A 40439-nucleotide genomic window follows, 5' to 3' on the forward strand; every position below is an offset into this window, starting at 1 on the left:
GGTTAATAAAGCATCAAAACAAACACCGATCGATTAAATAACGAACGAAAATCAATCTAACAGACAAAAAAAGCCCTATTACTTTTCAGTAAATAGGGCCTTTTATAACTAACAATTTAAATCAAAAAACTAACCCAACCATTTTCTCGCATTTTGGAACAAACGCAACCAAGGAGCTTGCTCTTGCCATTCGCTTGGATGCCAGCTGTGCTGGACCGTACGATAAACACGCTCTGGATGAGGCATCATAATAGTCACTCGACCATCTTCTGATGTTAGTCCTGTCACACCTTCAGCCGAACCATTTGGATTAAATGGATAACGCTCTGTCGCTTGTCCGTAGTTATCCACATAACGAAGAGCCACTTGAGCCGACTTAGCCAATTCCGCAATATCACCTTCATTACGATATTCAGTTTGGCCTTCTCCATGCGCAACTGCAATTGGCATTCTTGAACCTTCCATTCCTGCCAATAAGATAGAGTTTGATTTCTGAACCTCCACCTGAACAAGACGACCTTCAAACTGGGCAGATTCGTTACGAATAAATTTAGGCCAGTGATCAGCACCTGGAATCAATTCACGAAGATTCGACAACATCTGACAACCATTACACACACCAAGCGTAAAAGTATCTGTACGTTTAAAGAATGATTCAAATTGATCGCGGGCAATTGGATTAAACAAAATAGATTTTGCCCAACCTTCACCTGCGCCTAATACATCACCGTAAGAGAAACCACCACAAGCCACCAAACCGTTAAATCCATCAAGAGAAACACGACCAGAGAGGATGTCGCTCATGTGAACATCAACAGGGGCAAAGCCCGCCTTATGGAAAGCAGCGGCCATTTCCACCTGACCATTGACACCTTGTTCACGCAATACAGCAATTTTAGGTCTAACCCCTTTCGCAATATACGCCGCCGCAACATTTTCATTAAGGTCAAACGTAACCGATGCAGACAAACCTGGATCTTTAGCGTCCAATAATCCATCGAACTCTTCTTGAGCTGACTTTGGATTATCACGCAAAGCCTGAACACGATAGCTCGTTTCAGACCAAATACGCTGCCAGTTAATGCGAGTTTCTTCTAGTAGCACTTCACCACCAAGACGAACACTAATACTGTCATCGCCAGACAAAGTAGCAATTGGTAAAACAGACACACCCACTTTTGCGTAAGTTGCAACAACCCCAACCACATCCGATTCGCTCACTTGAATCACTGCACCCAACTCTTCACTAAAGAGTGCCGGAGCAACTTGCGCGCGACTTGAAACTATCGAATCAAGGTCGACATTTAAACCTAAATGACTGGCAAATGACATTTCAGTCAGAGTCGCAAAAACACCGCCATCAGATCGATCATGATAAGCAAGTAACTTACCTTCTGCGTTTAACGCTTGAGTCGTATCAAAGAATCCAGCCAAAACCGCAGCATCGTCTACATCTGGCGCTTGCTTACCAAGTTTATTGTAAACCTGAGCAATAACGGAACCACCAAGACGATTCTTACCAGCACCCAAATCAATCAATAACAAACGCGTATCTGCTTTGTTTTGCAGTTCAGGTGTCAGTGTTTTACGAACATCCGCTACTGGAGCAAACGCCGTAATCACCAAAGACAAAGGAGACGTAACGGCTTTTTCTTGGCCATTTTCTTTCCAGACAGTCTTCATCGACATGGAATCTTTGCCCACTGGAATCGCAATATCCAATGCTGGACACAATTCCATACCAACGGCTTTGACTGTTTGATAAAGTTTTTCATCTTCACCTTCATGACCAGCCGCCGCCATCCAGTTTGCAGACAACTTAATATGATTACGCTTGGTAATTTTCGCAGCCGCTAAGTTAGTCAATGCCTCACCTACCGCCATACGACCAGATGCAGGAGCATCAAGCAAAGCAATTGGCGTACGCTCCCCCATGGTCATCGCTTCACCGGTATAACTTTCCAGCGAAGAAGTCGTTACAGCAACGTCAGCAACAGGCACTTGCCAAGGACCAACCATTTGGTCACGGGCAACCATTCCGGTAATCGTTCTATCACCAATAGTGATTAGGAAGTTTTTACTGGCCACCGTAGGCAAACTTAATACACGCTTCGCAGCATCAGCCAAATCTACATCCACTGCGGTAAAATCATCACCAGCAATAACAGCTTTGTTTGCTTCACGGTGCATTTTCGGCGCTTTACCAAACAAAACAGACATAGGTAAATCAACAGGCTTATTGCCGAAGTGCTCATCTGCTACTTCTAAATGAAGCTCTTCTTTTGCTTCACCAACAATAGCAAACGGACAACGCTCTCGCTCACAAATCGCAGTAAATTCAGCGACGCGATCAGAAGAAACCGCCATAACATAACGTTCTTGCGACTCGTTACACCAGATCTCTAACGGTGACATGCCCGGTTCATCATTTAGAACCTTACGCAAATCAAAACTGCCACCACGTTCACCATCTTTTACCAATTCAGGCAATGCATTAGACAAACCACCAGCGCCCACATCATGAATAAAACTGATTGGGTTTTTATCGCCTAGCTGCCAACAACGGTCGATCACTTCCTGACAACGACGCTCCATTTCTGGGTTGCCACGCTGTACAGAAGCAAAATCTAGATCTTCATTACCATCGGCAGACGCCATAGACGACGCTGCGCCGCCACCAAGACCAATCAACATCGCAGGCCCACCAAGTACAATTAACTTGGCGCCGACTTTAATTTCTTTTTTCTCAACATGCTCACGACGAATATTACCTAAACCACCCGCCAACATAATTGGCTTATGATAACCACGCACCTCTTCTTGAGAAACGCCTTGGATTTTTTGCTCGTAAGTACGGAAGTAACCTAATAAGTTGGGGCGCCCAAACTCATTATTAAATGCCGCGCCACCAATTGGCCCTTCAATCATGATATCCAAAGGCGTTACAATACGAGAAGGCTTGCCGTAATAACTTTCCCAAGGCTGTTCAAAACCGGGAATTTTCAAGTCGGAAACAGTATAGCCACTCAAACCTGCTTTTGGTTTTGAGCCAATACCAGTTGCGCCTTCATCACGAATTTCGCCACCAGAACCGGTCGCCGCACCTGAAAAAGGTGAAATAGCCGTTGGATGATTATGGGTCTCAACCTTCATCAAGATATCAATATTCTCTTGACTAAAGTCGTATTCACCCGTGCCAGGTGCTGGAAAGAAACGTCCAGCAAAGTGGCCTTCCATCACAGCCGCATTGTCTTTATAAGCAGATAAAGTACCTTCAGGGTTGTGTTCGTGCGTATTCTTGATCATTTTAAATAAAGAGCGCTCTTGCTCTTCGCCATCAATCGTCCAAGACGCATTAAATATTTTGTGACGACAATGCTCCGAGTTTGCCTGAGCAAACATCATCAATTCGATGTCAATTGGATTACGACCAAGCTCAACAAAGGCATCAACCAAGTAATCGATTTCATCTTCAGCCAGAGCAAGCCCCAAGGTTTGGTTTGCCTCAACCAACGCTGAACGACCGCCACCTAAAACATCAACACTCGTCATAGGTGCGGGTTCTGCATGAGAAAACAGACTGGCCGCATCGCTCAATGCCGGGAGCAAACTTTCAGTCATGCGGTCATGCAACATAGCAGACAACAAATCTAGCTCTTCAAGCGTCAAGGCTTTCGAGCTATGGATAAAGTATTCCACACCACGCTCAACGCGAGATACGGTAACTAAACCACAATTATGGAGGATATCGGTTGCTTTCGATGACCAAGGCGAAATCGTTCCTAAACGCGGAACAACAAGAACACTTTGATCAGATGAACTGACTTGGGAGGATTTAGGACCATAGGCCAAAACGCGTTGCAGAACAGTATCCTGTTCAACCGTAAGCGTTTGATTATCAGCCAACTCCACAAAATGGAGAAATTGTGCATCGACATCAGTTACTGTAGAAACAGATGCTTGCATATTGGCTAATAACTTTGCCTTGCGAAACGCTGATAGCGCAGCGGAACCATGCAGAGTTAGCATGTTGAGTATTGCCTCACTTGGTAGTTTTGGGGAAATGATGGGGTATTTTAAATCAATGAGGCAAATAGAGGCTAGCAGAGTATGAAATTTCTACACAAAATCGACAAAAAAATAGCTCAAAATGGTTTTTTGGCCAATTCTTTCAACTTCTTTTTCTGTTCACGACGATATTGGAAGAATTGAGTCAGCTGAGAAGACGCAATTTCACCCAATATACCCTTTTCAACCTTGACCTGATGGTTAAGAAAAGGCGCATTGAAAAATTGCCCCTGACTTTCGACAACACCACTTTTTGGCTCAGTAGCAGCATAAACAACTCGATCAATACGAGCATGAACAATCGCCCCTGCACACATAGAACAAGGCTCCAAAGTAACATACAAGGTTGCGCCTGGCAGACGATAGTTATTCACCGCTTTACAGGCTGTTCGAATCGCTTGAATTTCTGCATGAGCGGTTGGATCACACAATGAAATGGGCGAATTGTAACCCTCACCAATAATCTCATCATCAAGAACAACAATGGCACCAACTGGAATTTCATTTTCTTTCGCTGCCTTAGCCGCCAATTCGAGCGCCCTCTTCATCCATTCTTGATCTTTCATTATTGATCCACCTCAAGGCAGCTATATTGCTTTAAATACATGATTGCCTTTCATACACAATCCGCTCTACACTCAATTTTAATAAGATCATAAACACAAGGAGATTTATCTATGCGCACAGTGGCAGATTTAATGTCGAAAGGTTTAATTACATTAAAAGAAAATGATTCGTTAGCAAAAGCAAAAGAATTGATGCATGACAAAAACATCAGAAATATTCCAATCGTCAATGATGAAGAGGAATGCGTAGGAATGCTAACGCAGCGTGAATATCTACGCCACGCATTCCATTTGGTTAGCCAATTTGGCACCCATCAAATATCCAAGAAAGAACAACAAACTCCGATCGCCAACGCCATGAACAAAGACATACTAACAGTAAGCCCTGACATGGAATTAAGTGCAGCTGCTGAATTTTTCATCGAAAATAAATATGGATGCTTACCCGTCACTCACGATAACAAGCTTGTCGGCATACTAACACCCGTCGATTTCGTTAAACTGGCTAACAAAATGCTCAAAGAATCGATTTAAGCTAAGCACTTTCGAGCTGCTCATTAGAGGACGAAGGTGCAAGCTGCTCTTCTTTCTCTATATGGACATCCAACGCTTGCACACCAAAGTCGGTTTCCGATAACTCAAAATTTACAACCTGACCCTTTCTAAGCGTCTTATGACCATTACAAGCAATCGATTTGTAATGCACAAACACATCACTTTCCGTTTCTCTTTTAATGAAACCAATTCCCTTAGCATCATTAAACCATTTAACTTTTCCAGTTAATCGCTCCATTACCTTCGCCTCTTTTTTTATTTTTATTAAAGTAAGCGCAAGGTTAGCGATCAACATTGACCACTAACCTTTATCTATTTATAAAGATTCAATACTCGTTTTTTGCTCTTCCAATTTACTAACAGTTAGCTGCAAGTCATCACATTTAGCTCGCTCTTTCTCAACGACTTCTGCTGGCGCCTTAGCCACAAAGCTATCATTTGATAATTTGCCTTGTATACGTTGAAGCTCTTTGGATGACTTATCGATTTCTTTTTGTAGACGCGCTAGCTCTGCATCCTTATCAATAAGACCCGCCATTGGAACCAAGACTTCCATATCGCCAACCAAAGCCGTCGCAGACATAGGCGCTTCGTCACCAGCTGCCAACCAAGTAACCGTATCTAATTTCGCTAAGGTTTGTAGGAAGGTTAAATTAGCATCAAGACGTATTTTGTCTTGGCCAGAACCATTACGACACAGAACAGCCAAAGGCTTAGAAGGGGAAATATTCATTTCACCTCGAATATTACGAACCCCCTCAATAACACCTTTTAGCCATTCTACATCCGCTTCCGCTTCTGCATCTTTTTTGCTTCCCTCTGCCTCTGGGTATTGGGCAACCATAATAGTATCGCCACTTACTCCAGCCAAAGGTGCAATACGCTGCCAAATTTCTTCCGTCAAGAAAGGCATCATTGGGTGAGCTAAACGCAAGAAAGCCTCTAAAATTCGAACTAGGGTCCGACGTGTACCCATCAATTGAGCAGCTGTCGCATTTTCATCCCAAAGTACAGGCTTAGATAATTCCAAATACCAATCACAGTACTCATGCCACATAAACTCATAAAGCGCCTGAGCAGCCAGATCAAAACGATGCGTTTCAAAAGCACGATTTACCGCATCTTCAGCGTGCTGTAAACGTGAAATAATCCATTTATCCGCAAGAGACAATTCAACATCCGCGCCGTTCTGACCACAATCTTGATCTTCTGTGTTCATCAAAACATAGCGAGTCGCATTCCAAATTTTATTACAGAAATTACGGTAACCTTCCAAACGATTTAGGTCGAACTTAATGTCACGACCACCAGACGCTAAAGAACAAAGTGTAAAACGTAAAGCGTCTGTGCCGTAAGACTGAATACCTTCAGGATAAGTCTCACGGGTGTTTTTCTCTACTTTAGCCGCCAAACGTGGCTGCATCATGCCGTAAGTACGTTTCGTAACAAGAGATTCGATATCGATACCATTAATCAAATCCAAAGGATCGATTACGTTACCTTTCGATTTAGACATCTTATCGCCGCGCTCATCACGAATAAGGCCGGTAATGTAAACCGTTTTGAAAGGGACTTTATTTGTGAATTTCAATGTCATCATGATCATTCTGGCAACCCAGAAGAAAATAATATCGAAACCTGTTACCAATACATCAGATTCACTAAATTCTTTAAAATCCTGAGTTTCTTCAGGCCAACCTTGCGTTGCAAAAGTCCATAGTGCAGAAGAAAACCAAGTATCTAAAACATCTTCGTCTTGTGTTAATTCAATGTCTGCCGACAAACTGTATTTAGCTCGAACTTCTTCCTCGTCTTTGCCCACATAAAATTTACCGTCTGCATCGTACCAAGCCGGGATTTGATGCCCCCACCAAAGCTGACGAGAAATACACCAATCATTTAGGTCACGCATCCAAGCAAAGTAAGTATTTTCCCATTGCTTAGGAACAAACTGAATGTCGCCATTTTCAACCGCTTCAATAGCAGGCTTAGCCAATGATTCAACAGCAACATACCATTGCTGAGTCAAATAAGGCTCGATAACGGTATTACCACGCTCACCGCGAGGCACTTTCAATTTATGATCCGCTATTTTTTCAAGTAAACCTAACGCATCAAAATCTGCAACAACCGCTTTACGTGCATCAAAGCGATCCATTCCACGATATTTTTCTGGCGCTACGTCGTTGATAGCTGCATCGTCCGTTAAAATATTAATCAACGGCATGTCATGACGTTTGCCAACTTCATAATCATTAAAGTCATGAGCAGGTGTAATTTTCACACAACCTGTACCAAACTCTTTATCGACATATTCATCCGCAACAATGGGAATACGACGACCAACCAATGGTAATTCAATTTCTTTACCAACAAGCGCAGCAAAACGCTCATCATCTGGCGCGACAGCAACCGCCGCATCACCAAACATAGTTTCTGGTCGAGTTGTAGCAACCACAATATAATCTTTGCCATCTTCGGTTTTCACGCCATCCGCCAATGGGTAGCGGAAATACCACATGAAACCATTTTCTTCTTCGGAGATAACTTCCAAATCAGAAATAGCTGTATGTAAAACCGGATCCCAATTGACCAAGCGCTGGCCGCGATAAATAATGCCTTCATCATAAAGACGAACGAATACCTCTTGAACCGCCGCAGACATACCTGGATCCATCGTGAAACGCTCTTTATCCCACGCAACGGAGTCACCCATAACTCGCATCTGATCTGAAATAGTACCGCCAGACTGATCTTTCCATTCCCATACTTTCTCAAGGAATTTCTCACGTCCAAGATCATGACGAGTCTGGTTTTCAGCCGCCAACTGACGCTCTACAACCATTTGTGTCGCGATACCAGCATGGTCACAACCTGGCTGCCATAATGTGCGGCTGCCTTTCATGCGCTCACGACGAATCATGGCATCCATTAAGGTATGCTGAAATGCGTGCCCCATGTGAAGACTACCGGTGACATTTGGCGGTGGGATCATGATAGAAAAAGGAGAACCGTTGCCTTGAGGTGCGAAATAGCCACCTTCTTCCCAACGTTGATAAATGGGTTTTTCAATACTTTGTGGTTGGTAAGTCTTTTCCATTATGGTGTCTTAAAGCTCTTATGTAGCGGTCAATTTGATTTTGCAGAATTATAACTTGTCGAAACAAGATAAAAAATAACATGTGCACTATTAAACGTATCATCCGTGTGTAAAACACACAGAAAATTAATCTTTTTTGATAGTAGCATCAGACGAGTACAAGGTTTGTATCACTTCTGAAACCAATTCTGGTAAACGCCGTTCAAGGACGCTGGTAATAGTTTTTGCGATGAGTTCTTGTGAAAGGTCACTAGATAAAGTGTCCGTTACCTCTGACTTTTTCTCATAATCCGATTCATCAAGGGTCTGAACTAAGTAATCCTCTTGACTGGCGCAAGCCGCTACCTGCTCAGCAACAATATCCATCAATATAGGGATATCATCTTGATTTCGTAGGGCTGAAATCAAGGTTTCTTCATCTGGCTCAAGAGCATCATTTTCATGATGAGCAGCTAAATCTGACATAGAAAAAAACCAATATTAAGAATACAAAACACAACAGCTGAGCTCATTAAACTCCCAACCACTCATTTATTACTTCAACTTTCGCACCGAAGACCGTAAAAGTCCACCCTCACTCACCGAGCAAACCAAAACAATCAGAGGAAAATAATACCTTGATCGAGTTAACACTTCGACAAAAAAAAGGCAGCGATAAAATCATCGCTGCCTTTAAGATCATTTTTCAATTCGGGTGGATTATGCTTTAGCTAACAAGTAACGAGTTAACAAAGCAACAGGGCGACCACTTGCACCTTTTGTCGCGCCACCAGCCCAAGCCGTACCAGCAATATCCAAATGAGCCCAAGGATAAGAGCCCGTAAAGCGAGACAAGAAGCAAGCCGCTGTTACAGAACCTGCTTCAGGCCCACCGATGTTTGCGATATCTGCAAAGTTACTGTCCAACTGTTGCTGATACTCTTCGTCTAACGGCATTTGCCAAATCTTATCAGCGGCAGTCTGACTTGCCGATTTTAATTCTGCGGCCAAATCATCATCATTGGCGTACATGCCAGAGTTAACGCTACCTAGAGCAACAACACAAGCACCAGTCAAAGTGGCAATATCCACAACAGATTTCGGTTTAAAGCGCTCAATATAAGACAACGCATCGCACAATACCAAACGTCCTTCTGCATCGGTGTTTAGAACTTCAACCGTTTGACCAGACATAGTTTTAACAATATCGCCCGGTTTAGTAGCTCGACTGCTTGGCATATTTTCTGCTGCAGCAATAACTGCCGTAAAGTTCAGCGTTGGTTTCAACTCACAGATCGCTTTCATCGTACCAAAGACACTTGCCGCACCACACATGTCGTATTTCATCTCGTCCATCTTAGGACCAGGCTTCAAAGAAATACCACCAGTATCAAAAGTAATACCCTTCCCTAGCAATACATGAGGCGCTTCGTCTTTTTCGCCACCACGATAATGCATCACGATCAAATAACTTGGCTGATCACTGCCACGACCCACAGACAATAGGCAATGCATGCCTAACTCGTCCATTTTGTTTTCGTCTAGCAACTCAACGTCGATTCCATATTCTTCACCTAAATGCTGAGCTTTCGACGCTAAATAACTTGGCGTACAAACGTTACCAGGTAAATTGCCAAGCTGACGAGCAAAGGCTGAACCACTTGCAGTTGCCGTACCAATTGCTAGAGCCGCTTCGTCTGCACCTTCAATAAGCAAAGATTCGACTTTCGTTGCTTTGCTAGCGTCATCTTGTTTGAAACCAAGAAAATTATAAAAGCCTTCATTGAGCCACTGAGCAACCAAAGCAGTAACATCTGATGATGAACGCTTCTTCAATATAAGTGATGCACTGGCTAACGCAACAGACTCATAAGGTAGACCTTTTATCTGAGCAGCAACAGCCGCAACTACTTTACGAGCCTGCATATCGCTCATTTCAGCGTCTTTACCTATGCCAACTAATAATACCGCTTGAGCAAAATCTTGAGTCAGACTTGGTAGTAGTAAAGTTTGTGCTACACCTCCTTTGAAGACACCCGTTGCACGCAACTGAGAAACTTGTCCGGCAGAACTTTCATCTACCCAAGCCGTCGATTCAGAAAAATCACCCTCGCTAGGGACAAACGCAACAAGCAAATCAGCTTGGACTGTAGATAAGCGATCAAATAACGCCATATTCATGGAAAATTCCTCAAAAAAATAACTTTTTAAAAAAAACTGGATAATGTTCTTCTTACCGCGAGATAATGGGGGCTTTAAATATGTAATCAACTCTACGCTTAAAAAGCGATATTCATCCAGAGGTGACTTTGAGACTATTCAGATACTTAGCGAAAGAAGTGCTGGTGTCAACAGCTGGCGTCACGCTAATTTTATTGCTAGTAATACTAAGCGGCCGCTTATCATCATATTTAGGGCGTGTCACAGAAGGAAAAATGACTTTCGAATTCCTTTTCGTCATTCTTGGCTACCATATCCCAAGCTTTATCCAAATGATCATGCCTCTGGCCTTCTTCCTGTCCTTATTACTCACATTCGGTCGTTTGTATATAGAAAATGAAATGTCAGTACTTTTTTCTAGCGGCATAAGCAAAATCAAATTGGCAGGCTACACTCTAGGCATTGCCTGTATTATAGGTCTAATAAGTGGAGGAATTAATTTCTGGCTCGCTCCATTTAGTGAATATCGCGCGGCAGAAGCATCTCAAGCACAGAGTAAAATATCTGCCTTTGACTTACTTATACCTGGACGTTTTGAAGGTAGCGGTCAACGCACCACTTATATAGAAAGTTTTACACCTGAAGAAGGGTGGGTAAACAACATATTTATATCTGGCGTCGCTAATAAAAAAGACAAAAACATCCAGACACAAATGTTTGCGGATTATGCAGAACAAATTCGAGTCAGCTCAGAAAATAATGAAAACTATCTCGTTTTCAAAAACGGCACCCGCTATGAAGGCAAACCAGGCACAGCCAATTATCGTATTACTCAATTCGACACTTATGCTGTTCGCATGGAAAACAAAGAAAATGATGCAATTGATGAAGCCTACACAAAAAGCACAATGGATCTTATTAAAAGCACAAAGCTTCTTGATAAGGTCGAATTGCAATGGCGTATTTCACTTGTTGTCATCATTCCGGTTCTTGCGATTATTGGCTTATCATTAAGCCAAGTAAACCCAAGACAAGGGCGTTTTTTCAAAATGCTGCCTGCTATTTTATTAATGATTCTTTATATTGCACTATTGATTTGGGGACGCACAGGCTTAGAAAAAGGCAAACTCCCTATCCAGCTCGGTCTTTGGTGGATTCACGGCATATTTGTACTTATTGCAGCCGTTTTGTTTACTCAATACAACCAAGTATTTGAACGCCGCAAAGCGCGATTACCTAACACATCTAAATCAAGCTCAAGCGAGTAATTCCTATGAAAAAAATAGATAAATACATCGCCAGCAGCGTTTTATGGTCATTTTTAGTTGTTACAGTTGTATTGCTTGGTTTGGATTTTGCTCTAACCTTTATTGAACAAATCAAAAAAGTAAATGATAACTACACCATCCAATCACTACTCCAAGTTATTTCCCTGCGCTTACCCGGAAGGCTAGCAGAATACATTCCGATCGCCTCACTCATCGGCACATTAATGGGACTTGGCACATTGGCCGCGACATCTGAGTTGACGGTTATGCGAGCAGCAGGCATGCCAATTTGGCGCATCGGTTTCGCCGCTTGCCAGCCAATTGTATTGGTATCTTTGCTGGGCATGGGGATTTCAGAGTTCGTTGCTCCCGTTGCAGCACAAAAAGCAAACTTGATAGAAAAATTTCAGGATCAAAAAAACGACACATTTTCGTTAACTGGTGGGGTTTGGCTAAAAGCGGATAACAACTTTGTCTACATTGATGCTGCAGATAGAGAAGGCAAACTTTATGGTATACAAATTTTCTCACCTGAGAACCAAGAGCTAACCCATGTCAAAAACGCAGCCAGCGCACAACATATTGAAGGTTCACTGTGGCAATTAAATACGGTTACAGAAACAACTTTCTACCCCGATCATATTGAAACAACCAGCATTGATCGCTCAGAATGGAGAGTTAGTATAATGCCAGAGCATCTGTTTTTAGCCTCTCAAGAACCTGATTCCTTATCCTTGAGTCAACTAATGAACTACCAACAATACTTACGCCAACAACATCTTGACGCCTCTCAATACGAACTAGAGTTTTGGATAACCGCTCTTCGCCCAATAGCATCTCTTGCCTTGGTACTTGTTGCTCTATCAAGCGTGTTTGGGCCATTAAGGTCATCTACAATGGGCGGACGTATTTTCTCAGGCGTATTAATAGGCTTAGCATTTCAAAATGCCTTGAATTTATTTGGGCGAATGAGTGTGGCGATCGACTTTCCACCAGCCATTGGCGTAAGCATCCCTATTGCTATTTGCCTACTTGCTGGACTTGTATTAATGCGACGCCGAGGCTAAACATAATCTCGGCGTCACTTTCAGAAGCCTTTACGTTGCTATAAACCTAGCAATTCTCGATAAGGCTTCTTGCAATCTTGGTCCATCACAGGTGTAAGCAAAACGAACGTATTTTTGGGCATCCTTGATACCAAAATCCGCACCCGGCGTTAACGCTACCTTTTCTTCCTCTAGCAATGCCAAACACCAAGCCATAGCATCATCAGTAACATTCGAAACATCGACATAAACATAAAATGCGCCATGTGCCGGTGCAACAATAGGCAACCCAATCTGCTCCAGACCTTCAAGTAAAACCAATCGTCGAATGTTCATAATTTGACGTCGCTCTTCACATTCTTCCAACACTTCTGGCGTAAAAGCACTGATCGCTGCATGCTGAGAAACACTTGGAGCAGAGATGAATAGATTTTGAGCCAATTTGGTCACACCTTCTATCGCCCACTCAGGCACCACTAACCAACCCAATCGCCAACCTGTCATAGCAAAATATTTTGAAAAACTGTTGATAACAAAAATATCATCATCAATAGATAGCGCCGAAAAATCCTCTCCCTCGTAAACGAGACCTTGGTATATTTCATCAACCAGTAAATGACCGCCTTGCTCTTGCACCTTTTGCCAAGCTTGCGAGATGTATTCTTTACTCAACACCGCACCTGTCGGATTAGACGGAGACGCCAACCAAAGACCGGATGTTTTTTCACTCCAATTCTTCGATAAATCCTCCAAATCCATTTCGAACCCTTTGCTAGCTTCGGTTTCAACTAATTTAGCACTCGCGCCAACTTGAACCAAAAAATGACGATTACACGGGTAACAAGGGTCTGGCATGAGAACCTCTTCGCCAACATCAACCATTAAGGAAGCCATCAACAAAAGCGCCCCAGATGCGCCGGACGTGACAATAATGCGTTCCGGTGACACAGTTGCTTGATAACGAGAAGCATAATAATCACTGATAGCAGACTTCAATTCTGGCAAACCTGTCGCTGAGGTATAGCCTGTATTGCCCTCTTCTATAGCCTGCATTCCGGCTTTGCCGACGGACTCAATAGCAACAAAATCCGGCTCACCAACTTCAAGATGAATCACATCTTCACCCTGAAGCGCCAACGCCTTGGCGCGAGCCAAAATAGCCATCACTTGAAAAGGAGCAATTTGCTCAACTCTTGCTGCCAACTTATGCTTTTTCATTCAACATTCTCTGCCTTATTTAAAAAATCGTAACATTTTGCACAAAATATGTGGTTAACCATCAAATTATCTGGTAAGTTTCCGGCCGAAAATAAACCACCTAATCTTATCGTTTACAGGTTACCACAATGGATACCTGCGAAGTGAGGCTATGCACATGCCAAAAATGAATCCAGATTCATTAATGAAAGACTTCACTCCTTATGTTGCTAAGGACGGCGAAGAATACATGAACGAAAACCAGTTAGCGCACTTTAAAAGTATCCTGCTTAACTGGAAACAAAACTTAATGGAAGAAGTTGATCGCACAGTAAACCACCTGAAAGAAGAGGCGGTAAACTATGCAGATCCAAACGATCGTGCCAGCCAAGAGGAAGAGTTCAGCCTAGAACTTCGTGCTCGAGATCGTGAACGCAAGTTGGTTAAGAAAATTTCTCAGACGGTTGAACTAATCGATTCTGATGATTACGGCTATTGTGAAGAGTGTGGCATTGAAATCGGCATTCGCCGTTTAGAGGCCCGCCCAACAGCAACCATGTGTATTGATTGCAAAACACTGGCTGAAATCAAAGAAAGACAAATCGGCGGCTAACGCATTAGCGTCTAACAGCAGTGCCAAATTCTTTGTCGACCTTGTATCGTGGCCGTTTTGCGCCTTCGCCAACCGGCCCACTCCATTTTGGCTCGCTAGTCAGTGCGTTAGCGAGCTACTTGGATGCAAAAAAAAACCAAGGTGATTGGCTTATTCGCATTGAAGATGTAGATGGAACTCGCTGCAAAAAATATTTTTCAGAACAAATACTCAACACCCTCAGCAGCTACAAACTCTTTTCTGACGAAACCGTCATAGCACAAAGTCACCGCTCAGAACTATACGAGCAACATCTCTCAACACTAAAAAACCAGCAGCTCGTCTTCCCATGCAATTGCACGCGCCAATTTCTCACGCAAAACAATGGCAATCATCCTGACGTGTGCAAAAGTACAGCCAACCAACTACATTCTTGGCGATTAAAAACCAGTAACTTACTATATCAGTATGAAGACCCGATTCAGGGAAGCTTAAACTTTGCAGATGACCTAAAAAATAATTGCCCAGTACTAAAAAGAAAAGATGGTTACTTTTCTTATCAGCTTGCTGTTGTTGTAGATGACCATCGACAAAACATTACCCATCTTGTGAGAGGCGCTGATTTAATCGAAACAACGGCTCAACAACTTTACCTATATGATTTATTTGAATGGACACCACCAAATATTTGTCATATTCCACTCATCACTAACACTTGTGGCGAAAAAATCAGCAAACAAAATCACGCAAAACCAATAGAAAACGGGCATCTACTCACCCTTCTTCGAGCTTTGCATTATCTAAATATCGATTTAAATTCACCGTCATCTATATCAGAAGCTCTCTCCCTAGCCATAAAACAATGGAATCCAAACACACTTTACGGGGTAAAATCGCTCCCCCTTGAACCACAAGACCAACACTTCATTTCTTAATCTTTCACTTCCTTTTAAACAGATATTCCACATCTCGACCATTTTGCAGCCTAATGTGTATAATCGTTACACTAGTAACAATAGGTGACAACTTATGCACAGCATTATGATTATCTGCCCAGACAACTCCTTACTCAAAGAATCTGAAAAATGGCTATCTCGGTACGGTTTTCAAGTAAACATGGGGAACTCACTAGAGCAAATTGAGAAATACTACGAACTGAGTGAATTTGATTTACTGCTAATTGATCAAGAAATCATTAACGACCTGAGTGGCGGTGCGACAGAACTTCCAAATACACCTCGTCGCATTGTATTGGATGCAAAACCTAGCTTGAGCACAGGCACACACAGCATGTCTCTTGGGACTGCCTACTATCTTCCGCTGCCTACCGACCCAGAAACTCTACTGAAGCATGTGGTAAATACTTTGGAGCATAGAGAGGTAAGTGAACAAATATCGACTCAAACACCGACTCTTTTTGCCAATACAGACACAACAGAAGAAGCCCTACCATTAGGCACCCCAGGCAGCGCCATTATTGGACAATGCCCACCCATGCTAGACCTGTTCATAGACATTAAAAAAATCGCTGCCACAGACGCCACAACACTTATTCGAGGAGAGTCTGGGACAGGTAAAGAACTAGTAGCCAAAGCCATACATAACGCCAGCCTGAGGAAGCATAATCAGATTGTTAGCATTAACTGCGCCGCCATCCCAGAAAATCTAATAGAGTCTGAATTATTTGGTCATGAGAAAGGCGCCTTTACTGGCGCGACCACCGCCCATGACGGTTTAATTAAAACCGCCGACAAAGGCACATTATTTCTTGATGAAATAGGTGAGCTACCTCTCGAAGCTCAGGCCAGGCTATTAAGAGTCTTACAAGAAGGTGAAGTTCGTCGAGTTGGTGCCACTGAATACAAAAAAGTCAGCATTCGTCTTATCGCCGCAACTCACAGAGACTTATTTGACATGGTGAGACAGGGACTATTTCGAGAGGATTTATATTACCGTTTATATGTAATGGAACTATTACTCCCCCCTCTCAGAGAACGAGGGGACGACATATCCATGATTGCCAAAGTGATACTCGAAAAAACTTGCCAGAAGCACGGTAAACCAGCCTATCATTACAATCGCACTTTCGACAAAGCCATTCGCTCACACCATTGGCCTGGCAACGTTCGAGAGCTTGAAAATGCAATAGAAAGAGCCGTTATTTTAAGCCCTATTGACAAAATTGAGGCAGCCAATCTAAAACTCGCTGACCAGCAAAAACACACAAGTACAGCAAACAGCACTTTTGAGCAAAACACACTGCAACTACAAGGCACAACACTGGACGACTACCTAAAACACTTCGTCCTTACGCACCAACACAAGATGACAGAGACACAACTTGCACACTCTTTGGGCATATCAAGAAAAAGCCTATGGGAACGACGACAAAAACTACTAATACCAAAAAAAGTAACAGAGTAACGGTAACACCTGATACTATAATACCCAAAATGAAATACCAATATTGTAAAAAAAACGAACAACATTTTCATAAAACTTAACTAAATCAGTGCTTTATTATTTTTGGCACAAGAAATGCCTTATATATGTCACAACGATAAGAAGATTGGCAAAGAATAAAAATAAGTTAATCGTCGGATGTAGGTTCTTAAAAACAAAAATAAAAGATAAGAACACCATGACCTCTTCAAATAAAAATAAAATTTGAGGTCGTGGATGGAAAATCGCTTTGGATAATTGATCTTTTTAGATATGCCAGCCCTCGGGCAATGAAAACAATGCAATAATAAAAATAAGATTTAAGTAGAACTGCAGAAGCAGCACTGACTTTGTTTTCGGAACTAGTATCTTCATGTATCCAAAGCGATTATTTTATTTTCTAATCAGAAAATAAAATAATCGCTCTAACCTATCTCTTCTACCAACACACCAAATTCATTTAAACAAGACCATTACCCGTGTAACTTTGCTCTATCACGTGTAGAATGCCATTTTCGTTAACTTATAAAAATTTGTTGTCCAATGCTTACAGGATTTAAATCTCTGGTACGTAAAGCTACCTCTCTGTTTGCCTCACCACAGGCGCAGACTTACCCTATCGTCATCCCTCGCAGCCAACACAGCTTATCTCGACAAGATTTGAGCCCAAATGCCGTCAAAGTACTGTATCGCCTAAATAAAGCTGGCTACGACGCTTACCTTGTCGGTGGTTGTATTCGAGACCATATCATTGGTGCAAAAACAAAAGATTTTGATGTGGTAACTAACGCCACACCAGAAGAAGTTCATGCGACCTTTTCCAACTCTAGGCTCATTGGCCGACGCTTCAAACTCGTTCACGTCACCTTTGGACGCGAAATCATTGAAGTTTCTACTTTTAGAGCAGGCTCTACTCAAGACGACAATGAAAGTACACCTCAGACATCATTAAAAGGTAAAGACTCTGCCCGCTCAACACACGGCATTGTTTTACGCGATAATGTCTACGGTAGCATCGAAGAAGACGCTGAACGTCGTGACTTCACTTTCAACGCACTTTATTACAATGTTAAAGACTTCAGCATTCACGATTTCTGTGGTGGATTAAAAGACATTGAAGACAAAGTAATTCGCATCATTGGCGACCCTCGTCAACGATACCAAGAAGACCCAGTGCGCATGTTACGTGCAATTCGTTTTGCGGGTAAATTAGGGTTCGAAATAGAAGCCTCTACCGCAGCGCCCATCAAAGAAATGGCGCATTTATTGGATCACATTCCACCAGCCCGTCTGTTTGAAGAAGTATTAAAACTGCTTGGCAGCGGCAATGGCATAGAAACCTTTGCTCTATTGCGTAAATACGGCTTGTTCCGCTATTTATTTCCAGACACAGATGCATTACTACAAAGCGGCTGGAAGCGAGATGACATAAACCCTGAAGCGTTTATTCTGCAAGGTTTGAAAAACACAGATGATCGCATTCAAAACGACAAAACCACTGCGCCTTATTTCTTATACGCCATTTTACTTTGGCCAAGTGTTGTATTACGTCACGAAGAATTCGAAGCGCAAGGCATGCCAACAACGCCAGCGTTGCATCAAGCCGCTAATATGGTGCTCGACAATCAAGTGGCATCAACTGCAATTCCTCGTCGTTTCTCTACACCAATGCGTGAAATTTGGGATATGCAATTCCGACTACCAAAGCGTTACGGAAAACGTGCCTTTCTACTGCTAGATCACCCGCGCTTCCGTGCCGGGTTTGATTTCTTACTTATCCGAGAACTCAGCGGTACGCAATTAGATGGCTTAGGAGATTGGTGGGAAGCCTTCCAACACGCTACTGAAAGCAAGCAGAGAGAGTTGATTAAAAACATTGATGTTCGCACCAGTGATAAAGAAGGCCCGAAAAAACGTCGCCCGCGTCGTCGTAGAAAAAGCAATGGACCAACAACAGAGACAAATTCGCCAAGCGAAGCCGCTAGCGAATAAGAGGGTACGCTGTGATACAAGCTTATATTGGCCTCGGCAGCAATCTTGAAAACCCAATAGCACAACTTGATCGTGCGATTGAGACCCTAAAGAAACACGATAGCTTATACGCTTTTCGTGTTTCTTCAATTTATGGCAGCAAGCCTGTTGGTCCTCAAGATCAGCCTGACTATATTAATGCGGTTGCATCTTTTAAAACTAAACTTCCTCCTATTGCCCTTCTCGATTTATTACAAAGCATCGAACAAAAACAACGTCGAATAAGAGAACGTCATTGGGGGCCGCGCACCCTTGATTTAGATCTGCTATTGTATGGCTCCGAGGAAATACAACACCCTCGGTTAACGGTACCTCACCCTTACATGTTAGAAAGAGGGTTTGTTATGTGTCCACTTAATGACCTTGCTCCAGATAGGCTCTTAGCAAACGGAAAAACAGTTGCTGAGCAGTTACACCAACTTGATACCAACGATTTGGTTTTTATCAAAGAAGTATAAAATATGTATTCAGATAACTCACAAAAAAAGCTTACGAAACCTGTCACTCTCTCTACGCTCAAGAAAATGAAAGCGGATAAAGAGAAGATTACCTGCCTTACATCCTACGACGCATCATTTACTCACGTCATGAATGTTGCTGGCGTCGAAACGATTTTAATCGGCGACTCTTTAGGTATGGTTATCCAAGGCCAAGACAGCACACTTCCAGTCACTATCGAAGATATGTGCTACCACACAGCAGCAGTAAAACGCGGTAATACCAACGCTTTCATTCTTTCTGATATGTCGTTTATGAGTTACAGCAAACCTGAACAAGCACTTGATAATGCAGCAAAGCTCATGCAAGCCGGTGCGAACATGGTGAAACTAGAAGGCGGTAGTTGGTTAGCCGACACCATTAAACTATTGAGCCAGCGCGGCATTCCAGTTTGTGCTCATTTAGGTTTAACCCCTCAGTCTGTCCATAAACTAGGTGGCTACAAAGTCCAAGGTAAAAGCCAAGACGCTGCCGACTTGTTATTGCAAGAGTCTCTTGATTTGGTTGCTGCTGGAGCCGATATTTTACTGTACGAATGCATTCCGACTGAATTGGGCAAGCTACTTACCGAAGCGGTTCCTGTTCCAACGATCGGCATTGGTGCTGGCCCTCACACTGACGGCCAAGTTTTAGTATTGCATGACATGCTAGGCATCAATTTAGGACACACTCCAAAGTTCGTTAAAAACTTTTTGACCGATGGTCGCAACGTGACAGAAGCCTTTGAAGCCTATGTTAAAGAAGTAAAAGACAGTACATTCCCAGGCTCAGAGCACGGATTTAAATAATGAAAACTTTTCACACAGTTGCCGAACTTCGTGCTGCTTTAAAAGTAGAACGACTACAAGATAAAAGCATCGTTTTTGTCCCTACCATGGGCAACCTGCATGACGGTCACATGTCACTGATTCGCAAAGCAAAAGAAGAAGGTGAAGTCATTGTTTCCTCGATCTTCGTCAACCCAATGCAGTTTTCGGATCAAAGCGATTTAGAACGCTACCCAAAAACGTTGGAAGAAGACAAACGCGTTCTTGAAGCCAACGGCTGTCATTATCTGTTTGCTCCTGATGCGCTAGAAATGTACCCAGATGGCAAACGCAGTCAAACACAAATCGAGGTAGTCGGCATTTCTGACATCCTTTGTGGCGCTTCTCGTCCAGGGCATTTTGTGGGGGTTTCGACAGTTGTAACCAAACTATTCAATATGGTTCAACCAGACTGCGCTATATTCGGCAACAAAGATTTCCAACAGTTAAAAGTCATTGAAGACATGATCCGCGACCTAAGCTCTAACGTACGTGTTATTGGTGTCGACACCGCACGTAACGATGACGGCCTCGCCATGAGCTCTCGTAATGGTTATTTAACAGAAGAAGAAAGACGCATCGCACCAACGATGTATCAAACCCTGTTATGGGCGAAAGAGGCGCTCATAACAAACAGTGCGAGTCACGAGGACATTCGCGAACAAGCTCAACAGAAGCTTGAAGCGGCTGGTTTCCGTCGTGATTATTTTGAAATCCGCGCACAAGATAATTTACAAACACCGTCAGAGGAAGAGAAACGCCTAGTCATTTTGGCTGCGGCATACCTAGGCAACGCACGTTTAATTGATAACCTGCGACTTGATCTAGAATAATTCACTTTCAGTGAGAGCGTTGCACGCACATGCTGCACGGTCTCAACAAACTAGGGAGATTGCAATGGGCTCACCCACAAAACTGACTGCTTGGAAAAAACTAGCAGACCATCAACAAGAGATAAACTCTGTTGATATGAAATCCTTGTTTGAAACGGATTCAAAACGCGCGGAGAAATACACCACTCACGCCGCAGGATGGACTTTAGATTACGCAAAAAACCGTGCTAATGAAAAAACCTTCTCTCTGCTTACTGATTTAGCAAAAGAAGCAGGATTAGAAACCGCCATCAAAGGCATGTTCACTGGCGCACACATAAACAACACAGAAGACCGCTCTGTACTGCACATCGCCCTTCGTGCCAGTCAAGCTCAAGAATCACTTATAGTTGATGGTATTAATGTCTTAGACGAAGTTCGCTCTACGCTAAAGCAAATGGAAAAATTTGTTGAACAACTGCACAGCGGCGAATGGAAAGGTTACAGCGGCAAAAACATCACAGACGTGGTTTCTATCGGTATCGGTGGCTCTTACCTTGGACCGAAAGTCGTTGCAGAAGCATTAACACCTTACGCTCAAGAACAAGTGAAAGTGCATTTTGTGGCGAACATTGATGGTTCCGACATCACTGGCAAGCTAAAGCAAATGAACCCAGAAACCACACTTTTTGTTGTGGCATCAAAAACCTTTGGCACACTAGAAACGCTTTCTAATGCCAACGCAGCACGTGACTGGTTTTTAGCAAATGGCGGTTCTCAAGAGACAGTAAGTAAACACTTCGCAGCAGTTAGCTCGAACGTAAAAAAAGCGGTCGAATTCGGCATGGCGGAAGAAAATATCTTCCCAATGTGGGACTGGGTTGGCGGTCGTTATTCGCTTTGGTCAGCGATTGGGTTACCCATTGCCATTGCCGTTGGTATGGACAACTTCTACGCTTTACTGGATGGCGCCCACCAAATGGATGAGCATTTCCGCACAGCACCATTCGAAAAAAACCTACCCGTTATCATGGGCACTTTAGGCGTGTGGTATATCAACTTCCACAATGCACAAACTCACGCTTTGATTCCTTATGATCATTACCTACGCGCCATGCCAGCTCACATCCAACAGCTCGATATGGAAAGTAATGGTAAAGCGAACCTATTAAATGGCGACGGCGTAGAAACAGACACTGCTCCAATCATTTGGGGTGGCGCTGGTACAAACGGCCAACACGCTTATCACCAATTATTGCATCAAGGTACACGTCTTGTTCCTGTGGATTTCATTGCGCCACTAGCAAGTCACAACCCAATTGGCGACCACCACGCACAATTGTTTGCCAACTGCCTAAGCCAGTCTCAAGCGCTTATGGTCGGTAAAACCCTTGAGCAAGCACAGCAAGAACTTCGTGATACCGGCGCAACGGCTGAGCAAATAGACGCCATCGCACCGCACAAAGTGATTAAAGGCAATCGCCCAAGTAACACTCTATTAACGGATAAAATGACACCCGCCACAGTTGGTGCATTGATCGCCCTTTATGAGCACCGTACGTTTGTACAAGGTACGATTTGGGGAATCAACTCATTCGACCAATGGGGCGTAGAGCTTGGTAAAGTATTGGGAACAGACATCTTCAACCGCCTTGTTAGCGACAGCGACAACAGCGGCTTAGATGCCTCGACTCAAGCATTGATAGAAGCGTTTAAGAAAGCTCAGTCTTAAACAATTAGCTTTCTCACATTGAAATAAAAACACCAGCCGAGGCTGGTGTTTTTATTTATCTCTGCAAACATCATAGAGCATCATGAACACAACGTAATGTGCCGTTGAAAACGAAGTTTTCATGTAAGTCGCCGCTTATCATCCAAGTGCAAAACATGACCCTTTAATTCGCTGGATACTCGACATTACTCATAAGCGCTTTTCCAACAAATAATAAAGAACCTTGTATCAGTAACAAGACAAACTTGGTCGCTAAGAAAAACACTTACCTCTACTCTAGTGCCTCTTTAAAACACTAAATGAGGTACACATGACAATTAAACACATTAACCCAGCATCTTTATACGATGGAAAAGAAATAGGCATGTCACAGGCTACAATCGATACAGACACCGGCTTAATCTTTATATCAGGGCAAGTAGATTGGGATACGGATTCCCTATCCAATAGTAATGACATTGAAACACAAACAATAAACGCGGCAAAAAATGTCATTGCTGTTTTAGAGGCTGCCAACTCATCAGTCGAAAATATTTTACAATTACGTGTTTATGTTCGTGGCGAGGCTGCAGATTATATGGAAATTATCGTACCCATTATTGCAAATACATTAGGCACATCACGCCCTGCTCTTACTGGTATCGGCGTCGCATCTTTGGCATCCCCAGACACACTCATTGAAATAGAAGCAACAGCCAAAGTTGCTAGATGATTTTTAATTAATCGAACCTTAAACAATAAAAAACGCCAACTCTTATGAGATAAGAGCTGGCGTAAAAGGCAACTATTATTGTTTACTAATCACTAGAATTTCAGTGCAGCACTTAAGCGAATATCACGGCCTGAAGCAGCTTGACCTATAATCGCATCATAACCAGAGTAAGCTGTATAATCCTCTACAGCTGCATGGCTCAAGTACTGTTCATCAAATAGATTATTAATAGTAAGAGAAATCGTTAGTTGGTCATCTTTCAAAGGTAACCATTTAGCGTAGATATTGTGCACGACATACCCTGGCTTATCGACTCTTACTGTTTCGGTCGTTTCTACACCACTAGATAAATATGTAAATGATTGGTCAATATTATTTATACCCTTAACAATTTCTACAGACCAACCCCCTTCAAATGAATTACTTACCTGATAGTCAAGACTTAAAACTAAAGTATCACCGATAGAATTTGCTGTTGAACTATGAGAGTAACGAGTCACCGTCATATCATTATGCGTGGTTTCAGCACTATGATAATGAAGACCTGCTGTTAGTTTTTCTAGCTGATAAGTAATATCTAAGTAAAATCCAGTAGTTTTAATAGCTTGTTCGTAGTTATCGTAAATTCCCCCCCAAGGAACTTCGTAGCCATTTGAATCTTCTAAACCAATAGCACCATCTATAACTGATTCATATACGCCTGCGTTAATAGCTAATGAATCTTTATTGTAGTTGATACTCATTTCTGTATTTGTTGCTGTTTCTACGGTGATATCGTCACTATACGTTATACCTGAATCTAACTTAAATGAATCTCTAATTTCCGGCCCACGCACAGCTTGAGAGTAGTTTGCTGCGATATTTAAATGGTCAGTAAACTGAAAAACTGCTCCAATATTAGGAGAAAAACCACCTTCACTTACACTTTCATCAGCGACACTTTCTACTTTATATTGGTCATACCGTACACCAGTCGAAATAGTTAATTGATCACTGATATTAATATTATCTTGTATGTATAAACCTGTAACATTTCCAGTTTCAACATTAGAACCGTTATTAAAATTACTTTCATCATCTCGGTAGTTTAAACCATAAGTTAACTCATGGTTTTCTATTAAACTTGTATTTTGTAGTGTAATACCTGCTGTTTCCACATAACCTTCACTGAAACCATATAGTGCACTTGTCGCACCTAAATAACTTTTAGTTTGGTATACAGTAACTTGGCTATCTATTAGGTCACTTTCAAGATCTGTAAAATTATAGTTTAGCGTGATGGTTTCTCGTTCGCTTTCCGAAGGACTTACGTTGTTCTCTAAATTACCACTTAAATCGTTGACAGCAAGCTCTGGTTTATATGGCATATCACCAGCTTTATTTAGTGATTCATAACTTAAAGAGAGATCCTGCTCTTCGGTGAGTTGAGTTTTAATTTTTGCGAAGCCGAGATTTTCATCTAAATCAGTCCCTCTTAATTCATCTCCATTACCATCATCGTAGTTGTCATTATTAGAGCTATTGATATGAACTAACCCTTCAGTTTTACCTGATTCAGTGCGTCCATATGCAGTAATACTATTTTTTATTCCACCACCATTACTACTGAATGTGGACTTTAGCAAAGCACCAACATTTTGATCGTTATCTAATAAATCACTGGCATCTTTAGTAACAAAGCGAACAGAACCACCCAATGCGCCAGGTCCTGACGTTGCATTAGCTGCACCAGCCTCTACTTCAACGCGCTTTAATAATTCAGGTTCTATTGTAATACGGCCTGCATGGTGGAATACACCACCAGCTTGCTCAGCACCATCGACGGTGATATTTAAAGAGTCTTCACCAATATTTCGGACATAAATTTTTTGACCTATGTTAGTTGTACCACCTGCGGTTACTTCGCTCGTATTACGAAATAAGTCTTCTAGGCTACTAGCTTGGTTCTTTTCAATGTCTTGTGCTGTAATTTCTTGGTCAAGCTCTGTGATAGCACGACCTTCAATTTTCAATTCATCAAGTACGGTACTTTCTTCGGCAATAGCGATTCCAGATAAAGCGGCTTGAGAAATGGCAATAGCCAAGATGGTCTTTGAAAATAAATGACGAGAAAACATAAATACCTCTATAAATGATAACTATTAACATTTGATGCCAGGTATTATCTGTTTTATGTAAGGAAAGTGAATGTCTTTTACATCTGTTACATTTGCCAACAGAAAGGGCTATTCATTTCTTCTTTGAGTTAATGATGCGCAGTAGGGTAATTGAATACAGACCATTAATCCTGCACCTTGTTCGTGAGAAAGGTTTTCCGCATATATTGAGCCGCCAAGAGCAATGACCTGACGTTTAGCCAAAGCTAACCCCAAACCATAACCACTTTTTTTAGAGCTAACACTTCGCTCAGTATCCTGATTTTCTTGTTTTATTCGGAAGAAGGGTTTAAATATTTTTTCTAAATATTTTTCAGGTACACCGTAACCTTGATCTCTTACCTCGATGGTAATATTGTCAATTTTTTGCTTAAGCTCCACCGTAACAGTCTTACCTATTGGTGTGTGGAAAAGTGCATTTCTTATAATATTTTCTAACGCAGCGGTTAACGCCTGTTGAGCGCTTTTTATAAAAAACTCGCTCTCTAATTGGATCAATCTAACCTTATGCTGAGAAAACTCATATTGAGCATCCTCAACGATTACCTGTAAAAGAGAAGTGATTTCTAAATCCTCAAGATCGAGCTTTGGCGACTCAGTGTTAAACCAAACAAGTGTTAACGCATCGTCAATTAAGCCCTGCATATTAGAGGATTCATACCGAAGCCTTTCCAAGGCCTTGTCCGAGTCTAAGTTTTGCTCAACGCAATCTACAGCGATATTTAATCGCGTTAACGGTGTTCTCAACTCATGTGATAAATCAGCCAATAATTGGCGCTGATCTGTAATTAGCCTACTAATTCGACCAGCCATGTGATCAAAAGTAGAAGCAAGTTTGGTCAGCTCATCATCTCGATGGGAAAAACCGTCACTTGCACGTACGTCTAATTGTCCTTTACTGAATTGACGAGTTGCTTTTTCTAGCTTTTTTAATGGCTTCATCATGTGTCTGTATAATACAAAAGTGATTAAACAAAGCAGTAAAAAGGGAATGCCTATTTGTAAGATCAGGTCGATAATTAACAAGTTAGAACCTGGGCGCATTCTTTGTGGTAGCTGGATTAAAAAGTGATTCACTCCGTCTTCAAAAAAAATATCCATGGTTGGATTTTCTGCAAAGTACAGATGAATTTTCCACTCCAAACTACGACCTAACCAAAAATTATCGGTATAACTCTGTGAAAGACTTGTATTGGACAATGTTGTAATCGACGATTGAGCAATGGCAATCCATGTATCTTCTCTCTCTTCAACTTCTTTCACCCAAATTTCTAGAGCGTCTTCGCCTTCTTCATAAAGTATCCTTTCAGCTTCTCTAGCATATTCTCTAAGCTCTTCTCGATACGATACATCGATAAAGCTCATGCTTTCTTCGGTATGCTTTGAAATGAGGTCAATCAACCAAAAAAAAACTACAGTACCCACCGCGATAACAAAAAGTAGATTCCATAACAGGCGTTTTTTCATCGGTAGCAATACCCTTTCCCATGTACAGTTATTAAGTATTCACTTGGCATTCCTGTCGCGATAAGCTTTTTCCGAATACGACTCAGGTGCATATCAAGACTTCGATCATATTGGTTATAGGCTTTGCCTAATGCCATTTGAGATAAAAACGCTTTAGTAAGGGTATCGCCTTTGTTTTCGACCAAAAGCCACAGGAGTCGAAATTGAATAGGAGACAATTCTATAAATTGTTGATTGTAACTAATGTTTTTTTCAAGGCGGGATAAGAATAAGTGATCATCTTTTAGATCTAACGTATTTGTTGGTTCTTTATTCTGTAACGAACGTCGTAATAGTGCATCAACACGCAATGCCATTTCTGTGAAATTAAAAGGCTTAGGGAGGTAATCATCTGCACCAATACTTAACCCCTTAATACGATCCTCTTCTGCACCCAATGCAGTAATCATCATCACAGGTGTTTGGCGCTCTCTACGCAGCAGATTCAATACGTTTAAGCCATTCATGTTGGGCAACATGACATCTAATAAAATCAAATCAAAAGACGATTTAAGGGCTGCCAACAGGCCTTGCTCTCCATCATGACAAACCTCTATCTTAAAACCTTTAGACTCCAAAAGTTGAGACATTTTCTGACCTAAGAAAACATCATCTTCAATGATTAAAATCTTAGAATTTAACATACAGAAAGGTACTCACATAGAAATGAAAACAATTCTCATTTTATGTTTTTCTTTTCATAAAAACAACTAGCTAAAAAAGGGGACGCTTCAGGCCTCTTAAATGCAACCCCTTTTAACCAAACCATTTTGATGAACTAGGAAATCGCTTTGACTAGCCAGTCTTTCATCTCTTCTAAATCTGCTTTGTAATCGGGAAAGCTTTCAATTAGTGAATCTACACAAGCAGCGATAGCGTCTGGTCGATACGTCACGCCAATTAACCTTTCTGAAAGCTGCTCAATGGGATCTGGAAAGAGACTGTCTGTAAAGGTTTTTGCCGCGGTAATTTGAGCATTTCTCAAATCTAAATGTAGCTCAACACCACCCCATTTAAAGCGTTCATCTAAGGTATGGGTAAACTGCGGCGATTTTCCATAATTCCAATCCCAGCTTTGTTGCTGGGCAAATCGATCCACCAAACCAGGTAAATCTGGCAGGGTCTCTGGAGAGATATATTCGATCTCTGGCGTTTCATCAAAATGCTCACAAAAAGCTTGGATAATCGCTTCGCAAACCATGTTGTGATTTATATCTGCTCGCAGACTTTCTAAATTCGTCACTCGAGAACGTACCGAAGTAATTCCTTTTGATTGAAGTTTTTTAGGATCAGGATTTAAGTAATTGGCAAGACGAGTCAAATCAGCATGCAGCAACAAAGTACCATGATGAAACCCTCGATCTTTAGTTTCTTTATAAGCTGAACCTGAGAACTTTCTAATGCTATCACCTTCGCCAACAACAAAATCATTACGACCACTGGCATAGCCTTCAATATTCAGTTTCTTCAAGCCTTTCAAGACAATGCTAGTAGACACATCTTTGTTATATTCTGGCTTGCCTGCCATAAAAGTAAAATTAGAGTTACCTAAATCCTGAAAGACAGCACCGCCACCACTTTGACGACGAACAAGACTCACATTATCTTGCTCGATATTTTTAACATTACACTCCTTCCATGGATTTTGTGTACGGCCTATAACCACTGTATCGGCATTCCGCCATAAAAAAAGCACACGCTGATCTGCAGGCATAGACCGAAAAATACAATCTTCTACAGCCAAATTAAAATGCGGATCATTAGACTCAGACAATAAAATACGGCTCGCCATTAGGCATCCTTACAATTAATAAAAAGAGGTCAAATATATCATAATAATAATCAATAGATTTTTACTCCAAGCCTTTTATCTATTATTCGCTTTTGATTGACATCATGCCTTACCAACTCCACCCCTATTAAGTTAAGATCAGAGCTCAATATTTACTCCAGACATTCGACAGGAACCTTCATGGCTGACGCGATACAACATCTTATAAAAAATCTAAAAGTAATCATTGGTCAAAATTACACGCTAACTGATCCAGATAAGATGCAGCCTTATTGCAAAGGTTTTCGATTTGGTTCCGGTGAAGCCATCGCTGTGGTTCGCCCAGCAAGCTTGCTAGAGGTCTGGAAAGCATTACAAGCTTGTAATGAAGCTGATGTGATTGTCATCATGCAAGCCGCAAACACAGGACTGACAGGTGGTTCCACTCCTGATGGGAAAGACTATGATCGTCCGATTGTTATTATCAACACCATGCGTATCGACCAGATCCAGCTGATAGATGAAGGCAAGCAAATTATTGCGTTAGCGGGTAGCACCTTATTCGGTTTGGAAGAAACGTTAGCACCTTATGGCCGTGAACCTCATTCTGTCATTGGTTCTTCTTGTATAGGCGCATCCATTGTTGGCGGCATTTGTAATAACTCAGGCGGCGCACTGGTACAGCGTGGCCCAGCGTATACCGAACTGTCATTATTTGCTCAAGTAGAAGCTGACGGCAGCTTAACTTTAGTCAACAATTTAGGCGTTCAACTCGGAGATACTCCAGAAGAAATTCTGACCAATTTAGATAAGAAAAAATATCGAGTTTCTGATATCGAATTCCCTGAAAAACGCGCCTCTGACAACGAGTACCACGAGCGTATTCGTGACGTAGAAGCAGACACGCCATCACGCTTCAACAACGATGGGCGACGTTTGCACGAATCTGCAGGTTGCGCAGGGAAATTAGCCGTATTTGCCGTCCGTATGGACACCTTTGAAATCCCTGAAAAACAACAAGTTTTCTATGTCGGAACGAATGACACTGAAGATTTTTACCATATTCGTCGCCACATGCTGGCTAACTTTAAAAACTTACCTGTTTCAGGGGAATATATTCACCGCCAATGTTATGACGATTCTAAAAAATACGGTAAAGACACCTTTGTTGTCATCGATAAGCTGGGGTCAAAATACATTCCAAAGCTATTTGGCTTAAAGCGTACAGTTGATCGCATCGCTGGAAAATTCAGCTTTTTACCAAGTAAATTATCAGATCGAATCATGCAAGGTCTTAGCTATTTATGGCCAAACCATCTACCTCAGCGCATGGAAGAATATCGTGATAAATATGAGCATCATTGGATTATCGAAACTTGCAATGACGGCGTAGACGAAGCCCGACAATATCTAACTGAGTTATTTAAAGAGAAAGACGGTGATTTCTTTGAATGTACGCCAAAAGAAGGTGAAAAAGCCATATTGCATCGCTTTGTTGCCGCTGGTGCCATTGGTCGTTTCCACGGACTCAACAGCTCAAAGCTTGGTAGCATGATGACTATAGACGTTGCTTTCCCACGTAACGAAAAAGACTGGTTTGAAACACTAGCACCTGAAATTGAAGAGCAGATCGCTTACAAATACTATTATGGTCACCTGTTCTGCCACGTTATGCACCAAAACTACATTGTGAAAAAAGGTGTCGATAGCAAAGCTCTAAAAAATAAGATCCTAGCGACTTTTGATCAAAGAGGAGCAGAATATCCAGCAGAACATAATGTCGGCCATGAATACGCAGCGAAAGATACATTAAAAAGCTTCTATCAAAAAATCGACCCAACAAACAGCTTCAATCCTGGCATTGGTAAAACATCCAAGTTAAAACATTGGGCTGAAATCTCTGGCGCAGATAACTGTGGATGTTGCGGTGATCAGAAAAAATAAACGTCTTCTAATAACCTATCGAATTCTTGATCAATAGAGTTCCTAAAAAAAGAGCGCTTAATATGCGCTCTTTTTTTATCTTATGCTCAATAAAACAGACATTAAAAAACCACGATGCTTTCACATCGTGGTTTCCAGAAGAGCTTCCAATACTTTTAAAAATATTAAATTTTTATAGGTATTGGACTTTCTCGATTTCATACGTTGCTTCACCGCTTGGGATTTTAACGACAACTTCGTCGCCTTCTTCTTTCCCAATAATAGCTTTAGCAATCGGTGAAGCATAAGAAATCTTCTTAACCTTCACATCTGACTCATCGTCACCAACAATCTTGTAAGTAACCGTGTCTTCAGTATCGACATTAAAAAGCGTTACTGTTGTGCCGAAGATAACTTTAGATGAAGCTGGCAATGATTTCACATCAATTACTTGTGAGTCAGACAACTTACCTTCGATCTCTTTAATACGACCTTCAGCAAAGCCCTGCTCTTCACGAGCAGCATGGTATTCTGCGTTTTCTTTTAAGTCGCCGTGCTCACGCGCAGTTGCGATATCCGCAATCACACGAGGACGAACGACAGTTTTAAGATGATTTAGCTCTTCTCTTAGACGCGCTTCACCTTCTACTGTCATTGGTACTTTTTTCATTATTTCCCCAAGTGCAAATCTTGCAGTCTTCTAACTTTCGTTTCACCCGTTAAGCCAATCGCCATACTTGTGGCTTCAGCACCAGCCAATGTCGTAGTGTAACAAACCTTGCGCTGCAATGCTGTACGACGAATGACAGAAGAATCTGTAATGGCCTGTGTGCCAGATGTAGTATTGATGATGTAATCAATCTCACCGTTTTTCATCATGTCAACAATGTGTGGACGACCTTCGTTCACCTTGTTGACTTTACGAACAGCAACGCCATTATCAGACAAGTATTTCGCTGTGCCTTCTGTACCAACTAGATCAAAGCCTAGATCAGCCAAACGACGAGCAACCGCTACCGCCCCTTCTTTGTCCATATCACGGACACTGATGAAAGCACGACCGGATGTTGGCAATTCAGTACCACCACCAAGAACCGCTTTACCAAAGGCTTCAGCAAATGTATCGCCAACACCCATGACTTCACCCGTAGACTTCATCTCAGGTCCAAGAATCGGATCGACACCTTGGAACTTGTTGAATGGGAACACCGCTTCTTTCACGCTGTAGTAAGAAGGAATAATTTCTTTCGTGAAACCAAGCTCTTCCAACGTTTTACCTGACATAACCAAAGCAGCAACTTGCGCCAAAGAACGTCCGATACATTTAGAAACGAAAGGCACTGTACGTGATGCGCGAGGGTTAACTTCGATTACGTAGATTTCACCATCTTGCACAGCAAGCTGAGTATTCATCAAACCGATAACGCCAAGCTCAAGCGCCATGTTCTTAATCATGTCACGAATGTCGTTTTGCACTTCTTCAGACAATGAGTAAGGAGGCAAAGAACATGCTGAGTCACCAGAGTGAACGCCCGCTTGCTCGATATGCTGCATGATGCCGCCGATAACCACTTGATGACCGTCAGAGATACAATCGATATCAATTTCAATCGCGGCATTCAAGAAGTGATCAAGCAATACTGGGCTGTCATTAGAGACCTTCACTGCCGTTGTCATATAACGGTTTAGATCTTTTTCGTTATAAACAATTTCCATCGCGCGGCCACCCAATACATAAGATGGGCGAACAACGAGCGGATAACCGATTTCAGCCGCCTTAACAGCCGCTTGTTCAACGCTTCGAACAGTCGCGTTATGTGGCTGTTTGTAGCCTAAACGCTGAATCATGCTTTGGAAACGTTCACGATCTTCTGCACGGTCAATCGACTCAGGTGTTGTACCGATAATTGGCACACCTTCGTTTTGCAAAGCACGGGCAATTTTCAGAGGTGTTTGACCACCAAACTGAACAATAACGCCTTTTGGTTTTTCTTTGCGTACGATTTCTAATACGTCTTCTAACGTTACTGGCTCGAAGTACAAACGATCCGATGTGTCGTAATCGGTAGAAACCGTTTCTGGATTACAGTTCACCATGATGGTTTCGTAACCCGCTTCACGCAAACCTAATGCGGCATGTACACAGCAGTAGTCAAACTCAATACCTTGACCGATACGGTTTGGACCACCACCTAGAATAATGATTTTATCTTTGTCCGTTGGCGCCGCTTCACACTCATCTTCGTAAGTGGAATACATGTAAGCCGTATTCGTAGCAAATTCAGCCGCACAGGTATCAACACGCTTGTAGACTGGATGAACGTTCATCAAGTAACGACGTTCACGCAAGGACTTTTCAGTCACGCTCAACAAGGTTGCAAGACGAGCATCGGAGAAACCTTTACGCTTCAAACGACGAATCACGTCGTAGCTCAGATCTACCAAACCTTTATCTGCCAATCCTGCTTCTTCTTTGATCAAGTCTTCGATTTGCACCAAGAACCAATGATCAACACCCGTTGCTGCGTAGATTTCATCTACTGACATGCCAGAACGGAAAGCATCACCAATATACCAAATACGATCTGCACCTGGAGACTGAAGCTCGTAAGCTAATTTTTCTTTACTGTTTTCTTCTGAGAAATCCAACTGAGGATTAAAGCCATCTGCACCGACTTCCAAACCACGCAATGCTTTTTGCAAAGACTCTTGGAAAGTACGGCCAATCGCCATGACTTCACCCACAGACTTCATCTGAGTCGTTAGACGATCATTCGCTGTTGGGAATTTTTCAAAAGTAAATCGAGGAATCTTAGTCACAACATAGTCAATTGCTGGCTCGAAACTCGCTGGCGTTTGACCACCAGTAATGTCGTTTTGCAATTCATCTAATGTATAGCCAATCGCCAATTTCGCAGCAATTTTTGCAATAGGGAAACCAGTCGCTTTCGATGCCAAAGCAGAAGAACGAGATACACGAGGATTCATCTCGATAACCACAAGACGACCTGTTTTTGGGTCCATACCGAATTGTACGTTTGAACCACCTGTCTCAACACCGATCTCACGCAATACCGCCAAAGACGCGTTACGCATGATTTGATATTCTTTATCTGTCAGTGTTTGTGCTGGCGCCACAGTGATGGAATCACCTGTGTGAACTCCCATCGCGTCAAAGTTTTCAATCGCACAAACAATAATGCAGTTGTCTTTTTTGTCACGGACAACTTCCATCTCGTACTCTTTCCAACCGATCAAAGATTCATCGATGAGCAATTCGTTGGTTGGAGATAAATCCAAGCCACGAGTACAAATTTCTTCAAACTCTTCCATGTTGTATGCGATACCACCACCGGTGCCGCCCATGGTGAAAGAAGGTCGAATGATACAAGGAAAACCTAAGTCACTTTGCACTTCTTTTGCTTCTTCCATTGAGTGAGCAATACCAGCACGAGGACATTCAAGGCCAATGGCTTTCATGGCTTTATCAAAACGGTTTCGGTCTTCTGCTTTATCGATCGCGTCTGCTGTCGCACCAATCATTTCAACACCGAATTCAGCCAATACACCGTGCTTCTCAAGATCAAGCGCACAGTTCAATGCAGTTTGACCACCCATTGTCGGTAAAACCGCATCTGGACGTTCTTTCTCAATGATTTTTGCCACGGTCTTCCATTCAACAGGCTCGATGTAAGTCGAATCGGCCATGGCTGGATCAGTCATGATGGTCGCTGGGTTAGAGTTAACAAGAATGACGCGAAGGCCCTCTTCTCGTAACGCTTTACACGCTTGCGCACCAGAGTAATCAAATTCACAGGCCTGGCCGATGATGATCGGGCCAGCACCTAAAATTAAAACGCTTTTTATGTCAGTACGTTTTGGCATAGTCTTTTCGTTCCTGCTTAGGCTTAGGCTTTGGATGCTTTGATGTTTTCAATGAACTGATCAAACAAAGGCGCAACATCATGTGGCCCTGGGCTTGCTTCCGGATGACCTTGGAAGCTAAACGCGCTTTTATCTGTACGAGCAATACCTTGCAAAGAAGCATCAAACAAAGACTTGTGAGTCATCACAAGGTTCGCTGGCAAACTGTCTTCATCAACCGCAAAACCATGGTTTTGGCTGGTGATCATCACTGTGCCTTTTTCTATTGCTTGTACTGGATGGTTCGCACCATGATGGCCGAATTTCATCTTCTTAGTTTTCGCACCGGATGCCAAAGCCAAAAGCTGATGACCAAGACAAATACCGAATACGGGAATATCCGTTTCTAGAATTTCTTTGATGGCTTGAATAGCGTAATCACATGGCTCTGGATCACCTGGACCATTTGATAAGAAAACGCCATCTGGATTCATTGCTAAAACATCACTTGCTGGCGTTTGTGCTGGAACAACCGTCAAACGGCAACCACGCTCAACCAACATGCGAAGAATATTGCGCTTCACACCGTAGTCGTAAGCAACCACATGAAACTCAGAAGAATCTGGTGTTGTGTGACCTTTGACAAGATCCCAAGTAGATTCTGTCCACTCGTATGCTTTCTTGACAGTCACTTCTTTCGCTAGGTCCATTCCTTTCAAACCTGGGAAAGCGCGTGCTGCTGCAATGGCCTCTTCTGTTTTTTCTAGAGCGTCATCACCTGCAATGATGCAACCCGCTTGAGCGCCTTTTTCACGTAAAATACGCGTTAGTTTGCGCGTATCAATGTCGGCAATACCCACGACACCTTTACGTTTAAGGTAAGAATCAAGAGATTCTTCTGAACGCCAGCTGCTAGCAACCAAAGGAAGATCACGAATGATCAAACCTTCACACCATACATTGCTGGATTCTTCATCTTCAGAGTTAACGCCAGTATTCCCGATGTGGGGATAGGTCAAGGTGACCATTTGTCGAGCATAGGAAGGATCGGTAAGAATTTCTTGATAACCAGTCATTGAGGTATTGAATACTACCTCAGCAGTTGATGAGCCATCAGCTCCGATCGACACACCTTTAAATACTGTGCCGTCTTCCAGAGCTAGAATCGCTGTTGTTGCCAAAGGAACCTCCCGTTTAGAGCCTATTCAGGTTGCAAAAAAGCGAGACGAACCTAGATCCATCTCGCTTTTAAATAATTGCGTTTTTGATGCCGATTTATCATTAGTCTTTCGAATACTTTCTGATAAATACAACGCTCAAAAAATCTGAGCAATTTTACTACCATCCGCCGCGAGCGTCCACCTTGAATCCTAAGTAAATCGCCAAAAACGTTCGATTTTACGGCTTTTTAACTGACTCTTTAGTCAAGAATCAGAAATCACTAGCAGAGTAAGTCGTCCGCCACTTTTTGCGCTGTTTCATATCCTTTCAAGTTACCCAAAACAGTCAATGAAAAGACCATCGCGGCCGCTGGCCCTTTTCCAGTAAGGATGTTTTCATCCATCACGACAGGAAGGTCGGATATATATTCTGCGCCGGTTAAACCGTCTTCGAATCCCGGATAACAAGTTGCCTGCTTATCAATGACGTAACCATGCGTTCCAAACACAACCGCAGGCGATGCACACAAGGCCGCCAACAAAGCGTCTTCTATGTCGTGTTTTTCCAGCATATTCGTTAATAATTCACTATCTCTCAGATTTTCGGCTCCCGGCATTCCGCCAGGCAACACAATGGCGTCATACATTATGTCAGCAACGTCTGTTAACAAAACATCGGCTTCAAGCTTACAACCGTGCGCCATGACAATGTGTTTCGAGTCATGCACACTCGCCACTGTCACTTCAATACCACCGCGACGTAACACATCAATAATAGTGATGGTTTCAATGTCTTCATTGCCGTTGGCGATAGGAACCAATACCTTGCTCATACTCATACTAAAACCCCAGCCTCTTCTATAAATAAATGTGTTTTACATTTTTAATGTAAACAAGCAGGCAGCTTCATGACCCTGCTCTGTTTGATAATAATTTTTACGACGCCCCACTAGCTCAAAGTTCAACGACTCGTATAAGCTGATTGCGCCGACATTGGATTCTCGAACCTCCAACAAGAACTCACTCACACCTTCATGCTTAATATTCGCTAACCACTCAGTCATGAGTTTTTTTGCCAAACCTTGGCGACGCGCATCCAGGCTCACAACAATCAACTCTAATTCAGACTGATCCCCCCATTGAGACGCCGTCAACCAACCTAACAATGATTCAGGAGATTGACCCGACACTTTCTCAACACGCTCTATTACCCAGTTTTTTCGCGTTTTTAATGCATCAAGTACTAAGGATTCCCCCCAAGGATGAGGGTTCGATAAAGCATCAAGAGAGACAAGAGCGTAAAGGTCAGACCCAACAGCCTGACGAATAGAAATAGACGACATCATAAGATTCAGCGCCCTATAGTAACTAGATACTTCAATGAGTATTTACGTCAAAAAAACTAGATTGCATGATTTCCCATGCTTCTTTGCGTAACTCGGGAATGCGATGCAATTCCGATAAACTAACAATGCGCGCGGTTGGGTAGGTTTTCAAGGGGCTTTCGGCAGGCAAATCGTCAACCAATTGGGAAATATGATTACCAGCAAGCACCAACATCGGCGGCTCAGTAAAACTTTTCACCAAGCGAGAAATATAGCTTTCAACTGCACCAAACAGCCAATCGGTGCGCATCAAAAAATGCTGATTTTTTAACGCGCCTGGCCAAGAAAAAGCACTGCCCTGCCACTCATCAATAGATTGTTTTAATAAGGCCTGCCCCATTTTCAGAGCAAGCCGTTCAACCTCTTCTTCTTGAGAGAATACTTGTGGAACATCACTCAAGATCAATAATTTATTCGATAAAGCATACGCGCGAATATCAAGGCGCGTCACTCGGCTCTTAATAGCAGGGTCGGGCTCCACGACAATGTCGACTGCCAACTCTTCAATTGGCTGTAAATCTTCAACAATAATCTCTGGCCCAGCGTTAAGCTGTTCACGAAGGTAATTAACTGATTGCTCTTTCTCTTCTGGCAGCATCTTAACCACAGGTTCAGGCACCGCTGCACCAAAACCAACAGAGGCAAGACTGACCTCATCATTAACAACCGTCGCCACACTAATCTCTGCCTTTAACCCCCAAGGTTGAGACGGCATGAATATCGTGCCGGAAACACCTTCAGGCGCAGATAACCAAGAAGTAACGCCCATTTGCGCTAAGCAATGGTTTTGGAAGGCTTCTTTTGGGGTTAACTCACGGAACATAATGACCTTAAGAATCGCTACTGAGATGTTGAAATATAGGTTACAAATATACGCGCTTATGTCATGACATGCCACTCGATCGCCACAAGATTCAATGGTCTGATCTTCATCTCCTGTGTATAATCTCCGCCATTATTTAATCCCACAAAACCCAACACATCGTCTAAAAGGTAAACACTATGATCTCTATGCTATCTCGCTTAGCCATTATTGCGGCCGTATCTATCAGCAGCTTGAGCTTTGCCGACAGCTTGCCAGATCTAAAAGGCCGTACGATTTTGGCCGTAACTGAAAATGCCTACACTCCTTTAAACTTTGTAGATCCAGCCACAGGCAAAGGCATTGGTTGGGAATACGATGCAATGAACGAAATTGGTAAGCGCCTTAACGCCAAAATTGAATGGCACTTAAGTAGCTGGGACACCATGATCCAAGCGGTAAAACAAGAACAATACGACGTCGGTATGGATGGCATTACCATCAATGAAGAACGGGCACAGCAAATTGACTTCTCTGCTCCTTATTTAACATCTCAACAGTTCATGTTGGTTCGAGCAGATGAAAACCGCTTCACCGACGCTGAATCTTTCGCGGCGAATGATGATTTTCATTTTGGAGCGCAAGCCGGCACAACGAATTTCTACGTTGCTGTTTATGATGTATTAGATGGCAATGAAGATAACCCTCGTATCACCTTATTAGAAACCTTTGGAGCATCGGTTCAAGCGCTTAAATCAGGCGATGTTGACAGTGTATTAATGGATGCGGCTTCAGCTCGTGGCTACATTGGAGCAAACCCAGGTGCGTTTAAAATTATCGGTGGCCCATTGGGCTCAGAAGATTTTGGCTTTATCTTCACACCGGGTTCTGACCTTGTTGAGCCAGTCAATGCAGTGATTAAAAGCATGAAAGCTGACGGCACTTTAGATGCACTAAACAAAAAATGGTTCTTCGACTACAACCAGCAGTAAGCCGATAACCAATGATTCTATATTAAGAGTCAGCTTGTAACCGATCTTCTTTTACTTAATAGTCGATCGTTTTTTCTTTATTCGACCATCTATTAAATGGTTGCACCGCTACGTAATGATGCCCTTGAAACGAACGCTAGAACGCACACCTTGGTGGCTAGTTACCATCTTTGTTATCGCCTTAGTTTTACTATGGAACATGGTTGCTGATCAAAGCTACCAACGAATTGCAGGCGCGCTAAGCGAAGGATTACTGACGACTATAGGCGTCACCTTTACGGCTTTCATCATTGCCAGTTCAATTGGCTTAGTCGTGGCTTTGGCAGGATTTTCTCGTTATCGCATCGTGCGTGAAGTTGCTCGTTTCTATGTGGAAATTTTTCGCGGTATACCAGTTCTCGTTTTACTCTTTTATATTGCCTTTGTTGGTGCACCTGAAGTGGTTAACTTCTATAACTGGGCAATGCAAATTCCTATCGAACAAGGCTGGATTGAAAAAGCACGAACTCGCGACTTTACTTTATTGTGGCGTGCCATTATTGCTCTTGCGATTAGTTACAGTGCCTTTATCGCGGAAGTATTTCGTGCAGGCATTCAAGAAGTAAGCAAAGGACAAATTGAAGCAGCCCAAGCATTGGGGCTATCAAGCTGGCATCGCTTCCGCCTGATCATTTTGCCACAAGCCATGCGAAAAATATTACCGCCTCTTGGTAATGACCTCGTCGCCATGATCAAAGACTCTGCTCTTGTTTCCGTTTTAGGCGTACAAGACATCACCCAACTGGGCAAAGTCTTTAGCTCTTCCACCTTTCAGTTTTTTGAAACCTATAACGTCGTTGCCTTTATGTATCTAACGCTGACATTGAGCTTATCACTGTTAATTAGAGCTTTTGAAAGCCACCTAAGACGCAACGACCATCATTGAGTAAAAGTCTGTCGCGGATCCGCCATTGACTTCAAAAAGACGCATTCATTCCACTGCCATTTACTGTTTTGACAGTGTTCGACGTCTCGGGTCAATTAGAGAAGCATCTGTATCTAGCTAGATGCTAGGTTTTCAGCAACACCCTTGTCGAGAATAAACTTAAAATTGATGAACTTATATTCGAGTAAATTGGGTTTGTATAGAATAGTCTTTCTTCGGACCCATCACGTTAAAGCTCAATTCAAACTCATTGTCTGATAAAAACTCAAACCTCGCGTTATAATGGTCTTTGATACATAAATGATGTGACGTGAGAATACTGGCTTGGGTAAAAGCAAAACTCAGAAACACATCGCCTTTTGTTGCCCCATCAGAGAAAAAGATGTCAAAG

33 protein-coding genes are annotated in these 40439 nt (G+C 42.5%); 15 read left to right on the forward strand and 18 right to left on the reverse strand.

Annotated features, from left to right (window positions below; all coding sequences use genetic code 11):
• Nucleotides 1-129: 129 nt before the first annotated feature.
• Nucleotides 130-4029 (reverse strand): phosphoribosylformylglycinamidine synthase, encoded by a 3900-nt coding sequence (purL, locus tag MUS1_RS14950; RefSeq protein ID WP_036163910.1) that lies wholly within the window; start codon nt 4027-4029, stop codon nt 130-132.
• Nucleotides 4030-4145: 116 nt separating this feature from the next.
• On the reverse strand, nt 4146-4634 hold the full coding sequence (gene tadA / locus MUS1_RS14955; RefSeq protein ID WP_036163912.1) for a tRNA adenosine(34) deaminase TadA: 489 nt from the start codon (nt 4632-4634) through the stop codon (nt 4146-4148).
• Nucleotides 4635-4745: 111 nt separating this feature from the next.
• On the opposite strand from tadA, the gene MUS1_RS14960 reads away from it, so the two are divergent.
• Nucleotides 4746-5168 carry a CBS domain-containing protein gene (locus tag MUS1_RS14960; RefSeq protein WP_036163915.1) on the forward strand — a complete coding sequence of 141 codons (423 nt, stop codon included), beginning with the start codon at nt 4746-4748 and terminating at the stop codon, nt 5166-5168.
• A 1-nt stretch (nt 5169) separates the two neighbouring features.
• Here MUS1_RS14960 and MUS1_RS14965 read toward each other — a convergent pair whose 3' ends face one another.
• The 4 genes from MUS1_RS14965 to MUS1_RS14980 form a co-directional block, all read right to left on the reverse strand.
• Nucleotides 5170-5427, reverse strand: a complete 258-nt coding sequence (locus MUS1_RS14965) for a cold-shock protein (RefSeq protein ID WP_036163959.1) — start codon at nt 5425-5427, stop codon at nt 5170-5172.
• Between the two features lie 78 nt (nt 5428-5505).
• A complete protein-coding gene (locus MUS1_RS14970) occupies nt 5506-8289 on the reverse strand; it encodes a valine--tRNA ligase (protein ID WP_036163916.1) in 2784 nt (927 codons plus the stop codon).
• Nucleotides 8290-8415: 126 nt separating this feature from the next.
• Nucleotides 8416-8754 (reverse strand): hypothetical protein, encoded by a 339-nt coding sequence (locus MUS1_RS14975; RefSeq protein WP_036163918.1) that lies wholly within the window; start codon nt 8752-8754, stop codon nt 8416-8418.
• A 234-nt stretch (nt 8755-8988) separates the two neighbouring features.
• Nucleotides 8989-10449, reverse strand: a complete 1461-nt coding sequence (locus MUS1_RS14980) for a leucyl aminopeptidase (RefSeq protein WP_036163921.1) — start codon at nt 10447-10449, stop codon at nt 8989-8991.
• 122 nt (nt 10450-10571) lie between these two features.
• Here MUS1_RS14980 and lptF point away from each other — a divergent pair, with 122 nt between their 5' ends.
• Both lptF and lptG read left to right on the forward strand, forming a co-directional pair.
• Nucleotides 10572-11696, forward strand: coding sequence for an LPS export ABC transporter permease LptF (lptF, locus tag MUS1_RS14985; RefSeq protein WP_084035646.1), 1125 nt, complete (start codon nt 10572-10574; stop codon nt 11694-11696).
• Between the two features lie 5 nt (nt 11697-11701).
• Nucleotides 11702-12763, forward strand: coding sequence for an LPS export ABC transporter permease LptG (gene lptG / locus MUS1_RS14990; RefSeq protein ID WP_036163923.1), 1062 nt, complete (start codon nt 11702-11704; stop codon nt 12761-12763).
• Between the two features lie 30 nt (nt 12764-12793).
• Here the strand turns inward: lptG and MUS1_RS14995 are convergent, their stop codons facing one another.
• Nucleotides 12794-13960 (reverse strand): aminotransferase class I/II-fold pyridoxal phosphate-dependent enzyme, encoded by a 1167-nt coding sequence (locus MUS1_RS14995; protein WP_084035647.1) that lies wholly within the window; start codon nt 13958-13960, stop codon nt 12794-12796.
• Between the two features lie 157 nt (nt 13961-14117).
• Between MUS1_RS14995 and dksA the strand changes: the two genes are divergently transcribed.
• The 9 genes from dksA (at nt 14118) to MUS1_RS15040 (ending at nt 23564) form a co-directional block, all read left to right on the forward strand.
• Nucleotides 14118-14552 carry an RNA polymerase-binding protein DksA gene (gene dksA / locus MUS1_RS15000; protein WP_036163924.1) on the forward strand — a complete coding sequence of 145 codons (435 nt, stop codon included), beginning with the start codon at nt 14118-14120 and terminating at the stop codon, nt 14550-14552.
• A gap of 20 nt (nt 14553-14572) precedes the next feature.
• Nucleotides 14573-15466, forward strand: a complete 894-nt coding sequence (gluQRS, locus tag MUS1_RS15005; RefSeq protein ID WP_245595829.1) for a tRNA glutamyl-Q(34) synthetase GluQRS — start codon at nt 14573-14575, stop codon at nt 15464-15466.
• A gap of 94 nt (nt 15467-15560) precedes the next feature.
• Nucleotides 15561-16955, forward strand: a complete 1395-nt coding sequence (locus MUS1_RS15010) for a sigma-54-dependent transcriptional regulator (protein ID WP_036163926.1) — start codon at nt 15561-15563, stop codon at nt 16953-16955.
• A gap of 561 nt (nt 16956-17516) precedes the next feature.
• Entirely contained in the window at nt 17517-18965 is a 1449-nt protein-coding gene (pcnB, locus tag MUS1_RS15015; RefSeq protein WP_036163928.1) for a polynucleotide adenylyltransferase PcnB, read from the forward strand.
• Nucleotides 18966-18979: 14 nt separating this feature from the next.
• Nucleotides 18980-19462 carry a 2-amino-4-hydroxy-6-hydroxymethyldihydropteridine diphosphokinase gene (gene folK, locus MUS1_RS15020; RefSeq protein WP_211236482.1) on the forward strand — a complete coding sequence of 161 codons (483 nt, stop codon included), beginning with the start codon at nt 18980-18982 and terminating at the stop codon, nt 19460-19462.
• Nucleotides 19463-19465: 3 nt separating this feature from the next.
• The gene (panB, locus tag MUS1_RS15025) at nt 19466-20290 is read left to right on the forward strand and encodes a 3-methyl-2-oxobutanoate hydroxymethyltransferase (RefSeq protein WP_036163931.1); all 825 of its coding nucleotides are present in this window, start codon (nt 19466-19468) and stop codon (nt 20288-20290) included.
• A complete protein-coding gene (gene panC / locus MUS1_RS15030; RefSeq protein WP_036163934.1) occupies nt 20290-21141 on the forward strand; it encodes a pantoate--beta-alanine ligase in 852 nt (283 codons plus the stop codon). Before panB ends, panC begins: the two co-directional genes overlap by 1 nt.
• A 64-nt stretch (nt 21142-21205) precedes the next feature.
• On the forward strand, nt 21206-22852 hold the full coding sequence (pgi, locus tag MUS1_RS15035; RefSeq protein WP_036163936.1) for a glucose-6-phosphate isomerase: 1647 nt from the start codon (nt 21206-21208) through the stop codon (nt 22850-22852).
• A 310-nt stretch (nt 22853-23162) separates the two neighbouring features.
• Entirely contained in the window at nt 23163-23564 is a 402-nt protein-coding gene (locus MUS1_RS15040; RefSeq protein ID WP_036163938.1) for a RidA family protein, read from the forward strand.
• A 92-nt stretch (nt 23565-23656) separates the two neighbouring features.
• Here the strand turns inward: MUS1_RS15040 and MUS1_RS15045 are convergent, their stop codons facing one another.
• The 4 genes from MUS1_RS15045 to lplA all read right to left on the reverse strand — a co-directional run bounded on the left by MUS1_RS15045 (nt 23657) and on the right by lplA (nt 29018).
• Nucleotides 23657-25681 carry a TonB-dependent receptor domain-containing protein gene (locus MUS1_RS15045; protein ID WP_051436384.1) on the reverse strand — a complete coding sequence of 675 codons (2025 nt, stop codon included), beginning with the start codon at nt 25679-25681 and terminating at the stop codon, nt 23657-23659.
• Between the two features lie 108 nt (nt 25682-25789).
• Nucleotides 25790-27187, reverse strand: coding sequence for a histidine kinase sensor domain-containing protein (locus MUS1_RS15050; RefSeq protein ID WP_036163941.1), 1398 nt, complete (start codon nt 27185-27187; stop codon nt 25790-25792).
• Nucleotides 27184-27870, reverse strand: coding sequence for a response regulator transcription factor (locus tag MUS1_RS15055; protein ID WP_036163943.1), 687 nt, complete (start codon nt 27868-27870; stop codon nt 27184-27186). The genes MUS1_RS15050 and MUS1_RS15055 overlap by 4 nt, the downstream gene beginning before the upstream one ends.
• 134 nt (nt 27871-28004) lie before the next feature.
• The gene (lplA, locus tag MUS1_RS15060; protein WP_036163948.1) at nt 28005-29018 is read right to left on the reverse strand and encodes a lipoate--protein ligase; all 1014 of its coding nucleotides are present in this window, start codon (nt 29016-29018) and stop codon (nt 28005-28007) included.
• A 180-nt stretch (nt 29019-29198) separates the two neighbouring features.
• Between lplA and dld the strand changes: the two genes are divergently transcribed.
• On the forward strand, nt 29199-30941 hold the full coding sequence (gene dld, locus MUS1_RS15065) for a D-lactate dehydrogenase (RefSeq protein WP_036163950.1): 1743 nt from the start codon (nt 29199-29201) through the stop codon (nt 30939-30941).
• A 172-nt stretch (nt 30942-31113) separates the two neighbouring features.
• Here the strand turns inward: dld and greA are convergent, their stop codons facing one another.
• From greA to MUS1_RS15095, 6 genes are all read right to left on the reverse strand, one after another.
• Nucleotides 31114-31590 (reverse strand): transcription elongation factor GreA, encoded by a 477-nt coding sequence (gene greA, locus MUS1_RS15070; RefSeq protein WP_036163952.1) that lies wholly within the window; start codon nt 31588-31590, stop codon nt 31114-31116.
• Nucleotides 31590-34805, reverse strand: coding sequence for a carbamoyl-phosphate synthase large subunit (gene carB / locus MUS1_RS15075; RefSeq protein WP_036163954.1), 3216 nt, complete (start codon nt 34803-34805; stop codon nt 31590-31592). The genes greA and carB overlap by 1 nt, the downstream gene beginning before the upstream one ends.
• Nucleotides 34806-34828: 23 nt before the next feature.
• Nucleotides 34829-35965: a glutamine-hydrolyzing carbamoyl-phosphate synthase small subunit gene (gene carA / locus MUS1_RS15080; RefSeq protein ID WP_036163956.1), complete on the reverse strand. Its 1137-nt coding sequence runs from the start codon at nt 35963-35965 to the stop codon at nt 34829-34831.
• 260 nt (nt 35966-36225) lie between these two features.
• Entirely contained in the window at nt 36226-36783 is a 558-nt protein-coding gene (locus tag MUS1_RS15085; protein ID WP_245595830.1) for a DJ-1 family glyoxalase III, read from the reverse strand.
• Between the two features lie 36 nt (nt 36784-36819).
• Entirely contained in the window at nt 36820-37290 is a 471-nt protein-coding gene (locus MUS1_RS15090) for a GNAT family N-acetyltransferase (protein WP_051436387.1), read from the reverse strand.
• A 31-nt stretch (nt 37291-37321) separates the two neighbouring features.
• Complete coding sequence (locus MUS1_RS15095; protein WP_245595831.1) at nt 37322-38227, reverse strand: hypothetical protein; 906 nt, start codon at nt 38225-38227, stop codon at nt 37322-37324.
• A gap of 104 nt (nt 38228-38331) precedes the next feature.
• Between MUS1_RS15095 and MUS1_RS15100 the strand changes: the two genes are divergently transcribed.
• On the forward strand, nt 38332-39123 hold the full coding sequence (locus MUS1_RS15100) for a transporter substrate-binding domain-containing protein (protein WP_156924903.1): 792 nt from the start codon (nt 38332-38334) through the stop codon (nt 39121-39123).
• A 118-nt stretch (nt 39124-39241) separates the two neighbouring features.
• On the forward strand, nt 39242-40048 hold the full coding sequence (locus MUS1_RS15105; RefSeq protein ID WP_245595832.1) for an amino acid ABC transporter permease: 807 nt from the start codon (nt 39242-39244) through the stop codon (nt 40046-40048).
• Nucleotides 40049-40222: 174 nt separating this feature from the next.
• Here MUS1_RS15105 and MUS1_RS16195 read toward each other — a convergent pair.
• On the reverse strand, nt 40223-40439 hold a 217-nt coding region (locus MUS1_RS16195; protein ID WP_211236481.1), incomplete at its 5' end, for a DUF6314 family protein.

This window comes from Marinomonas ushuaiensis DSM 15871 (genome assembly GCF_000521805.1).
GTDB lineage: Bacteria > Pseudomonadota > Gammaproteobacteria > Pseudomonadales > Marinomonadaceae > Marinomonas > Marinomonas ushuaiensis.

Coding starts and splice junctions, on each gene's coding strand:
- purL (WP_036163910.1), bottom strand. CDS start 4,029: ATGCTAACTCTGCATGGTTCCGCTGCGCTATCAGCGTTTCGCAAGGCA.
- tadA (WP_036163912.1), bottom strand. CDS start 4,634: ATGAAAGATCAAGAATGGATGAAGAGGGCGCTCGAATTGGCGGCTAAG.
- MUS1_RS14960 (WP_036163915.1), top strand. CDS start 4,746: ATGCGCACAGTGGCAGATTTAATGTCGAAAGGTTTAATTACATTAAAA.
- MUS1_RS14965 (WP_036163959.1), bottom strand. CDS start 5,427: ATGGAGCGATTAACTGGAAAAGTTAAATGGTTTAATGATGCTAAGGGA.
- MUS1_RS14970 (WP_036163916.1), bottom strand. CDS start 8,289: ATGGAAAAGACTTACCAACCACAAAGTATTGAAAAACCCATTTATCAA.
- MUS1_RS14975 (WP_036163918.1), bottom strand. CDS start 8,754: ATGTCAGATTTAGCTGCTCATCATGAAAATGATGCTCTTGAGCCAGAT.
- MUS1_RS14980 (WP_036163921.1), bottom strand. CDS start 10,449: ATGAATATGGCGTTATTTGATCGCTTATCTACAGTCCAAGCTGATTTG.
- lptG (WP_036163923.1), top strand. CDS start 11,702: ATGAAAAAAATAGATAAATACATCGCCAGCAGCGTTTTATGGTCATTT.
- MUS1_RS14995 (WP_084035647.1), bottom strand. CDS start 13,960: ATGAAAAAGCATAAGTTGGCAGCAAGAGTTGAGCAAATTGCTCCTTTT.
- dksA (WP_036163924.1), top strand. CDS start 14,118: ATGCCAAAAATGAATCCAGATTCATTAATGAAAGACTTCACTCCTTAT.
- MUS1_RS15010 (WP_036163926.1), top strand. CDS start 15,561: ATGCACAGCATTATGATTATCTGCCCAGACAACTCCTTACTCAAAGAA.
- pcnB (WP_036163928.1), top strand. CDS start 17,517: ATGCTTACAGGATTTAAATCTCTGGTACGTAAAGCTACCTCTCTGTTT.
- panB (WP_036163931.1), top strand. CDS start 19,466: ATGTATTCAGATAACTCACAAAAAAAGCTTACGAAACCTGTCACTCTC.
- panC (WP_036163934.1), top strand. CDS start 20,290: ATGAAAACTTTTCACACAGTTGCCGAACTTCGTGCTGCTTTAAAAGTA.
- pgi (WP_036163936.1), top strand. CDS start 21,206: ATGGGCTCACCCACAAAACTGACTGCTTGGAAAAAACTAGCAGACCAT.
- MUS1_RS15040 (WP_036163938.1), top strand. CDS start 23,163: ATGACAATTAAACACATTAACCCAGCATCTTTATACGATGGAAAAGAA.
- MUS1_RS15045 (WP_051436384.1), bottom strand. CDS start 25,681: ATGTTTTCTCGTCATTTATTTTCAAAGACCATCTTGGCTATTGCCATT.
- MUS1_RS15050 (WP_036163941.1), bottom strand. CDS start 27,187: ATGAAAAAACGCCTGTTATGGAATCTACTTTTTGTTATCGCGGTGGGT.
- MUS1_RS15055 (WP_036163943.1), bottom strand. CDS start 27,870: ATGTTAAATTCTAAGATTTTAATCATTGAAGATGATGTTTTCTTAGGT.
- lplA (WP_036163948.1), bottom strand. CDS start 29,018: ATGGCGAGCCGTATTTTATTGTCTGAGTCTAATGATCCGCATTTTAAT.
- dld (WP_036163950.1), top strand. CDS start 29,199: ATGGCTGACGCGATACAACATCTTATAAAAAATCTAAAAGTAATCATT.
- greA (WP_036163952.1), bottom strand. CDS start 31,590: ATGAAAAAAGTACCAATGACAGTAGAAGGTGAAGCGCGTCTAAGAGAA.
- carB (WP_036163954.1), bottom strand. CDS start 34,805: ATGCCAAAACGTACTGACATAAAAAGCGTTTTAATTTTAGGTGCTGGC.
- MUS1_RS15085 (WP_245595830.1), bottom strand. CDS start 36,783: ATGAGTATGAGCAAGGTATTGGTTCCTATCGCCAACGGCAATGAAGAC.
- MUS1_RS15090 (WP_051436387.1), bottom strand. CDS start 37,290: ATGATGTCGTCTATTTCTATTCGTCAGGCTGTTGGGTCTGACCTTTAC.
- MUS1_RS15100 (WP_156924903.1), top strand. CDS start 38,332: ATGATCTCTATGCTATCTCGCTTAGCCATTATTGCGGCCGTATCTATC.
- MUS1_RS15105 (WP_245595832.1), top strand. CDS start 39,242: ATGCCCTTGAAACGAACGCTAGAACGCACACCTTGGTGGCTAGTTACC.